At 63.7% G+C, this 51,648-nt stretch carries 49 protein-coding genes and 1 pseudogene (1 of these 50 only partly in view); 28 read left to right on the top strand and 22 right to left on the bottom strand.

Annotated features, from left to right (window positions below; translation table 11 throughout):
• Positions 1-349 precede the first annotated feature (349 nt).
• Positions 350-1,984: a fatty acid--CoA ligase gene (locus J2Z17_RS13255; RefSeq protein WP_209945720.1), complete on the top strand. Its 1,635-nt coding sequence runs from the start codon at positions 350-352 to the stop codon at positions 1,982-1,984.
• 40 nt (positions 1,985-2,024) lie between these two features.
• On the opposite strand, the pseudogene J2Z17_RS13245 reads toward J2Z17_RS13255, so the two are convergent.
• Both J2Z17_RS13245 and J2Z17_RS13240 read right to left on the bottom strand, forming a co-directional pair.
• Positions 2,025-3,386 (bottom strand): annotated as a pseudogene (locus tag J2Z17_RS13245) (FAD-dependent oxidoreductase).
• Positions 3,387-3,591: 205 nt separating this feature from the next.
• Positions 3,592-5,289, bottom strand: a complete 1,698-nt coding sequence (locus J2Z17_RS13240; protein ID WP_209945713.1) for a methyl-accepting chemotaxis protein — start codon at positions 5,287-5,289, stop codon at positions 3,592-3,594.
• A gap of 299 nt (positions 5,290-5,588) precedes the next feature.
• Between J2Z17_RS13240 and J2Z17_RS13235 the strand changes: the two genes are divergently transcribed.
• Both J2Z17_RS13235 and J2Z17_RS13230 read left to right on the top strand, forming a co-directional pair.
• Complete coding sequence (locus tag J2Z17_RS13235; RefSeq protein ID WP_209945711.1) at positions 5,589-5,837, top strand: hypothetical protein; 249 nt, start codon at positions 5,589-5,591, stop codon at positions 5,835-5,837.
• 322 nt (positions 5,838-6,159) lie between these two features.
• Entirely contained in the window at positions 6,160-6,753 is a 594-nt protein-coding gene (locus tag J2Z17_RS13230; RefSeq protein WP_209945709.1) for a hypothetical protein, read from the top strand.
• A gap of 87 nt (positions 6,754-6,840) precedes the next feature.
• Here the strand turns inward: J2Z17_RS13230 and J2Z17_RS13225 are convergent, their stop codons facing one another.
• Positions 6,841-8,304, bottom strand: a complete 1,464-nt coding sequence (locus tag J2Z17_RS13225) for a cobyric acid synthase (protein WP_209945707.1) — start codon at positions 8,302-8,304, stop codon at positions 6,841-6,843.
• A gap of 231 nt (positions 8,305-8,535) precedes the next feature.
• Between J2Z17_RS13225 and J2Z17_RS25425 the strand changes: the two genes are divergently transcribed.
• The 6 genes from J2Z17_RS25425 (at position 8,536) to J2Z17_RS13200 (ending at position 14,013) form a co-directional block, all read left to right on the top strand.
• Positions 8,536-8,667: a hypothetical protein gene (locus J2Z17_RS25425; protein ID WP_280923366.1), complete on the top strand. Its 132-nt coding sequence runs from the start codon at positions 8,536-8,538 to the stop codon at positions 8,665-8,667.
• A gap of 566 nt (positions 8,668-9,233) precedes the next feature.
• On the top strand, positions 9,234-10,235 hold the full coding sequence (locus J2Z17_RS13220) for an ABC transporter substrate-binding protein (RefSeq protein WP_209945705.1): 1,002 nt from the start codon (positions 9,234-9,236) through the stop codon (positions 10,233-10,235).
• A gap of 217 nt (positions 10,236-10,452) precedes the next feature.
• Positions 10,453-11,367: an ABC transporter permease gene (locus tag J2Z17_RS13215; protein WP_209945703.1), complete on the top strand. Its 915-nt coding sequence runs from the start codon at positions 10,453-10,455 to the stop codon at positions 11,365-11,367.
• Entirely contained in the window at positions 11,360-12,409 is a 1,050-nt protein-coding gene (locus J2Z17_RS13210) for a quaternary amine ABC transporter ATP-binding protein (RefSeq protein ID WP_209945701.1), read from the top strand. The genes J2Z17_RS13215 and J2Z17_RS13210 overlap by 8 nt, the downstream gene beginning before the upstream one ends.
• Before the next feature lie 133 nt (positions 12,410-12,542).
• Positions 12,543-13,562: a betaine--homocysteine S-methyltransferase gene (gene bmt, locus J2Z17_RS13205; RefSeq protein ID WP_209945699.1), complete on the top strand. Its 1,020-nt coding sequence runs from the start codon at positions 12,543-12,545 to the stop codon at positions 13,560-13,562.
• Positions 13,563-13,659: 97 nt separating this feature from the next.
• The gene (locus J2Z17_RS13200) at positions 13,660-14,013 is read left to right on the top strand and encodes a hypothetical protein (RefSeq protein ID WP_209945696.1); all 354 of its coding nucleotides are present in this window, start codon (positions 13,660-13,662) and stop codon (positions 14,011-14,013) included.
• A 32-nt stretch (positions 14,014-14,045) separates the two neighbouring features.
• Here the strand turns inward: J2Z17_RS13200 and J2Z17_RS13195 are convergent, their stop codons facing one another.
• The 3 genes from J2Z17_RS13195 to J2Z17_RS13185 form a co-directional block, all read right to left on the bottom strand.
• Positions 14,046-14,786 carry a phosphodiester glycosidase family protein gene (locus tag J2Z17_RS13195; protein ID WP_377300087.1) on the bottom strand — a complete coding sequence of 247 codons (741 nt, stop codon included), beginning with the start codon at positions 14,784-14,786 and terminating at the stop codon, positions 14,046-14,048.
• A gap of 202 nt (positions 14,787-14,988) precedes the next feature.
• Positions 14,989-15,684, bottom strand: coding sequence for a ferredoxin (locus J2Z17_RS13190; protein ID WP_209945694.1), 696 nt, complete (start codon positions 15,682-15,684; stop codon positions 14,989-14,991).
• 98 nt (positions 15,685-15,782) lie between these two features.
• A complete protein-coding gene (locus J2Z17_RS13185) occupies positions 15,783-17,354 on the bottom strand; it encodes a trimethylamine methyltransferase family protein (RefSeq protein ID WP_209945692.1) in 1,572 nt (523 codons plus the stop codon).
• 268 nt (positions 17,355-17,622) lie between these two features.
• Between J2Z17_RS13185 and J2Z17_RS13180 the strand changes: the two genes are divergently transcribed.
• The gene (locus J2Z17_RS13180; RefSeq protein ID WP_209945690.1) at positions 17,623-18,324 is read left to right on the top strand and encodes a corrinoid protein; all 702 of its coding nucleotides are present in this window, start codon (positions 17,623-17,625) and stop codon (positions 18,322-18,324) included.
• An 80-nt stretch (positions 18,325-18,404) separates the two neighbouring features.
• Here J2Z17_RS13180 and J2Z17_RS25420 read toward each other — a convergent pair whose 3' ends face one another.
• On the bottom strand, positions 18,405-18,536 hold the full coding sequence (locus J2Z17_RS25420; protein WP_280923365.1) for a hypothetical protein: 132 nt from the start codon (positions 18,534-18,536) through the stop codon (positions 18,405-18,407).
• A 165-nt stretch (positions 18,537-18,701) separates the two neighbouring features.
• Entirely contained in the window at positions 18,702-18,866 is a 165-nt protein-coding gene (locus tag J2Z17_RS13175; protein ID WP_209945688.1) for an entericidin domain-containing protein, read from the bottom strand.
• Between the two features lie 55 nt (positions 18,867-18,921).
• Here J2Z17_RS13175 and J2Z17_RS13170 point away from each other — a divergent pair, with 55 nt between their 5' ends.
• The 5 genes from J2Z17_RS13170 to J2Z17_RS13150 all read left to right on the top strand — a co-directional run bounded on the left by J2Z17_RS13170 (position 18,922) and on the right by J2Z17_RS13150 (position 22,634).
• Positions 18,922-19,518 (top strand): DUF1638 domain-containing protein, encoded by a 597-nt coding sequence (locus tag J2Z17_RS13170; RefSeq protein ID WP_209945686.1) that lies wholly within the window; start codon positions 18,922-18,924, stop codon positions 19,516-19,518.
• A gap of 202 nt (positions 19,519-19,720) precedes the next feature.
• Positions 19,721-20,368 (top strand): exopolysaccharide biosynthesis protein, encoded by a 648-nt coding sequence (locus J2Z17_RS13165; protein ID WP_209945684.1) that lies wholly within the window; start codon positions 19,721-19,723, stop codon positions 20,366-20,368.
• A 9-nt stretch (positions 20,369-20,377) separates the two neighbouring features.
• Positions 20,378-21,160, top strand: a complete 783-nt coding sequence (locus J2Z17_RS13160; protein WP_377300082.1) for a formyl transferase — start codon at positions 20,378-20,380, stop codon at positions 21,158-21,160.
• A gap of 97 nt (positions 21,161-21,257) precedes the next feature.
• Positions 21,258-21,560: a virulence factor gene (locus tag J2Z17_RS13155; protein ID WP_209945682.1), complete on the top strand. Its 303-nt coding sequence runs from the start codon at positions 21,258-21,260 to the stop codon at positions 21,558-21,560.
• A 99-nt stretch (positions 21,561-21,659) separates the two neighbouring features.
• Entirely contained in the window at positions 21,660-22,634 is a 975-nt protein-coding gene (locus tag J2Z17_RS13150; protein WP_209945680.1) for a methyltetrahydrofolate cobalamin methyltransferase, read from the top strand.
• A 43-nt stretch (positions 22,635-22,677) separates the two neighbouring features.
• On the opposite strand, the gene J2Z17_RS13145 is transcribed toward J2Z17_RS13150, so the two are convergent.
• Positions 22,678-22,914, bottom strand: coding sequence for a hypothetical protein (locus J2Z17_RS13145; protein ID WP_209945678.1), 237 nt, complete (start codon positions 22,912-22,914; stop codon positions 22,678-22,680).
• A 141-nt stretch (positions 22,915-23,055) separates the two neighbouring features.
• On the opposite strand from J2Z17_RS13145, the gene J2Z17_RS13140 reads away from it, so the two are divergent.
• Together J2Z17_RS13140 and J2Z17_RS13135 are read left to right on the top strand one after the other, a co-directional pair.
• Positions 23,056-25,086, top strand: coding sequence for an ASKHA domain-containing protein (locus tag J2Z17_RS13140; protein ID WP_209945676.1), 2,031 nt, complete (start codon positions 23,056-23,058; stop codon positions 25,084-25,086).
• A gap of 212 nt (positions 25,087-25,298) precedes the next feature.
• Positions 25,299-26,111 carry a formate/nitrite transporter family protein gene (locus J2Z17_RS13135; RefSeq protein WP_209945674.1) on the top strand — a complete coding sequence of 271 codons (813 nt, stop codon included), beginning with the start codon at positions 25,299-25,301 and terminating at the stop codon, positions 26,109-26,111.
• Between the two features lie 19 nt (positions 26,112-26,130).
• Here the strand turns inward: J2Z17_RS13135 and pdxR are convergent, their stop codons facing one another.
• Positions 26,131-27,468, bottom strand: a complete 1,338-nt coding sequence (gene pdxR, locus J2Z17_RS13130) for a MocR-like pyridoxine biosynthesis transcription factor PdxR (RefSeq protein ID WP_209945672.1) — start codon at positions 27,466-27,468, stop codon at positions 26,131-26,133.
• A gap of 157 nt (positions 27,469-27,625) precedes the next feature.
• Here pdxR and J2Z17_RS13125 point away from each other — a divergent pair, with 157 nt between their 5' ends.
• A complete protein-coding gene (locus J2Z17_RS13125) occupies positions 27,626-28,354 on the top strand; it encodes a pyridoxamine 5'-phosphate oxidase family protein (RefSeq protein ID WP_245224081.1) in 729 nt (242 codons plus the stop codon).
• Between the two features lie 19 nt (positions 28,355-28,373).
• On the opposite strand, the gene J2Z17_RS13120 is transcribed toward J2Z17_RS13125, so the two are convergent.
• Positions 28,374-29,273, bottom strand: a complete 900-nt coding sequence (locus J2Z17_RS13120) for a LysR family transcriptional regulator (protein ID WP_209945668.1) — start codon at positions 29,271-29,273, stop codon at positions 28,374-28,376.
• 109 nt (positions 29,274-29,382) lie between these two features.
• Between J2Z17_RS13120 and J2Z17_RS13115 the strand changes: the two genes are divergently transcribed.
• The 3 genes from J2Z17_RS13115 to J2Z17_RS13105 all read left to right on the top strand — a co-directional run bounded on the left by J2Z17_RS13115 (position 29,383) and on the right by J2Z17_RS13105 (position 31,098).
• The gene (locus J2Z17_RS13115) at positions 29,383-29,568 is read left to right on the top strand and encodes a hypothetical protein (protein WP_209945666.1); all 186 of its coding nucleotides are present in this window, start codon (positions 29,383-29,385) and stop codon (positions 29,566-29,568) included.
• 90 nt (positions 29,569-29,658) lie between these two features.
• Positions 29,659-29,874, top strand: a complete 216-nt coding sequence (locus tag J2Z17_RS13110; protein ID WP_209945664.1) for a hypothetical protein — start codon at positions 29,659-29,661, stop codon at positions 29,872-29,874.
• A 204-nt stretch (positions 29,875-30,078) separates the two neighbouring features.
• Positions 30,079-31,098: a GlxA family transcriptional regulator gene (locus J2Z17_RS13105; RefSeq protein ID WP_209945662.1), complete on the top strand. Its 1,020-nt coding sequence runs from the start codon at positions 30,079-30,081 to the stop codon at positions 31,096-31,098.
• 13 nt (positions 31,099-31,111) lie between these two features.
• Here the strand turns inward: J2Z17_RS13105 and J2Z17_RS13100 are convergent, their stop codons facing one another.
• The 3 genes from J2Z17_RS13100 to J2Z17_RS13090 all read right to left on the bottom strand — a co-directional run bounded on the left by J2Z17_RS13100 (position 31,112) and on the right by J2Z17_RS13090 (position 33,604).
• On the bottom strand, positions 31,112-31,933 hold the full coding sequence (locus J2Z17_RS13100; protein ID WP_209945660.1) for a sulfite exporter TauE/SafE family protein: 822 nt from the start codon (positions 31,931-31,933) through the stop codon (positions 31,112-31,114).
• A gap of 167 nt (positions 31,934-32,100) precedes the next feature.
• Positions 32,101-32,838, bottom strand: coding sequence for a hypothetical protein (locus J2Z17_RS13095; RefSeq protein WP_209945658.1), 738 nt, complete (start codon positions 32,836-32,838; stop codon positions 32,101-32,103).
• Between the two features lie 133 nt (positions 32,839-32,971).
• Positions 32,972-33,604 (bottom strand): NADPH-dependent F420 reductase, encoded by a 633-nt coding sequence (locus J2Z17_RS13090; protein WP_209945656.1) that lies wholly within the window; start codon positions 33,602-33,604, stop codon positions 32,972-32,974.
• A 73-nt stretch (positions 33,605-33,677) separates the two neighbouring features.
• Here J2Z17_RS13090 and J2Z17_RS13085 point away from each other — a divergent pair, with 73 nt between their 5' ends.
• The gene (locus J2Z17_RS13085; protein WP_209945654.1) at positions 33,678-34,601 is read left to right on the top strand and encodes a LysR family transcriptional regulator; all 924 of its coding nucleotides are present in this window, start codon (positions 33,678-33,680) and stop codon (positions 34,599-34,601) included.
• 105 nt (positions 34,602-34,706) lie between these two features.
• On the opposite strand, the gene J2Z17_RS13080 is transcribed toward J2Z17_RS13085, so the two are convergent.
• Positions 34,707-36,518 (bottom strand): methyl-accepting chemotaxis protein, encoded by a 1,812-nt coding sequence (locus J2Z17_RS13080; RefSeq protein ID WP_209945652.1) that lies wholly within the window; start codon positions 36,516-36,518, stop codon positions 34,707-34,709.
• 192 nt (positions 36,519-36,710) lie between these two features.
• On the opposite strand from J2Z17_RS13080, the gene J2Z17_RS13075 reads away from it, so the two are divergent.
• Entirely contained in the window at positions 36,711-37,094 is a 384-nt protein-coding gene (locus tag J2Z17_RS13075) for an acyl-CoA thioesterase (RefSeq protein WP_377300080.1), read from the top strand.
• Positions 37,095-37,104: 10 nt separating this feature from the next.
• Here the strand turns inward: J2Z17_RS13075 and J2Z17_RS13070 are convergent, their stop codons facing one another.
• From J2Z17_RS13070 to J2Z17_RS13060, 3 genes are all read right to left on the bottom strand, one after another.
• Positions 37,105-38,253 carry a DUF1501 domain-containing protein gene (locus J2Z17_RS13070; RefSeq protein ID WP_425342636.1) on the bottom strand — a complete coding sequence of 383 codons (1,149 nt, stop codon included), beginning with the start codon at positions 38,251-38,253 and terminating at the stop codon, positions 37,105-37,107.
• A gap of 22 nt (positions 38,254-38,275) precedes the next feature.
• Positions 38,276-39,799: a DUF1800 domain-containing protein gene (locus J2Z17_RS13065; RefSeq protein ID WP_209945646.1), complete on the bottom strand. Its 1,524-nt coding sequence runs from the start codon at positions 39,797-39,799 to the stop codon at positions 38,276-38,278.
• 70 nt (positions 39,800-39,869) lie between these two features.
• Complete coding sequence (locus tag J2Z17_RS13060; protein WP_209945767.1) at positions 39,870-40,217, bottom strand: DMT family protein; 348 nt, start codon at positions 40,215-40,217, stop codon at positions 39,870-39,872.
• Between the two features lie 161 nt (positions 40,218-40,378).
• On the opposite strand from J2Z17_RS13060, the gene J2Z17_RS13055 reads away from it, so the two are divergent.
• From J2Z17_RS13055 to J2Z17_RS13040, 4 genes are all read left to right on the top strand, one after another.
• On the top strand, positions 40,379-41,272 hold the full coding sequence (locus J2Z17_RS13055) for an HNH endonuclease (protein WP_209945644.1): 894 nt from the start codon (positions 40,379-40,381) through the stop codon (positions 41,270-41,272).
• Between the two features lie 123 nt (positions 41,273-41,395).
• Positions 41,396-44,503 carry an excinuclease ABC subunit UvrB gene (gene uvrB / locus J2Z17_RS13050; RefSeq protein ID WP_209945641.1) on the top strand — a complete coding sequence of 1,036 codons (3,108 nt, stop codon included), beginning with the start codon at positions 41,396-41,398 and terminating at the stop codon, positions 44,501-44,503.
• 439 nt (positions 44,504-44,942) lie between these two features.
• Entirely contained in the window at positions 44,943-45,431 is a 489-nt protein-coding gene (locus J2Z17_RS13045; protein ID WP_209945639.1) for a histidine kinase, read from the top strand.
• A gap of 585 nt (positions 45,432-46,016) precedes the next feature.
• Positions 46,017-47,294 (top strand): RelA/SpoT domain-containing protein, encoded by a 1,278-nt coding sequence (locus tag J2Z17_RS13040; protein ID WP_209945637.1) that lies wholly within the window; start codon positions 46,017-46,019, stop codon positions 47,292-47,294.
• Positions 47,295-47,664: 370 nt separating this feature from the next.
• On the opposite strand, the gene J2Z17_RS13035 is transcribed toward J2Z17_RS13040, so the two are convergent.
• From J2Z17_RS13035 to J2Z17_RS13020, 4 genes are all read right to left on the bottom strand, one after another.
• Positions 47,665-47,970 carry a heme-binding protein gene (locus J2Z17_RS13035; protein ID WP_245224099.1) on the bottom strand — a complete coding sequence of 102 codons (306 nt, stop codon included), beginning with the start codon at positions 47,968-47,970 and terminating at the stop codon, positions 47,665-47,667.
• An 841-nt stretch (positions 47,971-48,811) separates the two neighbouring features.
• A complete protein-coding gene (locus J2Z17_RS13030) occupies positions 48,812-49,582 on the bottom strand; it encodes a TetR/AcrR family transcriptional regulator (protein WP_209945636.1) in 771 nt (256 codons plus the stop codon).
• Between the two features lie 455 nt (positions 49,583-50,037).
• Positions 50,038-50,670 carry an EF-hand domain-containing protein gene (locus J2Z17_RS13025; RefSeq protein WP_209945634.1) on the bottom strand — a complete coding sequence of 211 codons (633 nt, stop codon included), beginning with the start codon at positions 50,668-50,670 and terminating at the stop codon, positions 50,038-50,040.
• A 126-nt stretch (positions 50,671-50,796) separates the two neighbouring features.
• On the bottom strand, positions 50,797-51,255 hold the full coding sequence (locus tag J2Z17_RS13020) for a heme-degrading domain-containing protein (RefSeq protein WP_209945632.1): 459 nt from the start codon (positions 51,253-51,255) through the stop codon (positions 50,797-50,799).
• Positions 51,256-51,449: 194 nt separating this feature from the next.
• Between J2Z17_RS13020 and J2Z17_RS13015 the strand changes: the two genes are divergently transcribed.
• Positions 51,450-51,648: the 5' portion of a hypothetical protein gene (locus tag J2Z17_RS13015; RefSeq protein WP_209945630.1), read on the top strand. It continues 5 nt past the right edge of the window; only the first 199 of its 204 coding nucleotides appear in the window; it begins with the start codon at positions 51,450-51,452; its stop codon lies beyond the right edge, outside the window.

Genomic DNA, 51,648 nt, shown 5'->3' with positions numbered 1-51,648 from the left:
ATACCGAGCCAAAGCCGTTCATATGGAAGGCAGACCCCAACGAGATAATCGCCGCTGTCAAACGCGGGCACCAAACGTTGGAATCAATCCACTAGAGGGCGCAGACTGAAGCGTCGCATCCCGGATCCGGGATGCGACCATCGTCCCCGCTTTTGGGCATCGATCCTGCCCATGCGTCGAAATTCCTCTCGGCGGCACTACCTATTTTCTCCACTTACAACGCTCGTTACCACGCAGCGTCGATTGATTGCATGCTTCCTCTTTTGCCGATTGGCGCGTCTCAGGATCGTAATGCCGGAATGACGGCGGGAATGAGTGCCGCCGATACTTCACCGATGGAGTTGACTGCATGCCCGTCTCGTCCCCCTCACCGACTTCGCCGAAGAGCGGCGTCATCGAGGCAAGCGCGCCTTTCCCGGCCGACAGCGCCATCCAGACCCTGGGCGATGTGGTGCGCTATCATGGGAAACATCGCCCCGAGGCGCTGGCCACCTGGCAGGAGGGGCGTTCGACCAGCTACCGCGAACTGGATGCGCGCGCCAGCCGCATCGCCCAGGCGCTTATCGCCCATGGGCTTGGCAAGGGCGACCGGGTCGTCTTTGTCGGCAAGAATTCCGATTCCTACTACGAACTGCTGTTCGGTTGCGCCAAGGCCGGCGTCGTTCTCGTTCCGGCCAGCTGGCGCCTCGCCGTGGCCGAACTCAGCTATATCCTCAACGACTGCCGGGCGCCGATCGTCTTTACCGACCGTTTCTGCGCCGACACGGTCGTGCAGATCGGCGCCATCGCCCAGACGGTGATCGCGATGGACCGGGCGATGGACGGCTGGCTGACCTTTGCAGACTGGCGCGATGCCCATCCGGCCGATGACCCGAAGACGACACTTGTCCCTGACGATATCGGCCTGCAGCTCTATACCTCGGGCACGGCGGGTCGGCCCAAGGGGGCGCAGATCAGCCATGCCAATCTGAACTGGGCATGCCTCGGGCCGCACTCGCTCGGCGAGGCCTGGGCGCAATGGGCTGACGGCGACGTCTCTCTGGTGGCGCTGCCGATGTCCCATATCAGCGGCACGGGCTGGGGCTATATGGGCTATTATTTCGGCGTGCTGAACGTCATCCTGTCGGAGTTCGAGCCCTCGGCGGCGCTCGCCGCTATTGCGCGTCATCGGGTGACCAAGCTGCTGGTCGTGCCGGCAGCCCTCCGGTTCATGCTGGCCCATCCGGATGTCGAGACGACGGATTTCTCCTCGCTCAGGCATCTGGTCTATGGTGCCTCGCCCATTCCGCTCGATCTTTTGCGCCAAGCCATCAAGATCGTCGGCTGCGACTTCTGCCAGCTCTACGGTCTGACCGAAACCACCGGGCCGATCGTCACTCTCCCGCCCGAGGACCACGATCCGGCCGGAACGCCGCGCATGCGCTCGGCCGGACGGCCCTATCCGAACGTCGAGCTGCGTATCCGCAAGGCCGGCGGGGCGCTGGCCACAACACGGGAAATCGGCGAGATCGAGACCCGCTCGCCCTATAATGTCCGGGGCTACTGGAACCTGCCCGAGGCGACGGCGGCAGCCTGGACGACGGACGGCTGGCTCAAGACCGGCGATGCCGGATATATCGACGAGGACGGCTATGTCTTCATCCAGGACCGGATCAGCGAGATGATCGTCTCCGGCGGTGAGAACATCTATCCGGCCGAGGTCGAATCGGCGATTTTCGGTCATCCCGACGTGGCCGATGTCGCGGTGATCGGTGTGCCGGACCGAAAATGGGGCGAAGCGGTCAAGGCCCTCGTCGTCCTCAATCCCGGACGGCAGATCGACGCCGCCTCGATCATCGCCTTTGCAAGACAGAACCTTGCCGCGTTCAAGGCACCCAAATCGGTCGATTTCATCGATTCCCTGCCGCGCAATCCGTCCGGCAAGATCATGCGCCGCGTCCTGCGCGCGCCTTACTGGGAAGGGCGCGACCGGCAGATCAACTGAGCGTTTTTCAGCCCGGGCACGGTGTCGGGCGCAGCTTTCCTCAGTGCAGGCGCACGTCCTGGCGCGCCAGTTCGGCCTGCACGGCGGCCATGTCGGCATCGGCGACGTCGCGCCCGGCCTTGACGCAGAGGGCCGCCGCCACCCCTGCTCCCTGTCCGGCCACGGAGCAACAGGCCATGTTGCGGGTCGCGGCATGGGCGATCCTGTCGCCGCCAATGGCGCGGCCCGCCACCAGCAGGCCCTTGACCTTGCCCGGCAACATCGACCGGTAGGGAATGTGCATATAGCGGCCGGTCGTCGGAATGATCAGCACGCCGTAGCCGTCGATGAATTAGGGATAGATGCCGATGCTGTCGTCGAAGCGGGCCTGCTGGCGCACATCCGTCTCGGTCATGTTGTAGGCGGCGTCGATCTTGCGGGTGTCGCGGATGCCGATCGACATGCCGAAATTGCGCAGCCGCACGCCCTTGCAGCCGGGCATATAGGCGCGCAACGCATCGATCGCGAGCATGGCCTGCCTGCGCCCCTCGATCTCGCCGGCCGTCATGCTGTCGGGATCGGTGCCATCGATGGCGGCCAGATGGACCAGGTTCATATAGGTGAGCTCGCCGGTGTCGTGCAGCGCGCCCCAGGTGCCGGCGATCGTGCTCAGATGCGCCGGTATCAGCCCAGCCTCCAGCGCCTTCTGGAACGGCTTCTTGATGAACGGGGAGAACATGTCGTCCTCCTTGCCATCCGTCTCGACCTTCCATTCGCCGGTCGACCAGTCCTTGTAGGTCTGCGGATCGGCCTGCACTTCGGCCATGAAGGCGGCCTTGTCGACGCCGGCCAGATGGAACATCACGCTGGCTGCCTGCATCTCCTCGGGCGGCGTCTTGAAGGTCGGCGCGCCGGCCCGATGCGCGACATCGGCGTCGCCGGTCGCGTCGATGACGACCTTTGCCAGGATCGCCTCGCGCCCGGCCTTCGATTCGACGATGATTCCGGCGATACGGTCGCCGTCCGTCACCGGTGCGACGAACTGGCGGTGCAGCATGGCATGGATGGCTTCCGCCTCCACCAGCCGGTCGGCGACGAGCTTGAAGCCTTCGCTGTCGAGTTCGTAGCTGAGGCTCTGGCTTTCCGGCACGGCCGCCCCCATGGCCTTAGCCCGCTCCTCGAATTCGCGGCCTATGCCGCCGGCCTCGACGGTCGCCTCGTGCCGGTACCAGGCAAAGCCCTCGACGCCGACGACGGTGATGTTGCCGCCAAAACAGCCGAAGCGCTCGACCAGGCAGACATCGACGCCGGCCCGTGCGGCGGCAAGCGCTGCGGACAGTCCGCCCGGGCCGGAGCCGACCACGAGGACCTCGGTGCGGTGAATGACGGGAACATGGCGGGCGGGTTCTGTAACGAAATCCAAAATGACCTCAGGAAAATGGCAATATGAAAACCTGTCGAGGGTCAGCCATTTCGTGGGGCGATGTCAACAACCGGATCGCGGCGATCCAGCGACGGATGCCCGCGCCCGGCCCTGGACCTGGATCTTGACTTGACCAAGCCGGAGCCTGGACGCAAAAGACCCGGCGCGCGGCCGGGTCCCTGACTGGATCTGCGTGTCTTCGATGTCAGGATGCAAGGCGCACCGGCGGTGCATTCTGCGCGCTGCCGGCAGCCTTCGCCCGCACCTTGAAGCGGCGGATCAGCGTCGACAGCGCCTCGGCCTCGTCCGCCAGGTTCTGCGAGGCGGCATTGGCTTCCTCGACGGTCGCCGCCGTCTTCTGGGTGCCCTGGTCGACGGTGTTGATCGCCACATTGATCTCGCGGATGCCTGTCGCCTGCTCGGCGGCACCGGCGGAGATCGCCTTGACGTTCTCGTCGACATTGCGGACCTGCTCGGCAATGGTCTGCAGCGCGTTGCCGGTCTTGTGGACCAGGTCGACACCCGACGACACGGCCGTGCTCGATTCCTGGATCAGCTGCTTGATCTCCTTGGCCGCATTGGCCGAGCGCTGGGCCAGTTCGCGCACTTCCTGGGCGACGACAGCAAAGCCCTTGCCGGCGTCCCCGGCGCGGGCCGCCTCGACACCGGCATTGAGCGCAAGGAGGTTCGTCTGGAAGGCGATTTCGTCGATCACACCGATGATGTTGGAGATCTGGCCGGAGGAGGCCTCGATCTTGTTGATTGCCTCGATCGCATCGGCGACGATCCTGCCGGAAGTCTCGGCGCTCTTGCGCGTCTGTTCGACCATGTTGCTGGCATCGCCGGCGCGCCGGCTGGCATCCGTGACATTGGCGGTGATTTCGTCCAGCGCTGCCGCCGTCTGTTCGACCGAGGCCGCCTGGTGTTCGGCATTGCGGGCGATCTGGTCGGAGACGGAGAAGATGACCTGCGCATTGGTGGCCAGCGCATCCGACGAATGGATGATTGCCTCGACCGTATGCTCCAGCGCCCGTGCGGCCTGGTTGAAGTCCTGTCGGGTCTTTTCCAGCGCCTGGTCGATCTCGCCGGTGATCTCGACGGTCAGGTCGCCTGCGGCCATCTTGCTGATCGCTTCGCCGATCTGTTCGACGGCCACCATGCGCGCCGTGATATCGCTCGCGACCTTGATGACCCTGTAGACCTCGCCGCGGGTATTGAACATCGGGGTATAGGCGGCCTGGATCCAGACCATCTTGCCGCCCTTGCCGACGCGCACGAAGTTGTCGGAGATGAACTCGCCGCTGCGCAGCCGCTCCCAGAACTTGGTGTATTCCGGCGAACTGGTATAGTCCTTCTTGCAGAACATGCTGTGATGCTTGCCGGTGATCTCGCTCAGCTCATAGCCCATGGTCTTGCAGAAATTCTCGTTGGCCATCACCACCCTGCCATCGACCTCGAACTCGATGATCGCCTGCGACTGGCCGATCGCGCGAACGCGGTTGCCGTCATGCAGGGAGGCGATCTTGGCACTGGTGATGTCGCTGGCGATCTTCATCACGCGGACGACCTTGTCGCCCTTCTTGACCGGGTTGTAGGACGCTTGGATCCAGACATCGGCGCCGCTCTTGCTGATCCGGCGAAACTCGCCGCTCTTGAAGATGCCCCTGGCAAGGTCACGCCAGAATTCCTTGTAGTCCGGCGAGGATGTGATCGCATCCTCGCAGAATATCCGGTGATGCTTGCCAATGATATCCTTCAGCTCATAGCCGAGGGTCTTGCAGAAATTCTCGTTCGCATCGACGACGGTGCCGTCCGGCAGGAACCAGATCAACGCTTGAGACTGCGAAAGGGCTTTGAGATCATCTTGGGGTGATGACCTTCCCGAATTACTGAATAACGACATGCTTAGTCTCTCCGTTGACTGAACAGACACTAAGGTTGTGTTATTTAATAAACGGCTAATTATGCACGTCTGGCATGCGATATCTGAGTAGAATCTAATTCCACCAGTGGTCGAGCCAGGTTATGGCGTCCTGCTCGCGGTATTGTGAAGTATGCTGCTTGCGCGCGCCCAGAATGAGCCTTATCTTGTTTGTCTAGACATCGACTCTGCATGGTCCGGGGGCGCGAATGGCTGTGAGGCGCAGACCATTCGAACATTTCTCCCGCGGGAGCGTTTCCCAGATGTAAGGAGTAAGGCCGATGACATTTTTGTTGGAAATCCTGGCAGTTTTTGCGGGCGCTCTTGTATGCCTTTCGGCAGCTTTAGGTCTGGCCGCTTACGAGCGTGCCCGCGCCTTCCGCCGCATCCAGGGCGACGAGGTCTCCTGTGCCCGCAGCGCAAGGCGTTTGCGCATTTCGATGGCGGATCGCGGTCGCCCGAACAAGCGTGGTGCATCCGCCCTGCCCGTTGCCGCCAATGCCGGTGGCCGCAAGGCCCAATGCGCCTGACCGACACCTATTGCCTGCAGCCCTGATGACGTCCAGACTGTTATAAAGACCCCGTCAGTCGATGGGGTCTTTGTCGTTTGCAAGGGGTGCTCCAGGCGCGGCGCTCCCGCCTCCACCTCGCCGCTGATTTTGCCACGCAGCAGCACGGCGGCGCCAGATTTCGGCCATGCATTCCGTTTTGAAACATATCCCTGGGGTTGTGCAAGAGCGTATTAAGGATAGATGGGGCGATATTCGATCTTCCGGAACGCAACTTGGAGTGGCCGGGTTTCCTCTTCGTGTTCGGCGTCAAGTCGAGCCGCAATCAAGAGGAGGAAGTATCATGCGCAGACCCTTTGAAATGTCGGTTCTTTCTATCGGTATCCTGTCGCTGCTGGCGAGCCCGGTGGCCGCCGCCGGCCTGTCGATCGGTGGCGAAAACGGCGTCAATGCCGGTGTCGACACGCGCGACGGCCTGGGTGCCAGCGCCTCGGTCGGTGGCAGTCGCGGCGTGAATGCCGATGCCAATGTCGGGGGCAGTCACGGCGGCGTTGATGCCGATGCCTCGGTTGGTGGCAGTCGGGGCGTCAACGCCAGCGCCGATGTCAACGGCGGGAATGGCCTGGATGCTGACGTGACGGGCTCCGTCGGCGGCGCAAACGGCGTCAACGCCGATATCGGTGCCACCATCGGAGGAACGGGCGGAATCGATCTGGATGTCGATGTCGGGGTCGGCGGCGCCGGCGGCAACGGCTCCGGCGGTAGCGGCGGTGGCAGCGGTTCGGGCCTGACGCCGCAGCAGGTGCAGGCCTTTCGCAACATGAGCCAGGACGAGCGGCAGAAGCTGCTGGTGCGCTGTGGTTCCGTCAATGCGGGCGGCTATGACCGCCAGCTGGTAAAGCTCTGCGCGCTGTTGCAGCTGAGTGCCAAGCGCTAGATCCGCGCCTGACCGGCATTCGCGTGATCAGCCGGGAGACCTTGCCCCAAGGGCCGGAACGCCGTTCCGGCCCTTGACCGTCGCGCCCTACCCTTTCGTATCCAGCAGATCGGCGAGCCACGCGGCCGACAGATAGCCTTCCAGCTCAATGGCGATCTGGTCGAGGGCATCCTCGACGCCCGCCCTGTAATTGGTCCGGCTTGCCTGGCCGCCGAGGCGGTTCAGAAGCTCGGCCCTGTAGGCATCGTTTTCGAACAGGCCGTGCAGATAGGTGCCGGCGACTCGGCCATCCGCGGAGACGGCGCCTTCGGGCCGCCCGTCTATGGTCATCATCGGTCGTTTCGTTGCCGGGCCGAAGGTGGCGCCGAGATGAATTTCATAGCCGGTGAGCGGCTCGGCCAGCCCCTCCATCCGGGCCTCGCTGAGGCGCACGGTCTTGTCCTCGGCAAGCTCCGTCTCGACGTCGAGCAGGCAAAGGCCCTCCGTCTCGCTCTCGGACCCCTCGATGCCGTGCGGATCGCGCACCATACGGCCGAGCATCTGATAGCCGCCGCAAAGTCCGATCACGTGGCCGCCGCGCGCGACATGCGCCGCGATCTGCTGATCCCAGTCATTGGCCCTGAGACCGATAAGGTCGTCGATCGTCGACTTCGACCCCGGCAGCACCACCAGCGCCGCATCCGCCGGAATGCGCTCGCCGGCATGGATGAACTCCACCTTCACCCCGGGCTCGGCCTGCAAGGGTGCCAGGTCGTCGAAATTGGCGATGCGCGACAGGACGGGGACCGCCACCAGAAGCCCTTCCCCCTCCTCGATGATGGCCCGTTTCAGCGCCACCGAATCCTCGGCCGGCAGCCGTCTGGCGCTTTTCAGCCATGGCACGACACCGACGCAGGGCCAGCCGGTGAAACGGTCGATCGCCTCCAGTCCGCTGTCGAACAGGCTGACGTCGCCGCGAAACTTGTTGATCAGGTAGCCCGAGATCATCCGGCGGTCGTCGTCCGGCAGCACGGCATGGGTGCCGACCAGCGAGGCGATGACGCCGCCGCGGTCGATGTCGCCGACCAGCACCACCGGAACGTTAGCTCTCGTGGCAAAACCCATATTGGCGATGTCGCCGGCACGCAGGTTGATTTCGGCGGGCGAACCGGCGCCTTCGACGATCACCAGATCCGCCTCCGCCGAGATCTGCTCGAAGCTTTCCATCACCGACGCCAGCAGTTGCGGCTTCAGCGCCTGGTAGTCGCGTCCCGACGCCTGGCCGATCACCTGGCCCTGGACAACGATCTGGCTGCCGGTTTGCGACTGCGGTTTCAGCAGCACCGGATTCATGTGCACGGAGGCCGGCACCTTGCAGGCGAGCGCCTGCAGCCACTGCGCGCGGCCGAGTTCGCCGCCGTCCGCCGCGACGGCTGCGTTGTTCGACATGTTCTGCGGCTTGAACGGGCGCACCCTCAGGCCGCGGCGCGTTGCCAGCCGGCATAGCCCGGCAACCAGCACCGTTTTGCCGACATCCGATCCGGTCCCCTGCAGCATGATGGATTTGGTCACTCGCGCCCCGCACTTACGCACCGTATTCGCACCATGAATGCCATGGTTTCGCCCCACTTGTCAGCGGGGTACGGGCATCGTTACGCATCTATTTACCAGCCGGTTCAGAAAAGATCGCGGATAGATGAAATGCGACATTCCATGACGCGAAACAGCCATCGGCAGGTCGCGAACAGGCCTAAGCCACGCCGCAGATACAACTTGCGTCGATCGGATGATCGGGAGCTCAAAATGCTTTACATTATTGCCCGTCACAACAACCTGCGTCTCGCCTGGGGCGGCAAGGTCGCCCAAGCCCAGCCCGTGCTCTGGGAGCGTTGGCAGCCCTATGCGCGTCGCCGCGCTGTGGTCGCCGCTGTCTGAGATCCGGGTTCTGATCTCGGCGCTGCCGGGCCCTTTCGCATGATCGGGAACCAGGCGTCGATGTTGCGGATGCTTCGCCTCTATTGTCGGTAAGACGTTCAACGTGCGATCCTCGCGGATCGCGCGAAATTTATCGTTTAACCGCCCGATATTGCCGTTTCCACAGGTACGGGCAAAAAAAATGTTGCGTCGCAATAGCGACAGGCGCTGTCTTCCCCAGACGCGCGATTTTATAAGGGGTTGATCCCTGCCTGCGATATGCCGCTAAGCGGCGCCGAAACGACGCATGCGCATGGCCAAATGCGGCATTCCTGCCCCATTATGTCCATGAAACGGTTGATTTTGCCTCCAAACCCTCTACCCTTGTCGGTGCCGCTAAGGGCATGCCCGTGCCGTGATTGATCGCAGCACGGAGAATTTTTATGTGCCCAACGGCTTCGAATCTGCGCGGCGCAGGCCAATGCCCGCACCCGCGATAGAACCCTGGAGCGCAAGGATTGCAGTACACCTTCCGTTTCCTTCCCAGAACACTGCAAAATCCCCTGAGACTGGGAGGTCTTAGCCATATGAAGAAGCTTCTCGCTTCCACCTTTATTGCACTCGGTGCTTACGCGCTTGCCAATTCGGCCCAGGCGGCCGACAGCTGCGGCAAGGTATCGATTGCCGAAATGAACTGGGCCTCTGCCAGCGTTGCGGCCTATGTCGACAAAGCCATTCTGGAATCCGGCTACGGCTGTGACATCAACATCGTCAGCGGCGACACCATGCCGACGTTCGCCTCGATGAACGAAAAGGGCGAGCCGGACATCGCACCCGAACTGTGGGTCAATGCCGTACGCACGCCGCTCGACGAAGCCATCAAGGACGATCGTCTGGTTCAGGCGTCGAAGATCCTGAGCGACGGCGGTGTCGAAGGCTGGTGGGTTCCCAAATTCATCACCGACGAGCATCCGGACATCAAGACGGTACAGGACGCGCTCGAGCATCCCGACCTCTTCCCGGCGCCGGAAGATCCGTCCAAGGGTGCCGTCTACAACTGCCCGTCGGGGTGGAACTGCCAGATTTCGACCGCCAATCTCTACAAGGCCCTCGGCGCCCAGGACAAGGGCTTCACCCTCGTCGACACCGGCTCGGCTGCTGGCTTGGACGGCTCGATCGCCAACGCCTTCGAAAAGAAGACCGGCTGGTTCGGCTACTACTGGGCACCGACCTCGATCCTCGGCAAGTACGACATGGTGCGTCTGAGCTTCGGCGTGCCGAACGACAAGGCCGAGTGGGACAAGTGCACGGCGGTTCCGGATTGCCCCGAGCCCAAGGTCAACTCCTACCCGACCTCCGACGTGTTCACCGTGGTGACCAAGAAGTTCTCGGAAGAGAATTCGATCGCCATGGGCTACCTCGAGAAGCGCGCCTGGGACAACCAGACGGTCGGCAAGGTTCTCGCCTGGATGGATGAAAACCAGGCGACCGGCGAAGACGCCGCCGTCTACTTCCTCCAGAACTACGAGGACATGTGGACCAAGTGGGTTTCCCCCGAAGTTGCTGAAAAGGTCAAGGCTGACCTCTGATGACAAGATCTGTCCCGGTCCGGTTCTCCTGACCGGGACAGTCCTGTGACTATTGACGTTGTCGCGACAATGTCTGCCGGTCTTCGTGCCCTTCTCCGCCGGCCGAAGCGCCGACCAAAAGCAAAAAAGATCAGCTGGCCAACCTGTATTGGCCACGCCCTTGAACTGCCGTGGTGCTATCGGGCACCGCGGCATCTGGGGCTACAAGGGGAAAAGAATGGCGTCCACACTTTGCAAGGCCCTGCCGGACATACTGTGTCAATTTCCGGAACTGGGTCGGAGCGACATGCTCACCTTCCGGCGTACCGTTGACTCGGGTTTCAAAAGCTTCGTTCGCGCCTATGGCGACGTGATCGACACCACGATGCAACCGCTCCAATGGTTCTTGAACTGGCTCGAGAACCTCTTCACCGACAGTCCCTGGATCATCTTCCTCATCTGCCTCGCACTGGTGGTCTACATCACCGGCCGCGACATCAAGGTCACGATCGGCACGATCATCTCGATGCTGCTGATCGGTTTCGTCGGACTGTGGGAAGACACCATGACCACGCTTGCGATGGTCACCGTCTGTACCCTCATCGCGATCGTCGTCGGCATCCCGATCGGCATTTTGATGGCGCGCTCCGAACGGGCGCAATCGGTCATCAATCCCGTTCTCGACGTGATGCAGACCATGCCCACCTTCGTCTATCTGATCCCGGTGGTGATGATCTTCGGCATCGGCAAGGTGCCGGGCCTCATCGCGGTGGTGATCTACGCCATTCCGCCGATGATCCGCCTGACCAATCTGGGCATTCGCCTGGTCGACAAGGAAGTTCTCGAAGCCGCGGACGCCTTCGGCTCGTCCAACCAGCAGAAGCTGTTCAACGTCCAGGTACCGCTGGCGCTGCCCACCATCATGGCCGGTATCAACCAGACCATCATGATGTCGCTCGCCATGGTCGTCGTCGCCTCGATGATCGGTGTTGGCGGTCTCGGCAAGAACGTCCTGTTCGCCATCAACAACCAGTACTTCACGGTCGGTTTCCTGAACGGTTTCGCGCTCGTCGCGATTGCGATCATTTTCGACCGGACCAGTCAGGCATTCGGCAAACGTCTGCAGAAACATTCGGAGGTCGTCCATGGCTAGTCACGGCATTGAGATCAAATCGCTCTACAAGATCTTCGGACCGGACGGCACGCGCTATATCGACGCCGTCAAGGACGGGATGACGAAGTCCGAACTGAACGAGAAGCACGGCCACGTGCTCGGCCTGAAGGACATCAACATCTCCATGCCGGCCGGTGGCATCACCGTCGTCATGGGCCTGTCCGGCTCCGGCAAGTCGACGCTGATCCGGCACATCAACCGGCTGATCGACCCGACGGCCGGCGAAGTGCTCTATGACGGCGAGGATGTCGTCAAGATGGGCCAGAACGAACTGCGCGAATTCCGTCGCCACAAGACGGCGATGGTGTTCCAGAAATTCGCTCTCCTGCCGCACCGCACCGTGATGGAAAACACGGTCTATGGCCTGGATATCCAGGGCATAGCGCGCAAGGACAGCGAAAAGACGGCGCAGCGCTGGATCGACCGTGTCGGCCTCAGCGGCTTCGAAAAGCACTATCCCAACCAGCTGTCGGGCGGCATGCAGCAGCGCGTGGGCCTGGCCCGGGCGCTCGCCAATGACGCGGACATCCTGCTGATGGACGAAGCCTTTTCGGCCCTCGACCCGCTGATCCGCGTCGACATGCAGTCGGTTCTGCTGGACATCCAGGACGAGCTGAAGAAGACGGTCTGCTTCATCACCCACGACCTCGACGAGGCGCTTCGCCTCGGCGACAAGATCGCCATCCTCAGGGACGGCGAAGTGGTGCAGCAGGGCAGCGGCCAGGATATCGTGCTGCGTCCCGCCGACGAGTACATCTCCGCCTTCGTCAAGGAAGTGAACCGCGGACGGGTGATCATGGTCGACACGATCATGGCACCGGCCTCGGAAGGGATCGACGGCATGAAGGTGCCGAGTGGTACCGTGCTCGAGGCGGCTGCCCGGGACATGACCGATGCCGGCCAGTCCAAGGCCGTGGTCACCGGCAAGGACGGCCGTCCTCTTGGCACGATCGACCTGCACACGATCATCTCGGCCATGGTGACACCGGTCGGCCACGACGACGACCAGGTTGCCGCCTGATCCGTCAGGCCGCCTTGACACTTAATCATGCCCGGCCGGTGGTCCTCCACCGGCCGGGCATGTCGCTTTTAAGATTGCCGATCGCGCGCTTGCACCTTACTTCTCGAAAGACTGTCGAGAGAGGAGCCTGCCGATGTCCGTTCCGTCCAATCCGCTGACTGCGCTGATCGCCGAAAAGGGCGTGCTGCTGGCCGACGGCGCCACCGGCACCAATCTGTTCCAGCAGGGCCTGGAGGCCGGCGAGGCGCCGGAGCTCTGGAACGAGGAGCAGCCGGACAAGATCGTCAAGCTGCACCAGGACTTTGTCGATGCCGGCGCCGACATCATCCTTACCAACACCTTCGGCGGAACCCGCCACCGGTTGAAGCTGCACAAGGCCGACGACCGTGTCTTCGCGCTCAACAGGAAGGCGGCCGAGATCGCCCGCGCGGTTGCCGACAAGGCGCCACGCAAGGTCATCGTCGGCGGCTCGGTCGGCCCGACCGGCGAACTGCTGCAGCCGCTCGGCGCCCTCACCTATGCGGATGCGGTGGAGGCCTTTGTCGAGCAGATCGAGGGCCTGAAGGCCGGCGGCGCCGACATCGCCTGGATCGAGACCATGTCGGCACCCGACGAGATCCGCGCCGCCGCCGAAGCCGCCGTCAAGGTCGGCATGCCCTATACCTATACCGGCTCCTTCGACACCGCCGGCAAGACGATGATGGGCCTCGATCCGAAGGACATCCACGGCGTCGCACCCGATATCGGCAGCGGCCCGACCGCGGTCGGCGCCAATTGCGGCGTCGGCGCCTCGGATATCCTGGCAAGCCTGCTCGACATGACAGAGGCGGACCCCGATGCGACGGTGATCGTCAAGGGCAATTGCGGCATTCCCGAATATCGCGGTGCCGAGATCCACTATTCCGGCACCCCGCCGCTGATGGCCGACTATGCGCGGCTGGCCCGCGATGCCGGGGCGAAGATCATCGGCGGCTGCTGCGGCACATCGTGCGAGCATCTGGCAGCCATGCGCTCGGCGCTCGATGGCTATACGCCGGGACCGCGCCCGACGATCGAGACCATCGTCGATCGCATCGGGCCGCTGCGCAACAAGACCGCGACCGAATCGTCGCAAGCGGCGGGCCGCGAGCGCCGCCCGCGCCGCCGCGGCTGACGGCCGGGGCCGCATTTGCAGGCTCTACGGCGTTCCCTCCGGTGCCAAATCACATTATGCAGGGGTCCCTGAGCGAATCGTCATGAGGAGGACGCCAATGTCGGCCACGCAAATCCCCTTTCCGGACCGGGAAACCGTGTCCCAGAAACTTGCAAGCCTTAGCGGCGAGGATCAGTCCTATCTGGAACTTCTGTTCCAGAATCCGGGACAGGACGACAATTTCCTCGAAGGGCTGCATCTCTTCCTTGACCGGCAATCCGAGGCGAAATTCCTGAATTCGCTAAAGCTCGAAAAGACCGGCGAATGGGTCGGCACCCAGGCCCCGGACCGCCTGCAGATCCGCCTGGCGGAAGTCGGGCGGTCGAGCCAGCATCCGGCCTTTGCCGCCTTTCGCGAGGGTCTCACGCGCTCGGGCGGCATGGAACGCGCCTTCCCCAAGGCGCCCGTCTGAGAGACAGGCTGTCGGCGATCCGAGCCGCGTCTTCAGTCCGGCAGATGCCGCACAACGCCGATGATCGGCCCCAGCGGAAACCAGCCGTCATGGCGATCGAGCGACGGCGCGTAGAGGCTCGAGATCGAGCCGTCGAGAAACAGCGCGTTCGGGCATTCGAGGTCGTCGCGAAAATAGGTGGCGAAGTCGTAGAACCGGATCGGCCGTTCCGACAGGACGAGATGTACTTGCCCCGCGGCATCGACGCCGACGCCATTGCGGATCTTCAGGCTGTCGCTGTCGGCCTTGAAACGCGGATGGATCTTGCCCTCGATCACCAGCATCGGCCCGGATTGCGTCGCATAGTCGGCCTTGAAGCCCGAGGCGAGATAGGCACCGGTTTCCGCAACCACCGCCTTGCCGCCCGCCACCGCAAACACGCCGTTCGGCTTCAGGTGGAAATTGCCGTAGCCGTCCCGCCGGTTGGCGCGATGCCGCTCGATCCCGTATTCGACATAGAGCCCGACCGGGCCGAGATCCTCCTCGTACATCCCGCCATTGACGGCGAAATCCAGAACCTCGCGGGTGCCCCAGAGGGTCTGCGCCAGCCGGCTGAAGCTGCGATAGGGATTTCCGTCCGGCCCCTTGTTGAAGAGCCGGATCTGGTCCTTGCCCGGATCGACACTGCAGACGGTAAACCGCGCCTCGTCCCGATCGACCTGTCGGCAGGAGGCGTCGTCGCCGGCCTTGGCCGCACCGGCGCCCGCAAGCCCGGCCAGCAAATACAGCGGCAGACGGGCGAGCCAGGTTTTTGAAAGCGGATGGAAGGATTTTCTGAACAAGGCGATCGGGTCTTCCAGCGTCTATGCGATAATGCGGCGGGACCGGAACGAAACGAGCGGTCCGGAGCTTGAAGTGGCTTGCACGGCGCTAATGTCAAGGCACCGGCAAGTTTGGTCATGGCGCAAAACCGCGGCCCTTTCGCGGCTGCGGGCCTTATCCGGTCAAGGCGTCCATGTGAAACCGTTGCTGGTCCTGACTATAGCGAAAGCCCGCTCCGACCGGACAGGCATTGCGGGCGCGGCATCCGCTGATCCTGCAGCCGGCCTTGCCGGCGTCGCTTGCCAGATGCTGCCTGCACGCCGGCACATCCATTCCGGCGCTGCCGACAGCCTTCGGCGGGCACGCCAAGATGCAGGGTTTTTCCGGGCAATGGTCACAGGGATGGCTGACAACGGCGGACGCTTGTGGCTCCAGCTGCCCGGCAAAGCCGAGCGCCCCGCGATAGCTCTGCCAGGGCCCATGCCGCGGATGCATCAGCAGACCGAGCGGCCCGGCCCGCAGGCCCTCGGCCTGCATCGCCCAGCGCTGGAACGGCTGGTAGGGCGGATCGGAAGGGAAATAGGCGGTGGCGCCGAAACTCGCGGCGATCGGCCCGATCATCGCCTTCGACCAGCTGTCGAGCGGATCGGTGCCGTCACTTTTCCGATCCGCGCGGCTCTCCCGCCAGCGGCAGAATTCCGCCCAGTAGGACCCGCCGGCATTGCCGATCAGCGCCACGCTTCCAGCCGTGTTCCCATCCGCCAGCCGCGGGCCGTCAGACCCGGCGAAGGCGGCAATCCCGAGCACCAGCAGACCGTGCGGCGCAAGGGCGGCATGCAGCCGGCCGATTGCGGGCGCGGTCTTGCTCATGCGTCCCGCCCCGGCTTGTAATGCGGCCGCCAGACGGCCTCCTGGATCATGTCGGCCACCCTGGCGGCCCCGCCTTGCTCCCTGGCGTCGGGAACCTTTCAAGTGAAGGCGTCGGCCATGCTGTCCTTGCGCCCGGCGATATAGGCGAGCAGCGCCTCGTCTATCGCCGGATCGATCGCGGGCGGCTGATAGGCCTCCAGCCATTGACGGCAGAGCGTATTGGCGCGGTCCTCGATCCGCCGGCGCCCCTCGATCTCCCACTGCTCGAACGAGTTGTTGTCAGCCAGCGCCGAGCGGTAGAAGGCGCTCTGGAAATTCGCCTGGGTATGGGCGCAGCCGAGATAGTGCTGGCCGGGCCCGACCTCCCGGATCGCGTCCATCGCCTGCCCGCTTTCGGTCAGGTCGACGCCCTGCGCCATCTTCTGCATCATGCCGAGCTGGTCCTGGTCGATCATGAATTTCTCAAAGCAGGCAACCAGCCCGCCCTCCAGCCAGCCGGCCGAGTGCAGCACGAAATTGGTGCCGGCCAGCAGCGTCATGTTGAGCGTGTTGGCGCTTTCGTGCGCTGCCTGCGCGTCCGGCACCTTGGAGGCGCAGAGCGACCCGCCGGTGCGGAACGGCAGCCCCATGCGCCGTGCTAGCTGGGCCGCGCCATAGGAGACGAGCGCCGGCTCCGGCGTGCCGAAGGTCGGTGCACCCGACTGCATCGAGATCGAGGCGGCAAAGGTGCCGAACAGCACCGGCGCGCCCTTGCGCACCAGCTGGGTGAACGAGGCACCGGCCAGGACTTCGGCCAGGATCTGGGTCAGCGTGCCGGCGACGGTTACCGGGCTCATCGCCCCCGACAGGATGAAGGGCGAGACGACGCAGGCCTGGTTGTGCCGTGCATAGACCTTTAGCGCGCCGAGCATGGTCTCGTCGAAGACCATCGGCGAATTGGCATTGATCAGGTTGCACAGCACGGTGTTGTTCTCGACGAAGTCGTCGCCGAAGACGATCTTGGCCATTGCCACCGAATCCTCCGCCCGCTCGGGCGCGGTGACCGAACCCATGAACGGCTTGTCGGAATATTTGATATGGGCATAGACCATGTCGAGATGGCGCTTGTTGACCGGCACGTCGACCGGTTCGCAGATCGTGCCGCCCGAGGCGTGCATCGACGGTGCCATATAGGCGAGCTTGACGAAATTCTGGAAGTCCTCGATCGTCGCATAGCGGCGGTTGCCGTCGAGGTCGCGCACGAAGGGCGGTCCGTAGACGGGAACGAAGACGGTGGCATCACCGCCGATCCGGGCGCTGCGCTCGGGATTGCGGGCATGCCAGGTGAATTCCGACGGAGCGGTCTTCAACAGCGCGCGGCAAAGGCCCCTGGGGAAATGGACCCGCTGTCCCTTGACGTCGGCGCCGGCCTCTTTCCACATCTGCAGGGCTTCCGCGTCGTCGCGAAACTCGATGCCGATTTCCTCCAGCACCGTGTCGGCATTGCCTTCGATGATCGCAAGGCCCTCTTCGTCCAGCACCTCGTAGGAGCCGATCCTGCGCTGGATATAGGGCAGCGACGGCGGTGCGCCCGTGCCCGATCGGGAGGCCCGGCGGGCGGCAGCCCCCCTGCCCTCGCCTCTGGCCCTGCGGCTGCCGCCCTCTTCGGTGACCTGCGTCTTGTCGTCCATGTCGCTTCCTCGCCTTCACGCCCGGGGGCGTCTTCTCCATAACCCCTATGCTATCGCAATCGGGACTGGAAACATTCCTCATTGCGCCAAACGCTGCTGTCGCACGGACATAACCGGCCGAAAACAGGCCTTGAATCTAGTCGTTTTTCGTCCGTTGCGACGTCGTAATCAAATAAAGATTTTGCCACCTTGTCGTTTTACTCTGGGTTTGGGAGGATCCGATATCGTCCCGAAGATTCTGTGCTCCTCAAGAGGGAAGGCTTGCGCCATGGCAGACGACGACATCATCCTCTCCGAACTTTCCGACGACGAACTCGTGCAGCAGATGCACGACGACCTTTACGACGGCCTGAAGGAGGAAATCGAGGAGGCGACGCAGATCCTGCTCGATCGCGGCTGGGTGCCGTACGACGTCCTGACCAAGGCGCTTGTCGAAGGCATGCGCATCGTCGGCATCGACTTCCGAGACGGCATTCTCTTCGTGCCGGAAGTGCTGCTGTCGGCCAATGCGATGAAGGCCGGCATGACGATCCTGCGGCCGCTGCTGGCCGCGACCGGTGCGCCCAAGCAGGGCAAGCTGGTGATCGGCACCGTCAAGGGCGACATTCACGACATCGGCAAGAACCTCGTCGGTATGATGATGGAAGGCGCGGGCTTCGACGTCATCGACCTCGGCATCAACAATCCGGTCGAGAACTATCTGGACGCGATCGAGCGCGAGCAGCCGGATATCATCGGCATGTCGGCGCTGCTGACGACCACCATGCCCTATATGAAGGTGGTGATCGATACGATGAAGGAAAAGGGAATTCGCGACGACTATATCGTGCTGGTCGGCGGCGCGCCGCTGAACGAGGAGTTCGGCAAGGCGGTCGGTGCTGACGCCTATTGCCGCGATGCGGCGGTGGCGGTCGAGACGGCCAAGGATTTCATCGCCCGTAAGCACAACAGTCTGGCGGCCGGTGTCTGAGCATGGTGTTCGCCGTCATCCGGCGGCCGGGTGGTATATCCGCTGCCCGGTCTGGCGCTTGAGGCGGTTTTGTCCGGGTCTCAGTTCAAAGACGCGGTGAGCACGGGTGCCTTGTCGGCATTCGGCGACTGCAACACGGCAAAGGACATTCCCGCCAGAATGACGGCGAGCATGTAGATGGCGGAGCATTTGGCGACGGTGGTCAAGGTCATTCCCGTAATCCCTCTCGATGACTGACGTCTTGCACTGCGACTGCTACAATCAGATGTCGTTTTGAGCCCGACATCGGTTGGCGCAACAGGCGGCAGTGGTGTTTCGAGCGTTCGCAGAACCTTGCCGAAGGATCATGCCGGCAAGGTTCTGCGCCCGTTCCTGTCTTAGCGCGAAGCGGCGCGGTCCACGTCGCGGCCAGCCGACTGGGTTGCATCCACCGCATTGGCCGTGTCACGACCGACGCCGCGGATCGTGTTGCCACAGCTGGACAGGGCCGAAATCGAGGCGAGGATGGCGGCGGCGAGGGCAAATTTGCGTGCAGTATGCATGATATAACTCCGTTGTTGGCTGACTGAATCAAGCATTTCAGAATGAGAACGCATTATGGCGAAAAAAGTTCGCGTGCTCGCTTGCGGTGCAATCGCAAAAGAGATCCTGGCGGTGCTGGAGGTCGACAGATTGGGGCATATCGAGCTGGAATGCCTGCCGGCAATCTGGCATGCGCATCCGGAAAAAATTGTCCCCGGGCTCGAAAAGGCGATCGCTGCGGCGCGGGCCGAGGGCATAGAGGATATTTTCATTGGCTACGCCGATTGCGGCACCGGCGGCATGCTGGACCGTCTCTGTGCGCGTGAAAATGTCCGCCGCCTCGAAGGGCCGCATTGCTATTCCTTCTTCACCGGCAATGCGGCCTTCGCCGAACGCTACGACGACGACATCACCGCCTTCTACCTTACCGATTTCCTCGCCCGCCAGTTCGACGCCTTCGTCATCGAGCCGCTCGGCCTCGACCGCTACCCGCAATTGCGCGACAGCTATTTCGGCCATTACACCAAGCTCGTCTATCTGGCGCAGACCGATGACCCCGGGCTGCAGCAAAGAGCGATGGCCGCGGCGGAACGGCTGGGTCTTGGCTACGAATACCGCTTCACCGGCTATGGCGATCTCAGGTCCGAGCTGGCCGCTGCCGCGACCCCCTGACCGCCAAGGCCCTCTGTCTTCCACGGCCTTGCGCTTGCCGCGTTGCAGCAACGCCCCGGTCGGGCAATGCGCGTAAGTCAGTCCTTAACAAGCTGTTCAGCATATCGTCGAATTGCCGAGCCTTCAGGCTCTCGTTTAATCTGCCTGTAACACGGCTTTGCCAGCATCGTGGGAATCGCGACTGGCAGGGTGGAGTGGGCCGATGACCGACGGAGTGGAGACCATACCGGGATTGTTTTCCAGAGCCGGAGACAAGCCGGCGCCGGAGCATCTCTCGCAGCTTCTGCGCCGCATGGCGGGCCATGCCGATGACCGGATCACCGTGCGGGCGCTGGCGGCGGAACTCGAAGACCGCTCCTTCGGCGCCTTCCTGTTTGTCTTCTGCCTGCCCAATCTCGTGCCGCTGCCGCCCGGCGCTACCTTCCTTCTCGGCCTGCCGCTGATCTTCGTCGCCTGGCAGATGATGATGTCGCGCCACCACCGGGTGCTGCTGCCGCGCCGCATCGGCGACTACGCGATCAGCCGCAAGACCTTCGAGGCGATCGTCGAACGCCTGCTGCCCTGGCTCGAACGGGTCGAGCGGCTCGTCGTGCCGCGCTTCTGGTTCCTCGAAACGCGCTTGTCGGAACGCCTGATCGGCGCCTATGCGCTGGTTCTGGCAGTCGTCGTCTTCCTGCCGATCCCGCTCGGCAACTGGTTCCCGGCCCTGGCACTGGCGGTGGTCGGCTTCACCCATTCCGAGCGCGACGGGCTCGGCGTTATCGTCGGCTGCGTGCTCGGCCTTGCCGCTATCGCGCTCGCCGCATTCGTGGTCTATACGGCGGGCGTCCTGCTTTTCCTCGTCGTCTGATGGCGTCCCGTGCCCGATACCGAACCGAAGACTTCCACGATCCTGGTCATGACCGCCGGCGGGCCGATCCCGTCCTTGGTGGTGAACGCGCTGTCGCGCCGGTTTTCCGACGTCCAGGTCGCGATGGAGGCAGCCGAGCCGAAGTCGGTGATCTATCGCCGCCGCGCCCGCCGCTTCGGCCATCTGCAGGCGTCCGGCCAGTTGGCCACGATGATCGCGGCCCGCCTGTTGCGCAAGCTGGCAGCCGGGCGCAGCGCTGAGATCATCGCCACCACCGGCCTTGAGCCTACCCTGCCTGCCGCCACGCCGGTCCATCCCCTGCCCTCGATCAACGATCCCGCCTGCCAGGCGCTGGTCGCCCGGCTGCAGCCGGCGGTCGTCCTTCTGGTCAGCACACGGATCATGTCGCGGCAGACGCTGTCCTCGGTATCCTGCCCGGTGATCAACCTGCATGCCGGCATCAACCCGGCCTATCGCGGCCAGATGGGCGCCTACTGGTCGCTGGTGCGCGGCGACGCCGGCAATTTCGGCGCCACCCTTCATCTGGTCGATGCCGGGACGGACACCGGCGCGACGCTGCACGACGTGCGCACGAAGCCGGCCAGAGGCGATTTCATCTCCACCTATCCGCTGGTGGTCAGTGCCGCCGCCCTGCCGGCCGTGCTGCAATCGGTCGAGGATGCGCTTGCCGGCACGCTTCGCCCGGCAACGCCCGAGGGCCCGTCGGGGCTCTGTTTCCCGCCGCCGATCTGGACCTGGCTCTGGCATGGCCTGACGCGCGGCGTCTGGTAATTCGCGCGCGCGTCGTTTTTCAACCTCTGCCGCGTCGTCGAAAGCGCAGTCCGGCCCTGCGGCTGCGTGCATTCTGACGGCTCGAGGAGGAGCATGCATGGCCGACAGGATCATCGTCTACTGGCGGGACATCCCCGCCCAGGTCATCGTCAAGCAGGGTCGCAGATCGGCCAAGCGGGAGCTTTCGCTCCGCTTCACCGAAGCGATCGACATGTGCGCCATGCGCTCGGGTGCTGCCGGCACCGACGACTATCTGGCCGACTGGCGCAAGGGCGATCCGCATCCGGTTGGCGACGATCTGGAGACAGAGGCCGACATGGCCGCCGCCGATCTCGAATCCGGCTATGACAAGGCCCGCCTCGTGGCGCTGGTCCAGGCAGGCGGCCGCGACCCGGCCTGATTCCGTCGCGCCGCCTGATGCAGGCGGCAGACCCGGATTTCGCCCCGAAATGCCCAAGGCAAGGCTCACCCGCAGTTTCACGACGGAGACGCAAGAGACATGACCCGCACGATCGTCGCATCCGCCAGCCGAGAAGTCGTCATCGGCTTCGACCAGCCGTTCTGCGTCATTGGCGAACGGATCAACCCGACCGGCCGCAAGAAGCTTGCAGCCGAGATGATTGCCGGCAATTTCGACACCGTCATCCAAGATGCGCTGGCGCAGGTCGCGGCCGGGGCGACCATGCTGGATGTCAATGCCGGGGTGACCTCGGTCAATCCGAACGAAACAGAACCGGCCCTGCTGGTCAGGACGCTCGAAATCGTCCAGGGCCTCGTCGATGTGCCGCTCTCGATCGACAGCTCGGTCTCGGCTGCCATCGAGGCGGCGCTGCAGGTCGCCAAGGGCCGGCCGCTGGTCAACTCGGTCACCGGCGAGGAAGAAAAGCTCGAGGCGATCCTGCCGCTCTGCAAGAAATACGACGTGCCGGTGGTGGCCATTTCCAACGACGAGACCGGCATCAGCCAGGACCCCGACGTGCGCTTTGCCGTGGCGAAGAAGATCGTCGAACGCGCCGCCGATTACGGCATCAAGCCGCACGATATCGTCGTCGATCCGCTGGTCATGCCGATCGGCGCCGTCGGTTCGGCCGGCCTGCAGGTCTTCGCCCTGCTGCGGCGCCTGCGCGAGGAGCTGAAGGTCAACACGACCTGCGGCCTTTCCAACATCTCCTTCGGACTGCCGCATCGCCACGGCATCAATGCCGGCTTCATCCCGATGGTCATCGGCGCCGGCATGACGAGCGCGATAATGAACCCCTGCCGCCCGCAGGAGATGGAAGCCGTTCGCGCCGCCAATGTGCTGAACGGCACCGACGAGAACTGCGGAAAATGGATCATGAGCTACCGCGACTACAAGCCGGCCGAGGGTGGCCAGGCGACGACCCCTGTCGCATCAGGCGGCACCGGCGACGGCCGCCCGGCCCGCCGCGGCGGGCGCGCAGGGCGTGTGGGTGGAGGCGGATCCACGGAATGATCTATGGCTCCTTGCGCTGCGGCACCGACCGCGGGGCGCCGGCTCAGGCGATGACGCGGCCCATCAGGAAGATGCCGGCGGCGCTGCCGCCAAGCGCCAGCAGATTGCCCATGATGAAATCGTCGCCGATGCCGGGATCGAGGCCGTCGCCGGCGATCACAACTATCATCGAGCCGATCATCGCGGCCGCCAGATATTGCGGATTGCGCATCCACGGTCCCTTGAGCAGGCGGACGAAGGTAAAGCTGGCGACCAGCGCGGTGATGACAAGTGATGGCATTTCAGACTCCTTGGGCCGCGGCAGTATCGCGCGCATATGCATGCATCGGTTTAAGGCGATCGCTCAAATGCCGTCTATCGGCAGTGCGCGGGCCGTGATGGGCAAAGGGCTTTTGGAACAGCATGCGAAGGTCATGGCATCATGAATGACAAACCTGCAGATCACCTCGTGCTCTTCATGCCCTCGGGCAAGCGTGGCCGCTTCCCGACGGGCACGGCGGTGCTGGATGCCGCCCGCTCGCTCGGCGTCTATGTCGAGAGCGTGTGCGGCGGCAGGGCGACCTGCGGGCGCTGCCAGATCGAGGTGCAGGAGGGCCATTTCGCCAAGCACAAGATCGTCTCGGCAAAAGACCATATCTCGCCGGTCGGGCCGAAGGAGGAGCGCTATGCGAAGGTTCGCACCATCCCGGAAGGCCGGCGCCTCTCCTGCTCGGCGCTGATCCTCGGCGATCTCGTCATCGATGTACCGCAGGACACCGTGGTCAATGCGCAGGTGATCCGCAAGGCAGCCACCGACCGGCTGATCGAGCGCAATCCGGCGGTCCAGCTCTGCTATGTCGAGGTCGACGAACCCGACATGCACAAGCCGCTTGGCGATCTCGACCGGCTGAAACTGATGCTGGAAAAGGACTGGGGCTGGGAGAACATCCTCGTTGCCCAGCACTTGCTGCCGGATGTGCAGAAGACCCTGCGCAAGGGCAACTGGGGCGTCACGGCTGCCATCCACCGCGACATCGAAGGCTCGCGCCCCAACCTGATCGCGCTCTGGCCCGGCTTGCACAACGAGGCCTATGGCATTGCCTGCGATATCGGTTCGACGACGATCGCCATGCATCTGGTCTCGCTGCTGTCGGGCCGGGTGATCGCCACCTCCGGCACCTCCAACCCGCAGATCCGCTTCGGCGAAGACCTGATGAGCCGCGTCTCCTATGTGATGATGAACCCGGACGGCCGCGAGGCGATGACCAGGGCCGTGCGCCAGGCGATCAACGAGCTGACGGAGAAGGTCTGCGCCGAGGCCGGCATCAGCGCCGACGACATCCTCGATGCCGTCTTCGTCGCCAATCCGATCATGCACCACCTGTTCCTCGGCATCGACCCGACCGAACTCGGCCAGGCGCCTTTTGCGCTGGCCGTTTCCGGCGAGGTGCACACCTGGTCGCGCGAGATCGACCTGGCGATCAACCATGGCGCCCGTGTCTATGTCCTGCCCTGCATCGCCGGCCATGTCGGTGCGGACGCCGCCGGCGCCACCCTGTCGGAAGGGCCGCACCGGCAGGACCGGATGATGCTGCTGGTCGATGTCGGCACCAATGCCGAGATCGTGCTCGGCAATGCCACGCGGGTGGTCGCGGCCTCCTCGCCGACCGGGCCCGCCTTCGAGGGCGCGGAAATTTCCTGCGGCCAGCGCGCCGCGCCGGGTGCGATCGAGCGGGTGCGCATCGATCCCGCCACGCTGGAGCCGCGCTTCAAGGTGATCGGCGTCGAGCCCTGGTCCGACGAGCCCGGCTTTGCCGAGGCCGCGTCCCAGGTCGGCATCACCGGTATCTGCGGCTCGGCGATCATCGAGGTGGTCGCCGAAATGTATCTGTCCGGCGTGATCTCCGCCGACGGCGTGGTAGATGGCGTCATGGCTGACAGGAGCCCGCGCATCCTCGCCAATGGCCGGACATTCTCCTACCTGCTGCATGAGGGCGCGCAGAAAATCACGGTCACCCAGAACGACGTCCGCGCCATCCAGCTTGCCAAGGCCGCGCTCTATGCCGGCATCAAGCTGCTGATGGAAAAGCTCGGGCTCGACCATGTCGACACGATCCGCTTTGCCGGTGCCTTCGGCTCCTTCATCGATCCGAAATACGCCATGGTGCTCGGCCTCATCCCCGATTGCGCGCTGGACGAGGTCAAGGCGGTCGGCAATGCCGCCGGCACCGGCGCGCTGATGTGCCTGCTCAACCGCGACCATCGCCGCGAGATCGAGGAGACGGTCAAGCGGATCGAAAAGATCGAGACGGCGCTGGAGCCCAATTTCCAGCAGCTGTTCATCGATGCCATGGCGCTGCCGAACAAGGTCGACGCCTTTCCTAGGCTGTCCGAGGTGGTCACCCTGCCCGTGCCGAAGGTGCTGGCGGACGGCGACGGCGCCGGTCGCCGCCGTCGGCGCGAGCGCGGCTGACATCCGGCGGGCTCTGACCCGGAGGCCCAGGGCCGAAGTGGCGGGTTGGGCGGCAGCCCACGGCCCGGCTGAAAGGCGCTTTTCCGCGCCGTCCGTGGTGATCCGTTTGAACCCAAGTCTTACCTGATGCGTTTAGGGGCGCGACGCCCGTCGCCCACGCCCAACCCTCTCGTCGCAAGACGACGATCTCCTAACGCGAAAAGTGATGACTGATGAGTGAAGCTGAGCAGAAGGATGCCCAGTCCGTTGACGAACTCGAGGAAGACCTGCCGTCGACCTCGGCCGCCATCCACGAACTGACCCGCCGCGACGGCGAAAAGGAAATCAACCGCGACGTCATGGCGCTCCTGTGGTCGGCGATCGCCGGCGGCATGACGATGAGCACCTCGATGATCGCGCGCGGCATCCTGACCGCCTATCTGCCGGACAGCGACATCGGCTTCCTGTTCGACGCGGCAGGCTACACGATCGGCTTCATCCTGGTCATCGTCGCCAACCAGCAGCTGTTCACCGAGAACACGCTGACGCCGGTCCTGCCCTTCATGTCGGAACCGACACTGCGCAATTTCGGCAAGCTGATGCGGATCTGGGGCACGGTCTTCCTCGGCAACATGATCGGCTGCGCCATCGCCGTATGGTTCATCACCGTCATGCCGGTTTTCGACGACAAGGTCTCTTCCGCCTTCCTCAAGCTCGGCACCGAGATGATGGCCAACAGCCCGCTGGAAATGTTCGCCAAGGGCGTGATGGCCGGCTGGCTGATCGCCACGCTGGTCTGGATGCTGCACCGGGTGGAGAGCGGCCATGTGCTGGTGATCTTCATCGTCACCTATATCATCGCGATCGGCGGCTTTACCCATATCATCGTCGGCGCCGTCGAGGCCATGTATCTCTGGGCCCATGGCGGCACCGATCTGCGCCAGGCGATCGTCGATTTCGCCCTGCCGACGCTGATCGGCAACATGGTCGGGGGCACGCTGATCTTCGCCCTGATGTCGCATGTGCAGGTGAAATCCGACGAGTGAGACGTCAACCCCTCTCACCTCAAGGACGGCGGAGGTGGATCGCCCAACGGCTGGCAGCGGCCGCAAGCACGTCGGCCGGAAAGCCGGAAAAGCCGATGACGACGCCGGGCTGCGCCGTCTGGGGCGGGGCGTAGAGCGGCGACAGCGCCCTGACGGCGAAGCCGCTGTCGCTTGCCGCCGCCAGCATCTCGGCTTCGGACGGACCGCCCGGCAGCCGCGCCACCAGATGCAGGCCCTGCTCCGGCACCACCAACGAGAAGCCGTGAGACGCCAGCACCGCGACCAGCGCGTCGCGGGCCGCCCGCACCCGGCGCCTTGCGCGCTTCAGGTGGCCGGCAAAATGCCCGTCGCGCAGAAACTCGGCCAGCGCGCTTTCGAGCAGCGTCGAGGGAAACCGGTCCGACACCCGTCGCATCGCAAGCAGGGGCTCCAGCAACGGCTCCGGCGCCACCAGATAGCCGATCCGGAAACCCGGCATCAGCGTCTTGGAAAAGCTGCCGACATAGATCACCCGCCCTGCCCCGTCGACGCCCTGCAGCGCCGTCAGCGGCGGGCCGGCGAAGCGGAACTCGCTGTCATAGTCGTCTTCGATGACATGGGCCTGATGACGCTCGGCCCAGTCGATCAGCGCCAGCCGCCGCGCCATGGTCAGCGTCACGCCGAGCGGAAACTGGTGCGACGGTGTCACATAGACGGCATTTGGCGGGCTGCCTGCAGCCGCCAGCGCGCCGACATCCAGCCCTTCGGCGTCGACCGGCACCGGTAGGACACGCAGCTGCGCGGCCTCGAACGCCTCGCGTGCCATGCCGTAGCACGGGTCCTCGATCGCAACGGTGTCGCCGGGCGCGGTCAGCGTCCGGATCACCAGGTCGAGCGCCTGCTGCGTGCCGGACGTCAGGATCACCTGATCGGCACGGCAGCGCACGCCGCGCGCGGTGCGCAGATAGGCGGCGATCTCGGTCCTCAGATCGGCCCCGCCGCGCGGATCCTGGTAGAAATAGTGCCGCGCCGTCGGCTGGGTGAGATGCCGGTTCAGCAGCGTGCGGAAGGTACGGATCGTCATCTCGTCGGCTGTGGTGCAGCCGAGCGTGCCCGGCAGCGGCGGCGGCGGCTCGCAGGGCGGCGGTTCGTTCGCCAGCGCGGCTCCGGCCAGCGCCGGCACGTCCGCGGCGACATAGGTGCCGTCCCCGGTCCGCGCCTCGGCATAGCCTTCGGCCACGAGTTGGTCATAGGCCGCGACCACCGCGCCGCGCGAAAGCGTCAGGCGTGCCGAGAGATCCCGCGTCGTCGGCAGCTTCGTTCCGGGCTTCAGACGTCCGGCCTCGATCAGGCGCTTGAGTTCGCCATAGAGGGCCATCCGACGGGGGCCGTCAGCCGGAAGAACGGGGATCAGGGCCGACCAGTCCGGTAGATTGGTTCGAAAAGATTTCGGCAAAATGGACCTCGCGCAGACCAATCGTCCCCGCTATCCCTGCCGCAACACTGCCAGACACGCAAGCCCGAGGATGCAAATCATGGATCAGCCCGTTCCCTCCAGCGCCTATCCCGTCAGCGCCCGCAACAAGGTCAAGCGCCTGCACGAGCGCGGGTTTTACGACCGCGAGACGATTTGGAAGATCCTCGATGCCGCCATGCTCTGCCATGTCTCCTACGTGATCGACGGCCAGCCGTTCTGCACGCCGACCATTCACTGGCGCGAGGGCGACTGGCTCTACTGGCACGGCTCTTCGGCAAGCCGCATGCTGCGGCAGCTGAAGGCCGGCGCGCCGGTCTGCCTGACGGTGTCGCATCTCGACGGCCTCGTGCTGTCGCGCTGCGGCTTCAACCACTCGGCCAACCACCGCTCGGCCATGTGCTTCGGCATCGCCGGGATCGTCGACGATCCCGGGCAGAAGTCGCGTGCCTTCGACGCGCTGATCGAGCGTTTCTATCCCGGCCGCCCGGCGATGATGCGGGCCAATACGGTGCAGGAGGAAAAGGCGACCATGGTGATCGGCATGCAGATCGAAGAGGCCTCGGCCAAGGTCCGCGCCAAGGGTGCCGGCGACAATGACGAGGATCTGGAGACGCCACTCTGGGCCGGGGTTATTCCGGTCGAGACGGTGCTACGCTCGCCCGAGATCAGCCCGCAGGTGCCGGCCGGCACCGCCGTCCCGCCGCATGTGCGGCTCTATGGCGAGGGCCGCAGGCTGGACGACGCGCTGCTGGAAGCCCAGGCGCTTTACGAGGCATCCGCGAAGTGAGGCCAGACTGGCCGCGGCCTCAGGCTGCTGCCAGCGCCGTCAGTTCCGACAGGGCAAACCGCACGCTGTCGGCCACCGCGTCGATCACTTCGCTCTTTGAACTGCCCCGCAGCAGCCGTACCTCGAACGTGCCGAGGTCCGGCAGGCCATGGCGCGAACAGAGGGCCACCATGTCGTCGTTCAGGTAGCTGCGCGGCAGCGGCGCGATGGCCAGATCCGCGGTAACGGCTGCCTGCTGCGCCATCAGATGGGCCGAGAGATAGGCGATCCGGTAGCGCCGCTTCTGCTTTTCGAGCCGCGTCAAGGCGTCCTCGCGCCAGCAGCAGCCGTCTTCCCAGATCGAGATCGGCAGCGGATCGCGCAGATGCGCCGTGCCGCATTTGGCGCCGGCCCAGACCAGCTGTTCGGTCATCACCACCTCGCCCTCCATCGCGGTGACGCCGGGGGCAAAATTGGCAAGCGTCAGGTCCAGCCGCTGCTCGGCCAGCCGCCGGCGCAGATTACTGGAGCTGTCGACGGTCAGATCGACCATGATCGAGGGAAACATCTCGGCGAAACGGCGCAGAATGCCGGGCATCAGCCGCAGCCCGATATCGTCGGTGGCGCCGAGCCTGACGACGCCCTCCATGTCCGGCATGCGGAACCGGCTGACCGCCTCGTTCGACAGCGCCAGCATCCGCCGCGCGTAGGGCAGCAGCGTCTCGCCGCCGGCCGTCAGCCGGACCGACCGGGCGTCGCGCAGGAACAGCGAAGCGCCGAGCTGTTCCTCCAGCCGCTTGATCTGCATCGAGACGGCGGACGGCGTGCGAAACACCTGCTCGGCCGCCATCGAGAAACTGCCACTTTCGGCAATCGCCACAAAGGTCTTCAGCACATCATTGTCGAGGAGCGGCAGGGGCTGTCGGAAGGTCGCGTTCATCAGTTCACCTTCAATAAATATGAACCTAAGCAACATATCATTTCGTTTGATTGAATGTCAAACCGGGCCCATCTTCACCGCATGGACAACCGCAACGGGAGAGTTGGTCATGATGAACGTGATTATCGCCGGACTGCGCCGGATTATCCATGCTGACGCAAACCGGCTGCACACGGTCGTAAAGGCAAAGTCTGAGGCCGGGGCGCAAATCGCACGGTTGCCGAACCATCTGGCAGGCGATCTCAGCAGCCTGCCCCAGGCACCGTGGCTGCCGGACAGTCGCAGTAAACACTGAACACTGAAAACATAAAAGCCAACCCACGGCCGGAGGCACCCGGCCGTTCGATGGGCGGACGGAAACCCAAGGAAAGGAAGGGTTACACCCATGGCATATATCGCGCATCAATCCCGCAAGGCCGGCATCGCGCCGGACCTTCCCGCAGCCGGTCTGGCCGGCACCGTCTGGGCGTTGTGGACCCGGGTCGCCGAATGGCGCCAGCGCCGTCGCACCAACCGTGTGGTCAGTTCGCTGCCGATGGATTTGCAAAAGGATATCGGCTGGCCGGGCGGCTATCAGCGCCGCGACGTCGACGGTCGATGAACGGCTGCAGCCCGCGATAGCTGGCCGGGCCTGAACGATCGCGGCAGTGCCTCGATTTGAGGCGCTGCCGCATTTTTCTGCGAAATCGCGTCGTCCCCGCCCTAATCAGACGCAGTTTTCCATGATAGCGTCGCATTCGGACTACCGAGGCGTCATCTTCCACGCAAGGAATGACGCAACTAAAAGCGGTCATGGGACAATCGCATGAACAAGTTGCCTTCCCCAAAGCGTTCTCTGGTGTTTTTCCTTGTCCCGCATTTCACCTTGCTGCCGTTTTCCGGCGCCATCGAGACCTTGCGGATCGCCAATCGCATGCTCGGCTATACCGCCTATGACTGGCGCATTGCCTCGGTCGACGGCGAAAAGGTCTATTCCTCCAGCGGCATCGGCATCGAGGTCAATTCGTCGCTGGCCGACGAGCGCCGCTATCTGACCGGCGGCAACCGGCCGAACATGGCGATCGTCTGTTCGGGCGTCTATGTCGAGGAATTCAGGAACAAGTCGGTGAATGCCTGGCTGCGCGAGGCCTATAACCGCAATGTCATCATCGGATCGCTCTGTACCGGCGCCCATGTGCTGGCCTCCGCCGGCCTGCTCAACGGCAAGCGCTGCGCCATCCACTGGGAAAACCTGCCGGGCTTTGCCGAGAATTTCCCGCAGGCCGAGGTCTATGCCGATCTCTACGAGATCGACGGCAATCTCTACACCTGCGCCGGCGGCACCGCATCGCTCGACATGATGCTCAACATCATCGGGCAGGATTTCGGCGAGGGTCTCGTCAACCGGGTCTGCGAGCAGCATCTGACCGACCGGGTGCGCAATGCCAATGACCGCCAGCGCCTGCCGCTCAGGGCTCGCCTCGGGGTGCAGAATTCCAAGGTGCTGCAGATCATCGAGCTGATGGAGGCCAATCTCGCCGAGCCGCTGTCGCTGCTGGAGATCGCCGACCATGCCGACCTGTCGCGCCGCCAGATCGAGCGCCTGTTCCGCCAGGAAATGGGCCGCTCCCCTGCCCGCTATTATCTCGAGATCCGTCTCGATCGCGCCCGCCATCTGCTGGTGCAGTCGTCGATGCCGGTCGTCGAGGTGGCGGTTGCCTGCGGCTTCGTCTCGGCCTCGCATTTCTCCAAATGCTACCGCGAACTCTACAACCGCTCGCCGCAGCAGGAACGCGCCGAGCGCAAACTGGTGAAATCGTCGAACCGCAGCGGCGTCGTGGTCTGAACGCGACGCGCGCCTATTCGAACAGGCTCCAGACGAAGCGGATTGCGACGACCACCAGGAAGATGCCGAAGCCGATTTCCAGCTGCTTCTTCGACAGCGCATGCGCCAGCCGGGCGCCGAGCGGTGCCGCGACCATGGTGACCGGAATGATCAGCGCCACCGCGATCCAGTTGATGAAGCCGGTCGAGAACGGTGGCAGGCCCGGCTCGCCCCAGCCGGCGATGATATAGCCGATCAGCCCGGGCAGCGAGATCAGCACGCCGACGCCGGCCGATGTCGCCACCGCCTGGTGGATCGGCCGGCCGTAGGAGGTCATGAAGGAATTGTTCATCACCCCGCCGCCGATCCCCATCAGCCCCGACAGCAGGCCGATCACCGTGCCGACGAGAAACCGCACCGGTTCGCCCGGCAGGTCGGTGCCGAGCTGGAAGCGGTTGCGCAGGAAGATCATCCGGATCGCCAGCAGCAGCGCGATGGCGGCAAAGATGATGCGCAGCTCGGCGCTGGAGGCGCCCGCCGCGACAAGGCTCGCCAGGATGACGCCGAGCGGCACGGCGATCACCCAGCGCTTCAGCAGCTCCATGTCGACCGCCCCGTGCCGGCGATGCGCGGCGAAGGAGCGCAGCGAGGTCGGAATGATGATGGCCAGCGATGTGCCGACCGACAGATGCATGCGCACCGCGTCATCGACGCCGGCCAGCCCGAAGATCTGGTAGAAGACCGGAACCAGAACCGCACCGCCGCCGATGCCGAACAGGCCGGCCAGCAGTCCCGCGACGGCGCCCGCCACGACAAGCAGGCCGGCAAAGAGGGCAAGTTCCGGTGTGAGGGCCATGGGCGTGAATAATCCTCGGGGGGGTGGCGGCGAACAGGCAGGATGCTGCCCGTCTTCATAGCGGGATCTTCGGGAGGAGCAAGCGCTATGCCTTCCACGGCGGTACGCCAGCGAAGCTCGGGAGGATCGCGTCCCGGCCTTGTGACAGGTCACGCCGCCCGCCGGCGTCAGCGCCGCGCGGGCCGCGGATTGGTGCCCGTCACCATCGGATCGGGCATGTCGAAGCCGGCCTCGGGCCGCAGCAGCGCGGGATTGTCGGTGCCGATGCCGCCGACGACGGGCTGCGCACTCTCGCCTTCGGGGATCGCCATCGTGGCCGGCGCGACGCGCGAGATCTGCGGCGCGGATGCCGGGGGCGCGGTCATCGCCGACGACGCGGATCTTACCGGGTTTACCGGTGCGGCTGGCTGACCGATGCCGAGCGCCGCGTCGATGTTCACGCCACCGGGCGGAATGACATATTGCCCCGGCGGTGCGGCGCTTGCCTGCTGCGGTTCCGGTTGCGGCTCCATCGTCTCGGTCTGCATGTCCGGCGCCTCTTCGTCGATCTTCGGCAGGCGCTTCTGCCGGCGCGGGCTGTCATAGCCCGCCAGATTGGGTGTGTTGAGGAAGTCCATGCTTTCGGCGTGCTCGCCGGGCGACGGCGCCGCATAGGCCGTCTGCCGGCCGTCGACACGGCCGATCAACTGGCGATCGGCGTCGGCCATCCGGGTCGAGCGGATGTGGATATGCTTGGCACTGACCTGACCGACCGGCTGTGGCGGCGCAAGTCCGTCGGAGCTGCAGCCCGATAGGATAAGCGATGCACTGCCGGCCAGGGCCAGGCGCCGGTAAGTCCGAAGTGACACCATACACACCCCCTCGTTGATCCTGCCGCCGGCCCGTCCCTCGCCCGGCAGGGTCATTCTACCCTTCAACAGTAAAGCGAACCTTGTCGAGGATGAGGCCTCGTGGCGCGGGCGTCGAACCACGGCGGCTCTCGGCGCGCGCTGGAGGCCGCATGAGGGTCGCGCAAAGATGCTTGCAATCCAGCCACATTCAGTGCGTCACGAATGCAAACGCACTCTGCTGGTCTGCGTTACGTGTATAGACCTGATCGATCCACAGCATTGCCAGCGGCTCCAGCAGGCGGGCCGTCTTCAACCCTCCCCCGTCAATCGGGGCAAAGCCGAGTTCGCGGACAAGCGGGAAGACGAGCTTCTTCGCGTCGTCGAAATCGCTGGCAACGAACATGGCGGGAGGGACGTTGCGGCCGCGTGCATTGGCCATCACCGACGCGCCGACCTGATTCAACGTCTTCACGACTTTCGCCCCCTTTGCGAGATCGGCCACCCGTTCTCCGGCGCTGCTGCTGAAGCCGAAGGCAAGCTCCATGCCGGTCGGTGTGAACTCCAATGGGTTGGTGACATCGATAATAACCCGTCCTTTCAGATCGCCGCACGCCGCCAAAGCGTCGGCCACCCCGTGCCAGTGGACGGCAAGGACAATGACGTCACTTGTCGTCACGGCCTCGGCAACAGAACGAATAGAGATTTTTTCTGAGGCCGGGCGCTCCCCATGTTTCGGGTCGTTGGGATCTCTCACCCCCATTGCAATGGCGTGGTTGCCGCGAGACCATCCGGTGGCCAAAGCTGTTCCGACGTTTCCGGCTCCGATAATGGCAATTTTCATGTCCGAGCTCCTCGGTTGTGCTGTGGACTCGAGACTATTGCCAGTCGTACTTCAATCCTATTGAATAGGATGCATGGCCGATATTCATGATATGAAAATACGGCGGTTGGATTTTGCCTTGCTGCTGGTCTTTCACGAGGTTTATCGGTCGGGGCGAGCGGTATCTGCCGCGGAGCGACTTGGCCTGAGCCAGCCTGCGATCAGCCATGCTCTGGCGCGCTTGCGCGACGCGCTTGGAGATCCGCTCTTCGAGCGCCGGCCGGACGGGCTGCGGCCGACACGATATGCGTCTTCCATAGCGCCCAGGATCAATGCCCTTCTTGCCATGGCAACGGATCTGGTGGGCGGCGATCAGGCCTTCGATCCGCTGACCACGACACGGATCTTCCGGGTGTCAGCGAACGACTTTGCCGGCCCGTTGTTGACAGTCCCGCTGCTGGCGGTGTTCGCGCGCAAGGCACCGCATGCACGGCTGGCCGTCAGTTTTGCGGGAAACGCCGAAGCGGCTTATCGTGCGCTGAGCGCAGACAGTATCGATATCGCCATCGGATTGTTTCCGGACAAACCTGCAAACTGCGTAGCGGAAAGATTGTTCGACGATGATTTTATGATCGTCGCGCGTGCGGGAAACCCGGCCATCGGCGATGCAGTGGATTTGGATCTCTACCTGCAACTTGACCATCTGATCGTGTCTTATGCCGGCGATCTCAAGGGGACCGTCGACGCGGTGCTCGAGCGGATGGATGTGGAGCGCAGCGTCATTGCCTCCACGCCCATGTTCCTTGGCGCGTTTGCGGCGATCGGCGCCAGCGACATGGTCGGAACGATGCCCCGAAGGCTTGCCCTGCGCTACGCAGACAGTTTCGGGTTGAAGACCTACGAGTTGCCGTTCCGGATGGAGACTTTTCCGATTGATATCCTCCGGTACGACCAGGTCCGTCCAGACCCGGGTATCGACTGGCTCATGGCCGAGATCAGGGCACTGCCAGACGCCTGAACATTGCAGGGCCTGTTATCACCTGGTGCCCCTCCTGATCCGACCTCGGACGAGAAAGGGCGACCTCACGGCCGCCCATCCCCGTTATTCCAGACCGTTCTCGCATTACGCCGCGTGGCGGCGCGCCTGCCGGGCCGTGCCGGCCAGTTGCAGCTTGGCCAGCAGGTCGCGCAGGCGCATGGCCTCCTGCGCCAGCGTCTGGCTGGAGGCGGTGGTCTCCTCGACCATCGCCGCGTTCTGCTGCGTCACCTGGTCCATGTTGTTGACCGTGGCGTTGATCTCCTGCAACCCGGTCGACTGTTCCTTCGATGCCGTGGCGATCGAATTGACATGCTCGTTGACCTGGTCGACCAGTTTCTCGATCTCCACCAGCGCCTCGCCCGTCGAACGCACCAGCTTGACGCCGCTGCCCACCTGTTCGGCGGACGCGGTGATCAGCTGCTTGATCTCCTTGGCCGCATTGGCCGAGCGCTGGGCCAGCTCGCGGACCTCTTGGGCGACCACGGCAAAGCCGCGACCGGCTTCGCCGGCACGCGCCGCCTCGACGCCGGCGTTCAGCGCCAGCAGGTTGGTCTGGAAGGCGATCTCGTCGATCACCGAGATGATCTGGTTGATCTGCTGCGACGATTCCTCGATCCGGCCCATGGCGTCGACCGCCTCGCGGACGACTTCGCCGGAACGGCTGGCGCTGGCGCGGGTCTCGCCCACCACGTGGCGGGCTTCGTTGACCCGCTCGGTCGAGGTCCTGACGGTCGCGGTGATCTCGTCGAGGGCTGCGGCGGTCTCTTCCAGCGAGGCCGCCTGCTGTTCGGTACGGCGCGACAGGTTGCCGGTCGCCTCGCTGATGCCGTCGGCATTGACGCTGACCACTTCGCTGGTCTCGGAGATCGCGCCCAGCACGCCGTTCAGCGCATTGACGGCGCCGTTGAAGTCGTGATGGATCTTCTCGTAGTCCGGGCCGAGATCGTCGAGCACCACGGTGAGGTCGCCGTTTGCCAGCCGTTCCAGCGCCGTGCCGAGCTGGCCCATCGCCGCCGACTGGCGGTCGCTGGCACTGCGCAGGCGGTTTTCATTGCTCTGCCGCTCGCCGTCCAGCGCCTTCTGCTGTTCGGCCTCGCGGCCGCGCAGGGCCAGGCGCTCGCGCACCGTTTCGCGCAGGATCGCCAATGCCGCGGCCATGCCGCCGATCTCGTCCTTGCGGTCGGTGTCGATGATGTCGGTCTCGACATTCTCGTTGGCGATCTCGTTCATCGCCGTCTTTAGCCGGTTGACCGGCTTGGTGATCGAGCCGACGATCGCGTAGGCGCAGCCGGCAATCAGGACCATGGCCACGCAGATGAAGATCAGGCTGAGCTTGGCCTTCTGCAGGAACAGCGCTTCCAGATCGTCGGAATAGAGGCCCGTGCCGACGATCCAGCCCCAGGGCTTGAAGCCGATGACGTGTGACTGCTTGGCGACCGGCGCGTCGAAGCCCGGCTTCGGCCAGTAATAGTCGACAAAGCCCTCGCCCTGTGCCTTGACCACATTGACGAACTCGACGAACAGGTGCTTGCCGTTCGGATCCGCCATGTCGGTCAGGTCCTTGCCGATCAGGGCCGGCTTGATCGGATGCATGACCATGCGCGGCGTCATGTCGTTGATCCACAGATAGCCGTCGGGCTTGTAGCGCAGCGCACCGATGATCGCCATGGCCTGCGTCTGCGCCTCCTCGCGCGTCAGCGTGCCGTCCTGTTCGAGCTTGTAGTATTTGTCGAGGATCGACATGGCATTGTCGTCGATCGACGCCAATGTCGCGCGCCGCTCGGTCAGCAGCGAGTCATAAGACATCATCAGACTGGCGCCCAATCCTGCGACCAGGACCACCAGTGCAATGCCGACCAGGCCGTAAAGCCTTGCGGCCAATCGAAAATTCTTCATTTCCCCACCCCTTGTCGTTCAAGTGGGAAAGATAATCTGACTAATAGGTAAAATTCTAACTAATCAACTTGACCGTCACCAATTCGAATGGGGCGTCGCGCCTTGGACATGCCGGCAACTGAGATCGAGGGTGAAAACGCAGGGCCGACAGGATATATCCGGGTCGGATTCGGCGGCAGACAGGAGGCCATGATGACCAGCAATATCCCTCTCGGCGAACTGACCTTGCGCACGCTCGCCATGCCGGGCGACGCCAATGCCGCCGGCGACATCTTCGGCGGCTGGGTCATGGCGCAGATGGACCTTGCTTGCGGCATCCGCGCCGCCGAGCGGGCCGGCGGGCGCGTGGTTACCGCCGGCGTCCAGGAAATGGCGTTTGCCCTGCCGGTCAAGATCGGCGACACGCTGTGCGTCTACACCGATATCAGCCGGGTCGGCCGCACCTCGATCACGCTGGCCGTCGAGGTCTGGGCGCAGCGCTATCTGACCCCGGTGATGGAGAAGGTGACGCAGGCGACCTTCGTCATGGTGGCGCTGGACGCCGACGGCAAGCCGACGCCCGTTATCCCGCTGTAAGCCCCTGCCCTCAGATGAACAGCGCGTGGCCGTCGTCCTGCAGGCCGGGGAATACCGTGCCGGTCATCACGCTGCCGGCCATGCCGAACTGCTGCGACAGCAGGGCGGCCGCCACCGAGCGGATGTCGCCGGTCGGCATCAGGTCGCGGTTGTCGAGCAGCCGGTCCGGCCCGAGCCCCGGCCATTTGCCATAGACCCGACCGCCCTTCACCGCGCCGCCGGCAATCACCGCGCAGCCGCCGGTCCCGTGATCGGTGCCGATATTGGCGTTCTGCCGCGCCGTGCGGCCGAATTCGGTCACCGCCAGCACGGCGGTCTTTGACCAGACCTCCGGCCCCATCTCCGCCTTCAGCGTGGTGATCGCCTCGCACAGCTGCTTGGCCGCCGCGCCGAAGGCGGTCTTCTGCTGCACATGGGTGTCCCAGCCGGTGATCGAGAAACTGGCGATCCGGTAGCGTTCCTTCAGCATTTCCGCGGTCGTGCGGGCCAGATCGGCGGTCTTCGCCGCCGGCGGCTCGCCGTTGCGGGTGAGATCCGTCAGCGTGTCCAGTTTCAGCGCCTCGGTGAGGTCGCGCGAATAGACCGGGTCCGCCTGGTAGAGACGCTTGATGAAATTGACCTCGTCCGGTGTCAGCGACACGTCCGACCGGCTGGACCAGACATCCGCCGCGTTCGGCCCGGACAGGATGATTTCGGGGGCGACGCTGACATCGATCGCCTTGACCGGCTTGGCGGTCAGTGACAGCGTCCGGTTCAGCCAGCCGCCATTGCGCGTGTCGGAGGCGGCCGACCCACCGGATTCCAGGATGTCCTGTCCGTCGAAATGGCTGCGGATGTCACGATAGGGCGTGGAGACCGCGTGGACGAAGCCAAGCTCGCGTCCTTGCCACAACGGGTAGAGTGATTGCGCCGCCGGATTGAGACCGAAATAGCCGTCGAGATCGATCAGGCCGTCGTCGCCGGTGAGCGCGAGGTCCGGCCGCAGCTGCCTCAGGTGCGGATCGCCATGCGGCTGCACCAGATCCAGCCCGTCCATCGCCCCGCGCAGGATGATCGCGGCGAAGCGGTTGTCGCCGGGCATTTCGGCAAAGCTCATCTTGGTCAGAAGCGGCGCGGCGGCCGCGCAGCAGGCGGTACCGAGGAATGCACGTCTGGACATAGAGACAGTCATCGGAGCCTCCTTAGCGCCGGTTGAATTCGGGCGAGATCATCGCCAGCAGCAGGCCGAGCCGCCGGTTCGGCGCCTGCCCGACGATCTTCGTCGTCTCCGGCCGGGCGGTGTCGCCGAGGACCGCGGCGGCGAAGTCGCGCGGATCCTGCGTTCCGTCATCGAGCTGGCCGACGGCGCGCCGGACGAAGCTGATCCGCTCGGCCAGCTGGCTCGATCCGCTCCAGGTCTCCGAGGCGTCCTTGAAGCCTGCCGCATCGGAGGGCGACCAGATCGGCTGCCCGAGATCCTTGACCGTCCGCACGCCGAGCTTGCCCAGCCGTCCGGGTTTCGGATCCCTGGACGGTGGCTGCGCCTTACCCTTGCCCATGCCCCTGGCGCTAGCGGAATCCATCGCCATCCCGCCCATCGGCTCGGCCATGGCCATGCCGACATTCTGGCCCGGCGCGGTGCCTTCGGCTTCTGTATCGGCCGGCAGCAGGTCATCCTGGCTTGCGCCGAGGGCGCGCAGTACCGAGACGGTATAGTCGAACGGCAGCTTGATCTTCGTTTGAGGGGCAGCGAGTGCCAATGGGCTTTCGAGCATGACCCGGTACACTGCGGCGAGCTCGCCGCCGGTCTCCTGCCAGCGCTGCGCCATCGCCGCCACCAGGTCGGGCTTCGGTTCCTCGGTGATGAAGTGATAGACCAGCTTGGCGCTGATATGCCGGGCGGTGCGCGGGTCGGCGGCGAGATCCTCGAACACCGAACGGGCCGTGGCGAAGGGCTTGCGGCTGCGTTCATAGGTCTTGCCGAGCACGGTGAACTCGCCCGGCTCCGCCCGCCGCGGCCTGTAGACGGCCTCGACCGTCGCCGGCTGGAACGACAGCCCCGTCAGCAGCAGCGCCATCTGCCGCACATCCGCCTGCTGATAGCCGGAATTGACGCCCAGCGTGTGCAGTTCCATCACCTCGCGGGCAAAGTTCTCGTTGACCCCGGTGCGGTCGGCAAGCTTCAGGCCGGCCGGCGAATGCGGCCCGACCGAGGCGACCTGGTCGAGAAAGCGCAGCATGGCCGGATGCAGCGCGGTCGCGGTCAGCAGGTCGACGAAGCGACCCGCCAGATTCGGCCGGATCGCCTGCGTCTCGTAGAGCGGCACGATCAGCGACATGATCGCGCCCTTGTTCAGGCTGACGGCGAAATGGTTGACCCAGAAGCTCGCCAGCCGCTCGTGAAAGCCATAGGGCGACAGCACCGCCTGGGCCACGCGCGCCTGCTGGTCGCGCTGGCCCGCCTGGCGGGCCGCCCGGTTGTATTGCTTGCGCGCCTCGCCGTCCGGCTCTCCGGCCTTGCGCTGCTGGGCCAGCCGCTTGCCTTCCTCGACGAAGGCGGCGACCTCGGCAAGCCGCGCCTGCTCTCCGCCGAGCGGAAACAGGCACGTCGCCTTTGGCGCCGCGGTCAGTTGCTGCAGGATGTCGTCGGGATCTGCCGTCTGCGGCTGGCCGGGCCGGACACCATAGCCGAACCGCGCCGCCGCCTTCACCTCAGTCGATGCCATTGCCACATCTTCCGCAAATCATTCTGATTTGGCTTATATAGCAGGCAATCGGGACTTTTCGGGGGAGATATTACGCCCGAAAGATGATCGATGCGCCGAGCGCGATCAGCGCGAAACCGGCCGCATGGTTCCAGGTCAGCCCCTGCTTCAGATACAGCACGGAGAAGGCGGAAAACACCAGCAGCGTGATCACCTCTTGGATCGTCTTGAGCTGCGCCGCCGAATAGACCTGCGATCCGAACCGGTTGGCCGGCACCGCCAGGCAATATTCGAAAAAGGCGATGCCCCAGCTGATCAGAATGGTGACGAACAGCGCCACGCCCTTGTATTTCAGGTGACCGTACCAGGCGAAGGTCATGAACACATTGGACAGCGACAACAGCAGCACCGGCAGCAGATAGGCCATCCAGGCCGGCATGAAGGAGAGAAAACTCGGCATCGAAACCACTCGTCTAGAACCACGGCCCGAATCGCCGCCGTCCGGCAGATTGCTACGCCGCCCGCTGCGGCACAACGGTTTCACTTTTGTTGACAGATGTCTGCCAATCGGCGATGGCTGAGAAAAGCGAAGTTCTATCGATGGCAAAAGCAGTATTTTATCACAAGCATGATAGCAGCTATCATGACGTTACCGGCAAACACTATCACTTCCCTCAGTCCTATCTCAGTCGGGTACAGCAGACCGTCGGTGACTGGATCGTTTACTACGGTCCCTTGCCCGCCCTTCCCAGTCGCTATTATTCAGGTGTCGCGCGTGTGACGTCCGTGACCCGCGATCACGTGACAGGGGATCATTACTATGCCCATTTGAGCGACTATCTCGATTTTGATCGACCGCTTGGCTATCAGGAAAGCGGTGGATACGAGCGCAAGCTATTCAAAGCGGATGGTTCCGTGAATGGCGGGCGAAGCGTTCAGGCTGTCAGGCTGATCGAGAATGGCGAATTCGCTGCCATCATAACGGCCGGCCTTTCGACGCCTGATGAGTGGCCGGATAGGCGAGACGCACCCGAGGCGCTCCGCCACGAACTTGACGAAGTCCAACGACCATTTGAATTCGAAGGTTACGAACGGCCGATCGTCTCTCAGATGGTCAATCGTCCCTTCAGGGATGCCAAATTTCGACAACACATCCGACGGGTATATGATCGCACATGTGCGTTCACCGGGCTTAAGCTTATAAATGGCGGCGGTCGGCCTGAGGTCGAAGCGGCACACATCGTGCCAGTGGAAAAAGGCGGAAACGACTCGGTACAAAATGGCATCGCCCTTTCCGGAACCGTCCATTGGATGTTCGATAGGGGATTGTTGTCACTTGCCGATGACTATGAGATTCTCTGTTCGCGGCATCTGAACTATGATGTCTCGCATATTTTACACCGCGATCTCAGGGCGCGCGTACCCTCTGACATTCACATGCGGCCGCACCCTGAATACATGGCTTGGCACCGAGAGAATATTTTTAAGAGCTAGGACGATCCCGGCTCGCATCACCCTGTCAGTTTCTGTCAGCATGCTGCTTCGGCGCCGGTCGCGGGGCGATTTCTGCCGCCGCACCCCCTTCCCTTTGCCGGCCACTCTCTCCATATTCCGCCCATGGCCAGATCACCGAAAAAATCCGATCCGAAACCCGGTTTCGAGGAAGCCCCGCAGTCCGGTTTCGAGGGCGAACCGCTCTCCGGCAGCGTCTCCGACTGGGTGAAACAGCTCGAGGCGGAGGCCGAGGCCGGCAGTGTCGAGAGCCAGCGCGAGATCGCCTCCAAGGCCGGCAAGCACCGCCGCAAGGTCGAGAACGCCGCCCGCCAGCACACCGAAAAGGTCGAGGCCGCCAAGAAGACCGCAAAGAACACCACCGCTCAGAAAACGTCCCGTGGCGTGTCGATCGGCGCCTCGTCGGATCCGAAGACGCGCGCTGCCGCCGGGCTCAATCCGGTGGCTGGCATGGACACCTCGCTGGAAGACGCAAAGGCGCTGGCGCCCGGTGCCGTCACCGCCACCGTCGAGGCCCTGTCGTCGCTGATCGAGAGCGGCAATCCGCTGTTCAAGGACGGCAAGATCTGGACGCCGCATCGCCCGGCCCGGCCGGAAAAGTCCGAGGGCGGCATCAAGATCCGCATGGCGTCCGACTACGCGCCGGCCGGCGACCAGCCGACCGCGATCGCCGAACTGGTCGAGGGCGCCAATTCAGGCGAGCGCTCCCAGGTGCTGCTCGGCGTCACCGGCTCTGGCAAGACCTTCACCATGGCCAAGGTGATCGAAGAGACCCAGCGCCCGGCCGTGATCCTGGCGCCGAACAAGACGCTCGCCGCCCAGCTCTATTCGGAGTTCAAGAATTTCTTCCCCGACAATGCGGTGGAATATTTCGTCTCCTATTACGACTATTACCAGCCGGAAGCCTATGTGCCGCGCTCCGACACCTTTATCGAGAAGGAATCGTCGATCAACGAACAGATCGACCGGATGCGCCACGCCGCCACCCGCGCCATTCTGGAGCGCGACGACTGCATCATCGTCGCCTCGGTCTCCTGCATCTACGGTATCGGCTCGGTCGAGACCTACACGGCGATGACCTTCCAGATGGAGGTCGGCGACCGGCTCGACCAGCGGCAATTGCTCGCCGACCTCGTGGCCCAGCAATACAAGCGCCAGGACATCAATTTCGTCCGCGGTTCGTTCCGGGTGCGCGGCGACACGATCGAGATCTTCCCCGCCCACCTGGAAGATGCCGCCTGGCGCATTTCGATGTTCGGCGACGAGATCGAGAGCATCACCGAATTCGACCCGCTGACCGGCAAGAAGACCGGCGATATGAAGTCGGTGAAGATCTACGCCAATTCCCACTATGTGACCCCGCGCCCGACGCTGAACGGCGCGATCAAGGCGATCAAGGAAGAACTGAAGATCCGCCTCGCCGAACTGGAAAAGGGCGGCCGCCTGCTGGAGGCGCAGCGTCTGGAACAGCGCACCCGCTACGATATCGAGATGATGGAGGCGACCGGCGCCTGCGCCGGCATCGAGAACTATTCGCGCTACCTGACCGGCCGCGCGCCGGGCGAGCCGCCACCGACGCTGTTCGAATACATCCCCGACAATGCCCTGCTGTTCATCGACGAAAGCCATGTTTCCGTCTCGCAGATCGGCGGCATGTACCGGGGCGACTTTCGCCGCAAGGCGACGCTTGCCGAATACGGCTTCCGCCTGCCGTCGTGCATGGACAACCGCCCGCTGCGCTTCGAGGAATGGGACGCCATGCGGCCGCAGACCGTCGCCGTCTCGGCCACGCCCGGCAACTGGGAGATGGAACAGTCCGGCGGCGTCTTTGCCGAACAGGTGATCCGCCCGACCGGCCTGATCGACCCGCCGGTCGAGGTGCGCGCCGCCAAGACCCAGGTCGACGACGTGCTCGGCGAGATCCGCGAGACCGCGCAGAAGGGCTATCGCACGCTCTGCACCGTGCTGACCAAGCGCATGGCCGAGGACCTCACCGAATACCTCCACGAACAGGGCGTGCGCGTGCGATACATGCATTCCGACATTGACACGCTGGAGCGCATCGAGATCATCCGCGATCTGCGCCTCGGCGCCTTCGATGTGCTCGTCGGCATCAACCTGCTGCGCGAGGGCCTCGATATTCCGGAATGCGGTTTCGTCGCCATCCTCGACGCCGACAAGGAAGGTTTTTTGCGCTCGGAGACCTCCCTCGTGCAGACCATCGGTCGTGCGGCGCGCAATGTCGACGGCAAGGTCATTCTCTATGCCGACAAGATCACCGGCTCGATGCAGCGGGCGATGGACGAGACCGCGCGCCGCCGCGAAAAGCAGATGGCCTACAACACCGAGCACGGCATCACCCCGGAGTCGGTCAAGGCGAAGATCTCCGACATCCTCGATTCCGTCTATGAGCGCGACCATGTCCGCGCCGACATCTCCGGCGCCTCGGGCGGCAAGGGCTTTGCCGATGGCGGCCATCTGGTCGGCAACAACCTGCAGGCGCACCTCAACGCGCTGGAAAAGAGCATGCGCGACGCCGCAGCCGACCTCGACTTTGAAAAGGCCGCCCGCCTGCGCGACGAGATCAAGCGCCTGAAGGCCGCCGAGCTCGCCACCATGGACGACCCCATGGCCCGCCAGGAAGCCGCAACCCAGGAAAATGCCGGCAAGCCGAAAGGCAAGGGTGGCGGCAAATCCGCCTCCCTCCAGCCGCCATCATCTGACGGTAGCAAAGGCGCGGGCGCGCGCCACGATTCGATCTCCCCCCTTGAGGGGGAGATGTCCGGCAGGACAGAGGGGGGTACGCCACTCTCCAAGCCTGCCGCTTCCCCCCCCTCTGCCCCTGACGGGGCATCTCCCCCTCAAGGGGGGAGATCAGCGGCGCAAGCCTCCTATTTCGCCAAGCCGTCGCTCGACGACATGGGCCCGGGCACCGATACGGCAAAACCGCTGTTCCGCAAGAACAGCCTCGACGAAATGACCGTCGGCCGCACGGAAAAGCCGGTGACCGGCAAACTGCCGGAAAAGCCGGAGACGTCCGGCGGCAAGCGCTTCTCGCCACTGCTCGAAGGCCAGCCTGAACGCCAGGCCGAACGCAAGGACGACCCGCGCCCGGTCGTCCGCGGCAAGGTCGGCGCCGGCTCCTACGAGGACGCCGGCGACCAGAAACGCCAGAAGCGCACCAAGGGCAAGACGGGCCGGCCGGGACAGTAGCCGCACCGGTTGACCCGTTCGTCTTCGCGCGCAGGCGGTGCGACTGGGCTAAGCCCTCCCCCTTGCGGGGAGGGTTGGGAGGGGTTTTTTCTCATATGCAATTGATCCTCCCTTTGTGGCTGGGTCCGAAGGACGGGACAACACGTGTGGCCCGACCCGACAGTCCGGCAGGACGGAAGTGGTCAAGCGCCTTCCGAGCCTGCCTCGACATTCGCAGAACAGCGGCAGCAGCATCCGTCCTTGCGCGTCCTGTGCACCCGGACCCCACCTTGGCCGGGACAGCATCGGCTCCCCGCCCGCGGCCCTCGGCTATCCCGGCATCGCACAACCTTTTTTGGTGTCGGCGGTCAATGCGTCCCAGCGGAGCATGGACCCCCTCGCCAGACTCACGCGGCCGTGCTTTTCTCTGCCATCCGCCATCCTCATACAGGACACTCCGATGAAAGCCCTTGTCGCCGCCGCCTTCGCCACCCTGTTGCTGGCGGGCGCCGCCCTTGCCGATACCCTCAAATTCCCGAGCGACGACCCGGTCGCCAGCATTTCCGCCCCCGATGGCTGGACACTGGAGGAGACCGAAACCGGCGCGCAGATCCTGTCGGCCGACGATGCGATCTACATCTATATCGACGTTGCCGACGCCGAGACCTCCGACAAGGTGATCGACGATGCCGTCGCCTTCCTCGACGACAACGGCGTCAGCGTCGACAGCTCGACCGAGAAGCAGTCGGAAGACACGGTCAACGGCATGAAGATGAGCAATTTCGACTGGGACGGCACCGACGAGGACGGCCCCGTCTCCATCGGCCTCTCCGTCTCCTCGCCCAAGACCGGCAAGCTCCTGGTCATCACCTATTGGGGCTCCAAGGGCGACCAGGACAAGCACGCCAACGATCTCGGCTACATCATCAATTCGCTGAAGGCGGAGTAACGCCGATCGGCCCGGAAAAGTATGGGCCCGCCCCGCGCCCTCCCGGACGGCAAACGCCCGTCATCCTCGGGAGGGATCGGTCGTCCTCCGCCCCCGCGAACGCCCGTCATCCTCGGGCCTGACCCGAGGATCCAAATCTCAAAGTAAAAGACAGCCCCTCTTCCCCTGCGGGGCATTTGCCGCACAAGGCGATCGACGATGCCGTCGCCTTCCTCGACGACAACGGCGTCAGCCTGCAGCCACGACGGGCACCACTCCCGAAATCCCATGCAAAACTTTGCATCTAAGCTCTGCGATATCGTAAGTTTTGCTAGCGCTGGTTTGCGTAGCGAGTCCCGCAAAACCCGATGGCTGGTGAGGGGTTTGACGAAGGCTTTGACAATTGGGTTGGTGCTGTGGTGGTTGCAGGCCATAAAACGGCGAACTCAAACGCACACTCGATCTCGCTAATCCCGCACAGTAGATAAGTCAGAGACCGCACGGATGCACCATTATCTTTGGATGACAGTTTTTATTGCTTTGTGAGTTGACTGATACCGCGAACGTAGAGATCTTATATTTGCAATTGAAGTGGAGTTACAATTCATGCCTGTTGAAATGATTTACTCGAAATCAAAAATTGACAAGGCAGGTCGCGTTCTAAGTGATCAGAGCAGACCATACGATGAATTGACATTGGAACTCGAATATGCATTTGAAGATTATCGCAGGCGCCATCTCGCCCCACTAACCAAGCTGACTTTAGAAATTCAGCAGTGGCTTCAAACGTACGATAAAAATTACTATATCGCGCAGAGATTAAAGCGAAGACCACAGATTATTCGAAAACTGCGAAGGCTTAGTGTACGTCTAACTCAATTGCAAGACATCGGAGGCTGTCGTATTATTGTTGATACAGATAAAGATGTCGACGAAACCTTACGTTTTATATACTCAAAACTGCATTCTTCCGACATCATTAAAATCCTTCGCCGGACAGACTACAGGGAGTTGGGGCGAGATGACAGTGGATATCGGGCTTATCACTTAATCCTTCAAATCGAGGGATATACAATAGAATTGCAGATAAGAAGTAAGATCCAGCACTATTGGTCAGAAAGCATAGAAAGAACATCGGTCATCTACGGACATCGGCTAAAGGAAGGCGACGGACATCGGGATGTCATTGATTACTTCAAACAATTCTCAAATGCCTTGTATCGGGTTGAGCAAGGTGAAAGCTTGGGGCGTGACACAGAGATCCAGTTACAAGAACTCAGGGTCAACGCAGAAGTGATCATTGGTAAGAGTTCAGATAGGAGAGCGTTGGGTGGCCATGTGAATTATGACATTGTGAAGACGATGTCGGCGAAAGAAGAACAAAGTTATGGTCAGCTAAATAACTGGATATTGGTTTTTGATTGGGCGGATGGAAATTTTGTTTTGTGGGACATTGTGAGCCGGAACGCCAATCAGGCGGTCGAAGCATATTCGCGTTACGAACGGCAATTTCCTGAAGAGGAGAAATACGAAGTAGTTCTTATCGGGACTTCAAATATCGAGACAGTCCAACAAACACATAGTCACTACTTTGGAATTGAGCATCACGTAGAGGCTCTCCAAGAAATGGACGATTCCATCATTGGGTTGTCTCACAGAAATGAACTTGATGTGGGATCGCGCAGAATACTTCTTACGATGAAAAGACGAAGCCACTGGGGAAAAAACACGATCAACGTATCCACGCTAAAAAACCATTTTTGTCAAAATGTGGCGACGTTTGAAGCTTCACTCACGAACCTTAGAGCCAGAGGGCTCATCACAGGCAACGACCCCATTTCGCTTGATGTTAAGAAAGCTCAGGACATCAACTCATACGTTTAGGCCGCCGTTTATGTGGCCTCTTCGTAAAAGCGCGCGGATGAACGTTTCAAAGCCCCAACAAAATTAAACCCTCGCTCGCTTGATGGAGTTGGACTCCTCAAAACCTTGGAGAGCCTGATCGGACGTTCCAATGAGGCACACACAGACAAGGCGCCCTAGCTGTCGCGACTCAGACGGCGTGGCTGACCAAAACGGCGGGGATGTGGAACTGCCGGAGCAAACCTCATCCTAGGAGATACTCGGGACAAGCTCGAGGATGACCGCAAAGCGGAGACGACGGGAAACAGAGGATGACGGCTGCAGGTATGAACACGGACGGCGAGCGGATCGGCAGGACGAGCCGCTCACCCGGGTTCCCCTCAGCCCCACCTCAGCCCAACACGCCGACAATCATCCCGTGATCGTCCTCCTGCGCCAGTCCTGACACGGTGATCGCCGCGACCACGCCGACGCCGGTGACGCGGACCGGGAAGCTGCCGCCTTGTTCGGCACAGTCGGCCGGGTCCAGACGGATGTCGGGGCCGATCGTGCGTTCCTTGCGGCGCATCCCCAGCCGCACTGCATAGGAGAATTTGTGGAAGTGAAAGACGACTTTCGACTTGCGCCGTGCCCAGAGATCATTGCCCGGCCTCGAGGCCGCAGGGCGGCGTGAAACAGCGTCCCGTCGGGCGTGCAGATGCCGGTCACCGTGCTTGGCAGGTCCCAGTGCAAAGCCCGAAGAAGACCTTACTGCGGGTGGCGCAAGGGACGGCTTTCTCGAACCCGAAGTAAGCGCCGACGGTGGAGGTGAAGATCAAGCGCTGAACATTCCGTCATCGTCGGGATTGACCCAAGGATTCACGCCAAGTCCATTTTCGCATCCCAGCCGCTGTCGCCTCCCATCTCCCCGCCCTTGGCCCGCGCCGGTGAAGAAAGAGCGCCGGCATTGAACTTGCCAGCGATGCTGGCGACACATTGCACGAAAAAATTTATTTAAAATTCCCTCCCCCCAAATTTTCCCCCTCCCGCGCCCCCATGCGATCATGCCCCTGTCCCGCCCACGGATACACCGACAGGCGTTGTCGGCGAGGCGGGGCCGGCGCTGGTTGCGGGGGATGACGCGATATCCCGCAGGCGGGGTCGCGACAGGCTTCCCCCGGATCGGGTGGCGGCGGGCGCAAGCATGGACCGGCTTGCGTTGCGACCATCGGATACGGGCATGCGGGGTGTGCGCCCTCTCCGGCAAGGGACGGAGACGGTATGCGCCCGGCGGTCGCAGCGGCTTTGGCACCCGCGGACCGTTACCGCATGACAGGTGGCAGCGAACGGGTGACGGCATGCCCACCCTGGGGCAGATCGTCTTTGACAATCCCGTCGCGCGCCGAAGGTGGAGTTGCGTGCGTGGCTTCCCCTGTCCCGGGCAACCGGCAGGGGACGTCGAGCGGGGCGCCGGGAGGTGCCATCTTATCAATTCGTTCTCTACGCGGCAGCTTCTTGCGCCCCGTCCGCCTTCCATCGGCAAGGCCAGAGGAACGACATCATCGACCGGAGGGTTTTCGCCCGGCCGGAATTTCGTGCTGCCCGCAGGTCATTGCGCCTTTGCGGCCGCTGCCATCCGCCTCGACCTTCAGCGGCGCGGCCGCGACCCGACCGTTGGCCGGATCCCTCGCCGCCCGGGCGTCCGGCCGCGCCGCGATGCCGCGGACGATCAGCTGGATACAATGGCGCATGAACACGCCACGGCTCTCGCCGCCCGGCCATTGGTGGCCGTGCCCGGTCTTCAGCGCCGCAGCGCCGAACAGCACGTCCATCATGATCCGCGCCATCGACAGCGGATCGCCCGCTGCGATCAGGCCCAGGCGCTGGCCGTCGGCCAGCCAGGCCGCGAGATCCGCCCGGCTGCGCTCGCTGCCCTCGCGGGCGATGTGGTCCAGCAGTTCCGGGCAATTGCGCGATTCGTCGATGCTCATCGCCATGAAGGCCTGCCGCCGGCGGTCGTCCTCCTCGCCGATATCGACGCGGAACACCGTGGCGATCTGTTCCTCCATCGCAACAGCGGGATCATGCGGCGGAAAATGCATCATCAGGTCGCGGTGGATGGCAACCGTCGCCGCGAAGAGATCGATCTTGCGGGCAAACAGCCGGTAGAAGGTGCGCTTGGAGATATGGCAGCGGGCCGCGATCTCGCCGGTCGAGGTCGCGGAATAGCCCTGCTCGAGGAACAGCGCAAAGGCGCAGTCGACGATGACCGCCCGACTGTCGGCATCCGAACGGACCTTCGGCCGGCCGCGTGCGCGCGGAACCTGCATGGCATCTGCCTCCTTGGCCGTTCGCAAGCCCTGCCCCGACACCTGCCGAAATGGGGGTCCGGTCGGGCTGCGTCCGCGTTCCTTCACGCTGCCACGGCTGTTGATGGGCGCGGCAAGAGCCGCTGGACTTTAGCGTCTGGCGCCTATGGCTGTCGTGAAAGCCATCCGCCAGAGGATCTCCGGTGGACGACAGCACCCGGTCGGCGGCGCCGGATTTGTCCTAGAGGCCGAAGCTTGCCCGCCGCTCACCACCGGCCGCACGGCATACGGTCCGATCGACAGGCAGGACCACGCGCCGCGGAAAGGCCCGGATGACCGGAGGATGGCCCGCGTGACGCAGGCGCCGGGAGGCCGCAATGGGTTCGGGGGCGCGCCGAAACAAGGTCGGAACGGGCAGGTGCAAGCGACCGGGACGGGTGGGCCGGGTTTGCCCGGCCCTCGCCTCCTCGCGCCGATCAGCGGGACGTCCAGCCCTCGCCGCGGCCGTCCGGTCCACCGGCGCCATCGCGACCACCCGGCCCGTCCTGCCGCAAGCCCTCGGTGAACTGGTCCAGGGACAGGCCGCCCGTGCCATCGCTGTCCAGCGCGTCGAACAGTGCGCTGGCATAGTCGGCATCGCCTTCGGCCTTGGCGCCGGCTGCGAATTCGGCCTTTGTCAGCCGGCCGTCCTGATCGCTGTCGAGTTCGGAATAGAGCGTGGAAAAGTCGGGTTCCTCGCCGCCTTGCGGTGGTTTCGCCCCGCCCGGCCGCATCTGCATCAGCACCTCGGAGGCGCCCGAAGAGAGCCTTGCCGCCGGCGCCGCGCGGTCGGCGGATGTCACGGCGACGGTCTTGCCGCCATCCGCGGCACCGGGTGACGACACGCTCTGCTGCGTGCCGCTGTCGCCGGCGCTCGCCTCTGCCTTGGTGATCGAGGCCTTGAGGGTGGTGATCTCCTTGCTGATCGCCTCCTTGTCCGCGTCGGTCTCGGCCTTTGAAAGCTCCGCCTGCTTGGCCGCCAGCTGCGATTTCAGCTGCGCCAGCGAGGTGCCGCTGCCGGAGGTCGAGCTGCCGGCGGCAGCGGATGTCGTAGAAACTGCAATGTCCATGATGTGATTCCCCGTGACCCTGAGTCGGTACGAGGAAAAACTAGAATGAAATCATTAAGGTAACTCAGCGCCGGTTGGGGTTTCCAATGTCCGCGCGAGCATCCTCCAAGGACAGGGCCGGCAATCTCAGGCCAGCGCCTTTTCCAGCACCGCGACGATCATCGCGTGATCCTCGGCGCTCGCCAGCCCCGAGACGGTGATCGCCGCGACGACGCCGACGCCCTTCACCCGCACCGGAAAGCTGCCGCCATGATCGGCATACAGGGCAAGGTCGAGGCCGATATCGGGGCCGATCGTCCGGCCCTTGCGGCCGTTTTCCAGCCCGACGGCAAAGGAGGACTTGTGGAAGTGGAACACCACATTCGACTTGCGCCGCGCCCAGAGATCATTGGCCGGCGCCGCCCCCGGCAGCGCCGCATGAAACAGCGTGCGGTCGGGCGTGCGGATGTCGATCACCACCGGCGCCTCTGCCGCCTTCGCCGCCTCGACCAGCTGCGTGCCGATCGCGTAGGCCGTCGTCTCGTCGAAGCGGCCGAATACCAGCCGGCTTTCCTGCTCGGCGACTGCCTTTTCCTGATCCGTCATGTCCGGTCCTCCCTGGTCGATGTCCTGCAATCCCGCTGCGATCCTGCAAGCATCCTGCAGACAGCGAGTCGGGTTCCCTTTCTACCAGCCCTGCGTCCCGACCGCATCCGCGCGGCGACGCAAGCCACACTCAACCTTTTGGCGCGAGGAAGGGATAACATCGTCCGAATCCGCGAAGGGGGAAGGAAACGCATATGGCGCTGGTCAGCTTCAAGAATACCCACAACCAGGAAATCTTCGTCAATCCGGCACAGGTGATCTATGTCACGCATTTCGAGGAAGGCGTCAGCATCATCGCCTTTGCCGTGCCGACGACCGGCGGCAAGCCGCTGTCGATCTATGTCCGCGGCTCTGCCGATCAGGTGCGGGCGAAACTGGACGGCGTGAAGAAAG

The organism is Heterorhizobium halophytocola, assembly GCF_017873095.1.
In the GTDB taxonomy this organism is placed as follows: domain Bacteria; phylum Pseudomonadota; class Alphaproteobacteria; order Rhizobiales; family Rhizobiaceae; genus Allorhizobium; species Allorhizobium halophytocola.
The sequence above is the reverse complement of the archived record's forward strand: the minus strand, read 5'-3'. Positions and strand labels throughout refer to the sequence as shown.

Coding starts and splice junctions, on each gene's coding strand:
- J2Z17_RS13255 (WP_209945720.1), top strand. CDS start 350: ATGCCCGTCTCGTCCCCCTCACCGACTTCGCCGAAGAGCGGCGTCATC.
- J2Z17_RS13240 (WP_209945713.1), bottom strand. CDS start 5,289: ATGTCGTTATTCAGTAATTCGGGAAGGTCATCACCCCAAGATGATCTC.
- J2Z17_RS13235 (WP_209945711.1), top strand. CDS start 5,589: ATGACATTTTTGTTGGAAATCCTGGCAGTTTTTGCGGGCGCTCTTGTA.
- J2Z17_RS13230 (WP_209945709.1), top strand. CDS start 6,160: ATGCGCAGACCCTTTGAAATGTCGGTTCTTTCTATCGGTATCCTGTCG.
- J2Z17_RS25425 (WP_280923366.1), top strand. CDS start 8,536: ATGCTTTACATTATTGCCCGTCACAACAACCTGCGTCTCGCCTGGGGC.
- J2Z17_RS13220 (WP_209945705.1), top strand. CDS start 9,234: ATGAAGAAGCTTCTCGCTTCCACCTTTATTGCACTCGGTGCTTACGCG.
- J2Z17_RS13215 (WP_209945703.1), top strand. CDS start 10,453: ATGGCGTCCACACTTTGCAAGGCCCTGCCGGACATACTGTGTCAATTT.
- J2Z17_RS13210 (WP_209945701.1), top strand. CDS start 11,360: ATGGCTAGTCACGGCATTGAGATCAAATCGCTCTACAAGATCTTCGGA.
- bmt (WP_209945699.1), top strand. CDS start 12,543: ATGTCCGTTCCGTCCAATCCGCTGACTGCGCTGATCGCCGAAAAGGGC.
- J2Z17_RS13200 (WP_209945696.1), top strand. CDS start 13,660: ATGTCGGCCACGCAAATCCCCTTTCCGGACCGGGAAACCGTGTCCCAG.
- J2Z17_RS13190 (WP_209945694.1), bottom strand. CDS start 15,684: ATGAGCAAGACCGCGCCCGCAATCGGCCGGCTGCATGCCGCCCTTGCG.
- J2Z17_RS13185 (WP_209945692.1), bottom strand. CDS start 17,354: ATGGACGACAAGACGCAGGTCACCGAAGAGGGCGGCAGCCGCAGGGCC.
- J2Z17_RS13180 (WP_209945690.1), top strand. CDS start 17,623: ATGGCAGACGACGACATCATCCTCTCCGAACTTTCCGACGACGAACTC.
- J2Z17_RS25420 (WP_280923365.1), bottom strand. CDS start 18,536: ATGACCTTGACCACCGTCGCCAAATGCTCCGCCATCTACATGCTCGCC.
- J2Z17_RS13175 (WP_209945688.1), bottom strand. CDS start 18,866: ATGCATACTGCACGCAAATTTGCCCTCGCCGCCGCCATCCTCGCCTCG.
- J2Z17_RS13170 (WP_209945686.1), top strand. CDS start 18,922: ATGGCGAAAAAAGTTCGCGTGCTCGCTTGCGGTGCAATCGCAAAAGAG.
- J2Z17_RS13165 (WP_209945684.1), top strand. CDS start 19,721: ATGACCGACGGAGTGGAGACCATACCGGGATTGTTTTCCAGAGCCGGA.
- J2Z17_RS13155 (WP_209945682.1), top strand. CDS start 21,258: ATGGCCGACAGGATCATCGTCTACTGGCGGGACATCCCCGCCCAGGTC.
- J2Z17_RS13150 (WP_209945680.1), top strand. CDS start 21,660: ATGACCCGCACGATCGTCGCATCCGCCAGCCGAGAAGTCGTCATCGGC.
- J2Z17_RS13145 (WP_209945678.1), bottom strand. CDS start 22,914: ATGCCATCACTTGTCATCACCGCGCTGGTCGCCAGCTTTACCTTCGTC.
- J2Z17_RS13140 (WP_209945676.1), top strand. CDS start 23,056: ATGAATGACAAACCTGCAGATCACCTCGTGCTCTTCATGCCCTCGGGC.
- J2Z17_RS13135 (WP_209945674.1), top strand. CDS start 25,299: ATGAGTGAAGCTGAGCAGAAGGATGCCCAGTCCGTTGACGAACTCGAG.
- pdxR (WP_209945672.1), bottom strand. CDS start 27,468: ATGGCCCTCTATGGCGAACTCAAGCGCCTGATCGAGGCCGGACGTCTG.
- J2Z17_RS13125 (WP_245224081.1), top strand. CDS start 27,626: ATGGATCAGCCCGTTCCCTCCAGCGCCTATCCCGTCAGCGCCCGCAAC.
- J2Z17_RS13120 (WP_209945668.1), bottom strand. CDS start 29,273: ATGAACGCGACCTTCCGACAGCCCCTGCCGCTCCTCGACAATGATGTG.
- J2Z17_RS13115 (WP_209945666.1), top strand. CDS start 29,383: ATGATGAACGTGATTATCGCCGGACTGCGCCGGATTATCCATGCTGAC.
- J2Z17_RS13110 (WP_209945664.1), top strand. CDS start 29,659: ATGGCATATATCGCGCATCAATCCCGCAAGGCCGGCATCGCGCCGGAC.
- J2Z17_RS13105 (WP_209945662.1), top strand. CDS start 30,079: ATGAACAAGTTGCCTTCCCCAAAGCGTTCTCTGGTGTTTTTCCTTGTC.
- J2Z17_RS13100 (WP_209945660.1), bottom strand. CDS start 31,933: ATGGCCCTCACACCGGAACTTGCCCTCTTTGCCGGCCTGCTTGTCGTG.
- J2Z17_RS13095 (WP_209945658.1), bottom strand. CDS start 32,838: ATGACCCTGCCGGGCGAGGGACGGGCCGGCGGCAGGATCAACGAGGGG.
- J2Z17_RS13090 (WP_209945656.1), bottom strand. CDS start 33,604: ATGAAAATTGCCATTATCGGAGCCGGAAACGTCGGAACAGCTTTGGCC.
- J2Z17_RS13085 (WP_209945654.1), top strand. CDS start 33,678: ATGGCCGATATTCATGATATGAAAATACGGCGGTTGGATTTTGCCTTG.
- J2Z17_RS13080 (WP_209945652.1), bottom strand. CDS start 36,518: ATGAAGAATTTTCGATTGGCCGCAAGGCTTTACGGCCTGGTCGGCATT.
- J2Z17_RS13075 (WP_377300080.1), top strand. CDS start 36,711: ATGACCAGCAATATCCCTCTCGGCGAACTGACCTTGCGCACGCTCGCC.
- J2Z17_RS13070 (WP_425342636.1), bottom strand. CDS start 38,253: ATGTCCAGACGTGCATTCCTCGGTACCGCCTGCTGCGCGGCCGCCGCG.
- J2Z17_RS13065 (WP_209945646.1), bottom strand. CDS start 39,799: ATGGCATCGACTGAGGTGAAGGCGGCGGCGCGGTTCGGCTATGGTGTC.
- J2Z17_RS13060 (WP_209945767.1), bottom strand. CDS start 40,217: ATGCCGGCCTGGATGGCCTATCTGCTGCCGGTGCTGCTGTTGTCGCTG.
- J2Z17_RS13055 (WP_209945644.1), top strand. CDS start 40,379: ATGGCAAAAGCAGTATTTTATCACAAGCATGATAGCAGCTATCATGAC.
- uvrB (WP_209945641.1), top strand. CDS start 41,396: ATGGCCAGATCACCGAAAAAATCCGATCCGAAACCCGGTTTCGAGGAA.
- J2Z17_RS13045 (WP_209945639.1), top strand. CDS start 44,943: ATGAAAGCCCTTGTCGCCGCCGCCTTCGCCACCCTGTTGCTGGCGGGC.
- J2Z17_RS13040 (WP_209945637.1), top strand. CDS start 46,017: ATGCCTGTTGAAATGATTTACTCGAAATCAAAAATTGACAAGGCAGGT.
- J2Z17_RS13030 (WP_209945636.1), bottom strand. CDS start 49,582: ATGCAGGTTCCGCGCGCACGCGGCCGGCCGAAGGTCCGTTCGGATGCC.
- J2Z17_RS13025 (WP_209945634.1), bottom strand. CDS start 50,670: ATGGACATTGCAGTTTCTACGACATCCGCTGCCGCCGGCAGCTCGACC.
- J2Z17_RS13020 (WP_209945632.1), bottom strand. CDS start 51,255: ATGACGGATCAGGAAAAGGCAGTCGCCGAGCAGGAAAGCCGGCTGGTA.